The 57,671-nt window shown below is 67.6% G+C and carries 45 protein-coding genes and 5 pseudogenes (2 of these 50 cut by a window edge); 26 read left to right on the forward strand and 24 right to left on the reverse strand.

The window, feature by feature from the left end:
* The 3 genes from L6444_RS23230 to L6444_RS23240 form a co-directional block, all read left to right on the forward strand.
* Positions 1–2,008, forward strand: the 3' portion of a protein-coding gene (locus tag L6444_RS23230) for an ATP-binding protein (RefSeq protein WP_236977503.1). 110 nt of this gene lie to the left of the window's left edge; 2,008 of the gene's 2,118 nt are visible here — the last part of the coding sequence; the start codon falls outside the window, past its left edge; its stop codon occupies positions 2,006–2,008.
* Positions 2,009–2,115: 107 nt separating this feature from the next.
* Positions 2,116–2,790 carry a cellulase family glycosylhydrolase gene (locus tag L6444_RS23235; RefSeq protein WP_236977504.1) on the forward strand — a complete coding sequence of 225 codons (675 nt, stop codon included), beginning with the start codon at positions 2,116–2,118 and terminating at the stop codon, positions 2,788–2,790.
* Between the two features lie 335 nt (positions 2,791–3,125).
* The gene (locus L6444_RS23240) at positions 3,126–3,605 is read left to right on the forward strand and encodes a hypothetical protein (RefSeq protein WP_236977506.1); all 480 of its coding nucleotides are present in this window, start codon (positions 3,126–3,128) and stop codon (positions 3,603–3,605) included.
* Between the two features lie 65 nt (positions 3,606–3,670).
* Here L6444_RS23240 and L6444_RS31270 read toward each other — a convergent pair.
* Positions 3,671–3,802: pseudogene (locus tag L6444_RS31270) on the reverse strand (hypothetical protein); the annotation flags it as partial.
* Positions 3,796–4,860 (reverse strand): succinyl-diaminopimelate desuccinylase, encoded by a 1,065-nt coding sequence (dapE, locus tag L6444_RS23245; RefSeq protein ID WP_236977508.1) that lies wholly within the window; start codon positions 4,858–4,860, stop codon positions 3,796–3,798. The gene dapE and the pseudogene L6444_RS31270, both read right to left, overlap by 7 nt.
* Positions 4,861–4,917: 57 nt before the next feature.
* Here dapE and dapD point away from each other — a divergent pair, with 57 nt between their 5' ends.
* Entirely contained in the window at positions 4,918–5,871 is a 954-nt protein-coding gene (gene dapD, locus L6444_RS23250) for a 2,3,4,5-tetrahydropyridine-2,6-dicarboxylate N-succinyltransferase (RefSeq protein ID WP_236977509.1), read from the forward strand.
* On the opposite strand, the gene L6444_RS23255 is transcribed toward dapD, so the two are convergent.
* Positions 5,846–7,123 (reverse strand): MFS transporter, encoded by a 1,278-nt coding sequence (locus L6444_RS23255; RefSeq protein WP_236984358.1) that lies wholly within the window; start codon positions 7,121–7,123, stop codon positions 5,846–5,848. The two genes, dapD and L6444_RS23255, sit on opposite strands and share 26 nt — an antisense overlap.
* A 248-nt stretch (positions 7,124–7,371) precedes the next feature.
* A pseudogene (locus L6444_RS23260) lies at positions 7,372–8,339 on the reverse strand (cytochrome c oxidase assembly protein).
* A 180-nt stretch (positions 8,340–8,519) separates the two neighbouring features.
* Between L6444_RS23260 and L6444_RS23265 the strand changes: the two are divergent.
* Positions 8,520–9,541 (forward strand): annotated as a pseudogene (locus L6444_RS23265) (VWA domain-containing protein).
* A 31-nt stretch (positions 9,542–9,572) separates the two neighbouring features.
* Positions 9,573–10,586, forward strand: a complete 1,014-nt coding sequence (locus tag L6444_RS23270; RefSeq protein ID WP_236977512.1) for a VWA domain-containing protein — start codon at positions 9,573–9,575, stop codon at positions 10,584–10,586.
* A 16-nt stretch (positions 10,587–10,602) separates the two neighbouring features.
* Here L6444_RS23270 and L6444_RS23275 read toward each other — a convergent pair whose 3' ends face one another.
* The 4 genes and pseudogenes from L6444_RS23275 to L6444_RS23295 all read right to left on the reverse strand — a co-directional run bounded on the left by L6444_RS23275 (position 10,603) and on the right by L6444_RS23295 (position 16,684).
* A complete protein-coding gene (locus L6444_RS23275; RefSeq protein WP_236977513.1) occupies positions 10,603–12,006 on the reverse strand; it encodes an acyl-CoA synthetase in 1,404 nt (467 codons plus the stop codon).
* Positions 12,007–12,016: 10 nt separating this feature from the next.
* A complete protein-coding gene (locus L6444_RS23280; protein ID WP_236977514.1) occupies positions 12,017–12,925 on the reverse strand; it encodes an alpha/beta fold hydrolase in 909 nt (302 codons plus the stop codon).
* A gap of 84 nt (positions 12,926–13,009) precedes the next feature.
* Positions 13,010–15,231, reverse strand: a pseudogene (locus L6444_RS30265) (CaiB/BaiF CoA transferase family protein).
* Positions 15,228–16,684 (reverse strand): annotated as a pseudogene (locus L6444_RS23295) (aldehyde dehydrogenase family protein). The pseudogenes L6444_RS30265 and L6444_RS23295 overlap by 4 nt, the downstream one beginning before the upstream one ends.
* Positions 16,685–16,916: 232 nt before the next feature.
* On the opposite strand from L6444_RS23295, the gene L6444_RS23300 reads away from it, so the two are divergent.
* From L6444_RS23300 to L6444_RS23335, 8 genes are read left to right on the forward strand one after another with little or no spacing between them, the layout of a single operon-like run.
* The gene (locus tag L6444_RS23300; RefSeq protein WP_236984362.1) at positions 16,917–18,074 is read left to right on the forward strand and encodes a cytochrome P450; all 1,158 of its coding nucleotides are present in this window, start codon (positions 16,917–16,919) and stop codon (positions 18,072–18,074) included.
* 3 nt (positions 18,075–18,077) lie between these two features.
* Positions 18,078–19,280, forward strand: a complete 1,203-nt coding sequence (locus L6444_RS23305; RefSeq protein ID WP_236977515.1) for an acyl-CoA dehydrogenase family protein — start codon at positions 18,078–18,080, stop codon at positions 19,278–19,280.
* Entirely contained in the window at positions 19,281–19,823 is a 543-nt protein-coding gene (locus tag L6444_RS23310) for an FAS1-like dehydratase domain-containing protein (RefSeq protein ID WP_236977517.1), read from the forward strand. It begins immediately after the preceding gene.
* Complete coding sequence (locus L6444_RS23315) at positions 19,823–20,221, forward strand: Zn-ribbon domain-containing OB-fold protein (protein ID WP_236977518.1); 399 nt, start codon at positions 19,823–19,825, stop codon at positions 20,219–20,221. Before L6444_RS23310 ends, L6444_RS23315 begins: the two co-directional genes overlap by 1 nt.
* A gap of 2 nt (positions 20,222–20,223) precedes the next feature.
* Positions 20,224–21,327, forward strand: coding sequence for an acyl-CoA dehydrogenase family protein (locus L6444_RS23320; RefSeq protein ID WP_236977519.1), 1,104 nt, complete (start codon positions 20,224–20,226; stop codon positions 21,325–21,327).
* Entirely contained in the window at positions 21,328–21,795 is a 468-nt protein-coding gene (locus L6444_RS23325) for a MaoC family dehydratase (RefSeq protein ID WP_236977520.1), read from the forward strand.
* On the forward strand, positions 21,792–22,955 hold the full coding sequence (locus tag L6444_RS23330) for a lipid-transfer protein (RefSeq protein ID WP_236977521.1): 1,164 nt from the start codon (positions 21,792–21,794) through the stop codon (positions 22,953–22,955). The genes L6444_RS23325 and L6444_RS23330 overlap by 4 nt, the downstream gene beginning before the upstream one ends.
* A 5-nt stretch (positions 22,956–22,960) precedes the next feature.
* Entirely contained in the window at positions 22,961–23,593 is a 633-nt protein-coding gene (locus tag L6444_RS23335; RefSeq protein WP_236977522.1) for a TetR/AcrR family transcriptional regulator, read from the forward strand.
* Between the two features lie 8 nt (positions 23,594–23,601).
* On the opposite strand, the gene L6444_RS23340 is transcribed toward L6444_RS23335, so the two are convergent.
* Both L6444_RS23340 and pruA read right to left on the reverse strand, forming a co-directional pair.
* Entirely contained in the window at positions 23,602–24,561 is a 960-nt protein-coding gene (locus L6444_RS23340; RefSeq protein ID WP_236977523.1) for a proline dehydrogenase family protein, read from the reverse strand.
* Positions 24,561–26,195, reverse strand: coding sequence for an L-glutamate gamma-semialdehyde dehydrogenase (gene pruA, locus L6444_RS23345; RefSeq protein WP_236977524.1), 1,635 nt, complete (start codon positions 26,193–26,195; stop codon positions 24,561–24,563). Before pruA ends, L6444_RS23340 begins: the two co-directional genes overlap by 1 nt.
* 82 nt (positions 26,196–26,277) lie before the next feature.
* Here pruA and L6444_RS23350 point away from each other — a divergent pair, with 82 nt between their 5' ends.
* Positions 26,278–27,852 (forward strand): PucR family transcriptional regulator, encoded by a 1,575-nt coding sequence (locus L6444_RS23350; protein ID WP_236977525.1) that lies wholly within the window; start codon positions 26,278–26,280, stop codon positions 27,850–27,852.
* On the opposite strand, the gene L6444_RS23355 is transcribed toward L6444_RS23350, so the two are convergent.
* Positions 27,849–30,407: a PEP/pyruvate-binding domain-containing protein gene (locus L6444_RS23355; RefSeq protein WP_236977528.1), complete on the reverse strand. Its 2,559-nt coding sequence runs from the start codon at positions 30,405–30,407 to the stop codon at positions 27,849–27,851. The two genes, L6444_RS23350 and L6444_RS23355, sit on opposite strands and share 4 nt — an antisense overlap.
* Positions 30,392–31,372, reverse strand: coding sequence for a DUF7065 domain-containing protein (locus L6444_RS23360; protein ID WP_236977530.1), 981 nt, complete (start codon positions 31,370–31,372; stop codon positions 30,392–30,394). The genes L6444_RS23355 and L6444_RS23360 overlap by 16 nt, the downstream gene beginning before the upstream one ends.
* A 309-nt stretch (positions 31,373–31,681) precedes the next feature.
* Between L6444_RS23360 and stf0 the strand changes: the two genes are divergently transcribed.
* From stf0 to L6444_RS23385, 5 genes are read left to right on the forward strand one after another with little or no spacing between them, the layout of a single operon-like run.
* Positions 31,682–32,485, forward strand: a complete 804-nt coding sequence (gene stf0 / locus L6444_RS23365; RefSeq protein WP_236977532.1) for a trehalose 2-sulfotransferase — start codon at positions 31,682–31,684, stop codon at positions 32,483–32,485.
* Positions 32,482–33,411: a sulfate adenylyltransferase subunit CysD gene (gene cysD, locus L6444_RS23370; protein WP_236977534.1), complete on the forward strand. Its 930-nt coding sequence runs from the start codon at positions 32,482–32,484 to the stop codon at positions 33,409–33,411. Before stf0 ends, cysD begins: the two co-directional genes overlap by 4 nt.
* Positions 33,411–35,330: an adenylyl-sulfate kinase gene (gene cysC / locus L6444_RS23375; RefSeq protein ID WP_236977537.1), complete on the forward strand. Its 1,920-nt coding sequence runs from the start codon at positions 33,411–33,413 to the stop codon at positions 35,328–35,330. The genes cysD and cysC overlap by 1 nt, the downstream gene beginning before the upstream one ends.
* Positions 35,331–35,386: 56 nt before the next feature.
* Positions 35,387–35,524, forward strand: coding sequence for a hypothetical protein (locus tag L6444_RS23380; RefSeq protein ID WP_236977539.1), 138 nt, complete (start codon positions 35,387–35,389; stop codon positions 35,522–35,524).
* Positions 35,525–35,528: 4 nt separating this feature from the next.
* Entirely contained in the window at positions 35,529–36,641 is a 1,113-nt protein-coding gene (locus tag L6444_RS23385; protein WP_236977540.1) for a YeiH family protein, read from the forward strand.
* Between the two features lie 57 nt (positions 36,642–36,698).
* Here the strand turns inward: L6444_RS23385 and L6444_RS23390 are convergent, their stop codons facing one another.
* The 6 genes from L6444_RS23390 to fdxA all read right to left on the reverse strand — a co-directional run bounded on the left by L6444_RS23390 (position 36,699) and on the right by fdxA (position 44,287).
* On the reverse strand, positions 36,699–38,084 hold the full coding sequence (locus L6444_RS23390; RefSeq protein ID WP_236977541.1) for an HNH endonuclease signature motif containing protein: 1,386 nt from the start codon (positions 38,082–38,084) through the stop codon (positions 36,699–36,701).
* Between the two features lie 90 nt (positions 38,085–38,174).
* Positions 38,175–39,017 carry an SDR family oxidoreductase gene (locus L6444_RS23395; RefSeq protein WP_236977542.1) on the reverse strand — a complete coding sequence of 281 codons (843 nt, stop codon included), beginning with the start codon at positions 39,015–39,017 and terminating at the stop codon, positions 38,175–38,177.
* A 22-nt stretch (positions 39,018–39,039) separates the two neighbouring features.
* A complete protein-coding gene (locus L6444_RS23400) occupies positions 39,040–40,299 on the reverse strand; it encodes an alpha/beta hydrolase (protein ID WP_236977543.1) in 1,260 nt (419 codons plus the stop codon).
* A gap of 30 nt (positions 40,300–40,329) precedes the next feature.
* On the reverse strand, positions 40,330–42,702 hold the full coding sequence (locus L6444_RS23405) for an APC family permease (protein WP_236984364.1): 2,373 nt from the start codon (positions 42,700–42,702) through the stop codon (positions 40,330–40,332).
* Positions 42,703–42,823: 121 nt separating this feature from the next.
* Complete coding sequence (gene dapC / locus L6444_RS23410) at positions 42,824–43,924, reverse strand: succinyldiaminopimelate transaminase (RefSeq protein ID WP_236984366.1); 1,101 nt, start codon at positions 43,922–43,924, stop codon at positions 42,824–42,826.
* Between the two features lie 36 nt (positions 43,925–43,960).
* Positions 43,961–44,287 carry a ferredoxin gene (fdxA, locus tag L6444_RS23415; RefSeq protein ID WP_180914903.1) on the reverse strand — a complete coding sequence of 109 codons (327 nt, stop codon included), beginning with the start codon at positions 44,285–44,287 and terminating at the stop codon, positions 43,961–43,963.
* 267 nt (positions 44,288–44,554) lie between these two features.
* On the opposite strand from fdxA, the gene L6444_RS23420 reads away from it, so the two are divergent.
* The 4 genes from L6444_RS23420 (at position 44,555) to L6444_RS23435 (ending at position 49,470) form a co-directional block, all read left to right on the forward strand.
* Positions 44,555–45,052, forward strand: coding sequence for a GNAT family N-acetyltransferase (locus L6444_RS23420; protein WP_255731327.1), 498 nt, complete (start codon positions 44,555–44,557; stop codon positions 45,050–45,052).
* Positions 45,052–47,070, forward strand: coding sequence for an NADPH-dependent 2,4-dienoyl-CoA reductase (locus L6444_RS23425; RefSeq protein ID WP_236977545.1), 2,019 nt, complete (start codon positions 45,052–45,054; stop codon positions 47,068–47,070). The genes L6444_RS23420 and L6444_RS23425 overlap by 1 nt, the downstream gene beginning before the upstream one ends.
* Before the next feature lie 1,578 nt (positions 47,071–48,648).
* Complete coding sequence (locus L6444_RS23430) at positions 48,649–48,819, forward strand: hypothetical protein (protein WP_236977546.1); 171 nt, start codon at positions 48,649–48,651, stop codon at positions 48,817–48,819.
* Between the two features lie 318 nt (positions 48,820–49,137).
* Positions 49,138–49,470: a hemophore-related protein gene (locus L6444_RS23435; protein WP_236977548.1), complete on the forward strand. Its 333-nt coding sequence runs from the start codon at positions 49,138–49,140 to the stop codon at positions 49,468–49,470.
* 72 nt (positions 49,471–49,542) lie between these two features.
* On the opposite strand, the gene L6444_RS23440 is transcribed toward L6444_RS23435, so the two are convergent.
* Entirely contained in the window at positions 49,543–52,122 is a 2,580-nt protein-coding gene (locus L6444_RS23440) for a bifunctional FO biosynthesis protein CofGH (protein ID WP_370652987.1), read from the reverse strand.
* 215 nt (positions 52,123–52,337) lie between these two features.
* Between L6444_RS23440 and L6444_RS30270 the strand changes: the two genes are divergently transcribed.
* Complete coding sequence (locus tag L6444_RS30270) at positions 52,338–53,201, forward strand: PE family protein (protein ID WP_255730908.1); 864 nt, start codon at positions 52,338–52,340, stop codon at positions 53,199–53,201.
* Positions 53,202–53,204: 3 nt separating this feature from the next.
* Here L6444_RS30270 and L6444_RS23450 read toward each other — a convergent pair whose 3' ends face one another.
* Both L6444_RS23450 and mshB read right to left on the reverse strand, forming a co-directional pair.
* Positions 53,205–53,666: a hypothetical protein gene (locus L6444_RS23450; protein WP_236977549.1), complete on the reverse strand. Its 462-nt coding sequence runs from the start codon at positions 53,664–53,666 to the stop codon at positions 53,205–53,207.
* A gap of 94 nt (positions 53,667–53,760) precedes the next feature.
* A complete protein-coding gene (mshB, locus tag L6444_RS23455) occupies positions 53,761–54,660 on the reverse strand; it encodes an N-acetyl-1-D-myo-inositol-2-amino-2-deoxy-alpha-D-glucopyranoside deacetylase (protein ID WP_236977550.1) in 900 nt (299 codons plus the stop codon).
* 58 nt (positions 54,661–54,718) lie between these two features.
* Here mshB and L6444_RS23460 point away from each other — a divergent pair, with 58 nt between their 5' ends.
* Positions 54,719–55,333, forward strand: coding sequence for a TetR/AcrR family transcriptional regulator (locus tag L6444_RS23460; RefSeq protein WP_236977551.1), 615 nt, complete (start codon positions 54,719–54,721; stop codon positions 55,331–55,333).
* Positions 55,334–55,355: 22 nt separating this feature from the next.
* On the opposite strand, the gene L6444_RS30825 is transcribed toward L6444_RS23460, so the two are convergent.
* From L6444_RS30825 to L6444_RS30830, 3 genes are all read right to left on the reverse strand, one after another.
* Positions 55,356–56,450, reverse strand: a complete 1,095-nt coding sequence (locus L6444_RS30825) for a PE family protein (protein WP_289624945.1) — start codon at positions 56,448–56,450, stop codon at positions 55,356–55,358.
* A 147-nt stretch (positions 56,451–56,597) separates the two neighbouring features.
* Positions 56,598–57,557 carry a PE family protein gene (locus tag L6444_RS23470; protein WP_236977552.1) on the reverse strand — a complete coding sequence of 320 codons (960 nt, stop codon included), beginning with the start codon at positions 57,555–57,557 and terminating at the stop codon, positions 56,598–56,600.
* Positions 57,463–57,671 carry the final stretch of a PE family protein gene (locus tag L6444_RS30830; RefSeq protein ID WP_459561256.1) on the reverse strand. 1,189 nt of this gene lie beyond the right edge of the window, so the window shows 209 of its 1,398 coding nt (coding positions 1,190–1,398); its start codon lies beyond the right edge, outside the window; it ends in the stop codon at positions 57,463–57,465. The genes L6444_RS23470 and L6444_RS30830 overlap by 95 nt, the downstream gene beginning before the upstream one ends.

The raw sequence follows: 57,671 nt of genomic DNA on the forward strand, positions 1-57,671 counted from the left end.
GTCGACCCTGGCCCGGTTGGCGGCCGAACGTTACGTCGGTGAGCACCCGGGCACGCTGACCCGGTGGGTGGTCGGGACTCCGACCGAGCGGGTGGTGCCATTCGGCGCGTTCGGGCACCTGATCGAGGTCGCCGAGCTCGGCAAGCCGGCCGCGCTGTTGCGGGCGGCGCGGATGTCGTTGACCCGGGCCGCCCAGCAGGGTGACCTGCTGCTCGTCGTCGACGAGGCGCACGACCTGGACATCCTGTCGGCCACGCTGGTCTATCAGATGGCCCGTACCGGGGCGGCCCGGATGCTTGTCACCGCGCGGGCCGACGCGGCCCCCCAGGCGATCGCGGCGTTGTGGGCCGACGGCCTGCTGGATCGGATCGAGATCGAGCCGCCTGCTGGTGCGACGACGGCGGCCGAAGTCGACGCGTTCCTGGCCGAGTTGCCAGCGCCGGCCCGGGCGGTACTGGACTATCTGGCGCTGGTCGAGCCGCTGACGCTGGCCGACCTCACCGCGCTGGCCGGGGACGGCGCGGTCGATCAGGCCGAGGAGTTCGGCGCGGCCGAAACCCGGGTGCGCAACGACGACGAGCCGGTGGTCTACACCGCGCACCCGCTGTTCGCCGAACGCGCGCGGGCGCAGTTAGGTGCGGACGCTCGGCGCAAGCGCACCGAGTTGGTCGAGTTGCTTTCCCGGCATCCCAGCGAGCATCCCAGTGATCGGCTGCGACTGGCGTCGCTGGCGCTGGACAGCGACGCGTTGCAACCGGCCGACGAGGTCGCTGCGGCCGCGCAGCAGGCGCTGCGGCTGGGTGACTTGCCGCTTGCGCAGCGGTTGGCCCGGGCGGCGGTGGACCGTTCGGGCGCTTTGGAGCCGCGTCTGGTGCTGGGTCAAGCGCTCGGCTGGCAGGGACGTGGACGCGAGGCCGGGCAGGTGTTCGCGGCGGTTGATCCCGCTGGTTTGTCGGAGGCGGAGCTGATCGCCTGGGCGGTGCCGCGGGCCGCCAACCAGTTCTGGATGCTGGGTGAGCCGGAGAAGGCGGCGGCGTTCTTGCAGACGACTCGCGCCCGGGTGAAAGATCCAGCGGCGCAGACCGTGTTGGACGGGCTGACCGCAACGTTCGCGATGAATTCCGGCAATCTGGCGCGGGCGATCGCGCTGTCCACCGAGGTGTTGTCGGCTCCGGCGGCCGGCGATACCGCGGTGGCATGGGCGGGCAGTGCGGCCGCGTTGTCGTCGGCCCGGATGGGACGGCTCGGCGACGTCGAACGCCTAGCCGAAAAGGCGTCGGCCGCAGAGCATCCCGGCCTGCTGCGGTTCACCGTCGGGCTGGGTCAGATCACGTCGCTGGTGATGGCGGGCCAAGTCGAGCAGGCTCAGACGCTGGCCCAGGAGTTCACCGACTTCGCCGAGTTGCAACAACCCGGCCGCGCCATCGGCGAGGTGCTGCTGGCTTACGTGTTGAATGTGCGGGGCGAATTCGCCACTGCTGCTGCACTATTGGAGCCAGCTGCCGCCGAGCTGGAGCGCACCGGCTACTCGTGGGGTCCGCTGTCGTTGATGTTGTTGACGACAGCCATCGCCCGGCAGGGCGACATTCCCGGATCGGCAAAAGCGTTGCGCCGCGCGGAGAATCGGCACGGGACCAAGTCGGCGTTGTTCGCCCCGGAGCTGGGGATGGCGCGGGCCTGGACCAGGCTGACGGCGCGGGATGCTGCGGGCGCGGTGGCCGCGGCACGGGATGCGGCGCGGATGGCCGAGCGCGCCGGGCAGTCCGCGGTGGCGGTGCTCGCCTGGCACGACGCCGTGCGGCTGGGTGAGGTGCGGGCGGTGGAGCCACTCAGTCGGCTTGCAGCCGAGATTCATTGCCTGGCGGCCGATATCGCTCTGCGTCACGCTCGAGCGCTGGCCGCCCGGGACGCGGCCGGGTTGGCATCGGTGGCCGAGGAGCTGGCCGCGCTCGGGATGGGTGCGGCGGCCGCCGACGCGGCCGATCAGGAGCGGCGCTACCCGGCTTGACGGCACCGATTGGGTGTGATGGCGGCGACTGGCGGCGCGCCGCATTGGAAGTCAAACGTGACCAGCCCGTATTGACCGGGTGACTATTACGCCTCACTGTTTCCAGAATGTTCCGTGCGGCAAGGCTGGTGGCAACCGGCCTGCTGCTGATCGCCGGCATGACAACACCGGCGTTCGTGGTCGTCCCCCCGCCGCCGGCGCATGCTGCGGCCGTCGGGCCGACGATGCCTCTTGGCCACAGCGGGCGGTGGATGACCGACTCCGACGGGCGCGCGGTCATCCTGCACGGTCTCAACCAGGTGTACAAGGTGCCACCGTATACACCGTCGGCTGACGGTTTCGGCGATGACGACGCGGCCTTCTTGGCGGACAACGGATTCAACGCGATGCGGATAGGTGTGATCTGGGCGGCCGTTGAGCCGCAACCACTCAGCTACGACGACAACTATCTCGCTTCGATCGCCCAGACGGTGGCCACGCTGGCATCGCACGGGATCATCAGCCTGCTCGACTTCCACCAGGACATGTACAACGAGCTGTTCGGCGGCGAGGGCGCCCCCTGGGTGGGCGGTGCAGAACGTCGGCCTGCCCAATCCGCAACTTGGCTTCCCCGGCAATTATTTCCTCAATCCCGCCGCGGAATATGCGTGGAATGCGTTCTGGCGCAACAATCCCGCACCGGACGGGATCGGCTTGCAGGACCACTACACGCGCGCCTGGGCACATGTCGCCGGCTACTTCCACGGCAACCCAGGGGTGTTCGGCTACGAGGTGCTCAATGAGCCGTGGCCGGGATTCATCTGGGAGGGTTGCTTCAACCCGGTGTTGGGCTGCCCGCTACAGGACCTGAAATTGACCGCCTTCTACCGGAAAGTGGTGCCTGCGATCCGAGCCTCGGATCCGGCGACGCTGGTGTTCTTCGAGCCGAACGTGTTGTTCGCCGAGGGAATTCACACCGACCTCGGTCGGGTGGTCGACCCCGAGCACCGGCTTCTCGTTCCACGACTATTGCGCCGTCGAGTCGATACTGCACAAGAGCATCACCTGCCGACTGGAGGACAGCGTCACCTTCACCAACGCCAGCCTCTATGCCGATCTGCACGGCATTCCAGCGCTGTTGACGGAATTCGGCGCCACCGACGACCTACCGAACCTGCGCGAGGTGCTCCACCACGCCGACCGGCACCGGCTGAGCTGGCTGGAGTGGGCCTATACCGGCAACGACAAGACCAGCTCGTCGCCAAACGGCCAGGCGCTGGTGTTCGACCCCAGCCAGCCGCCGACGGGCGGCAACGTGAACACCGCCAAGCTTGCGGTGCTCGCCGCGCCGTACCCCCAGGTGGTTGCGGGCACGCCGGGATCCTGGTCGTTCCGGTCGGGAACCTTCCGGCTGTGCTATTCGACCGAGCGTCCCGACCATGGTGGCCGCTTCGCTCCCGGCGCGCAGACCCTGGTATCGGTGCCGGCTATCGAATATCCCAACGGGTATCGCGTGAACATCAAAGGCGGACAGGTGGTTTCGGCGCCCAATGCACCGGTGTTGACGGTGGTGGCCAACGCTGGCGCGGACAGCGTCGAAGTCGTCGTGACGCCGTAGCGGCGATCGGCCGGGCCCGCCGATGCCGCACGTGCCGCCCGCGCGGTCGTGACGAGTTCGCCGAGCTAGTTGGTCGCGGGTGGTGGTTGGGGTTGGAAGGGTGGGTACCACCACCAGTGGGCGCGTTCGCCGGTGGGTCCGGTGCAGGGTTTCACCTCAGGTGGTGGAGTGGTGGGGGCCCGGGCCAGCGCTACCGGTTCAGATATCCCCGCAGCATCTCCGTCGCAGCCTTGATCTGAGCTACCGAGACCCACTCGTCGCGTGTATGCGCCAGGTTCGGATCGCCCGGGCCGTAATTCAGCGCCGGAATGCCCCGCGCGGCGAAGCGCGACACGTCGGTCCAGCCGTACTTGGCCCGCACCTGTCCGCCGGCCGCCTCGACCAATCCCGCGGCCGCCGGCGCCGAAAGGCCGGGCAACGCGCCGGCTGCGGAGTCGGTCAATGCGATGTCGACATCGAGCCCGTCGAGCACCTCGTGCACGTGCGCCAGCGCGGCATCCGCCGAGCGATCGGGGGCGAAGCGGAAGTTGACCGTCACCGAGGCCGCGTCGGGGATCACGTTTCCGGCGATTCCGCCGTCGATGCGCACCGCGGACAAACCCTCCCGGTACACACACCCGTCGATGTCGACGCTGCGCGCCCGATATCCCGCGAGCCGGTCCAGCACGGCACCGAGTTTGTGAATTGCGTTGTCGCCCAGCCATGATCGTGCCGAGTGGGCACGGGTTCCGTTGGCGCTGACCACAACTCGCAGGGTGCCCTGGCAACCGGCCTCGACGAAGCCGCCGGTGGGCTCGCCCAGAACTGCTACGTCGGCGGTCAACCAGTCCGGCAGTTCCCGCTCCAGACGACCCAAACCGTTTGCCGCCGAATCGATTTCCTCACAGTCGTACATCACCAGGGTGATGTCGTAGGCCGGCTCGGCCACGGTCGCCGCAAGGTGCAGGAAGACCGCGTCCCCGGACTTCATGTCGGAGGTGCCGCAGCCGTGCAATTGATCGCCCAGCAGCCGGCTGGGCAGGTTATCGGCCGCCGGGACGGTGTCCAGGTGCCCGGCCAGCAACACCCGCGAAGGCCGGCCCAACGCGGTGCGGGCCAGCACCGCGTTGCCGTTGCGAACGATCTCGAAGCCGGCGGTCTGCGCGCGCAGGGCCGCCTCGACCTCGTCGGCGATACGCGCCTCATGCCGCGACTCGCTGGGGATATCGACCAGTGCCGCGGTCAGCTCAACAGGGTCGCCACGCAAGTCCAACACGCGGCCCAGCCTAGTTCTCCGTGCTGGCGATCCAGCCGGCGAGCGGTCAAAGTACCCTTGTCGACCGTGACTGGAGCTGTAGGCATCGGCCTGGCGACGCTGGCCTCCGACGGAGCTGTCCTGGACGCTTGGTTCCCGGCGCCGGAACTGGCCGAATCGGGCGAGTCCGCCACGTCGCGACTGGCGCTCTCGGATGTGCCCGCCGAACTGGCCGCCCTGGTCGGCCGCGACGACGACCGCCGCACCGAAACCATCGCCGTGCGCACCGTGATCGGGTCGCTGGACGACCAGGCCGCCGACGCGTACGACGCCTACCTGCGGTTGCATCTGCTGTCGCACCGCCTGGTCGCGCCGCACGGGCTGAACGCCGGCGGCTTGTTCGGAGTATTGACCAATGTGGTCTGGACCAATCGCGGCCCCTGCGCTGTAGAGGGATTCGAGGCGGTGCGGGCCCGGCTGCGCCGGCACGGTCCGGTGACGGTGTTCGGCGTCGACAAGTTTCCGCGGATGGTCGATTACGTGCTGCCCACGGGTGTGCGGATCGCCGACGCCGACCGGGTGCGCCTGGGCGCGCACCTGGCGCCGGGCACAACGGTGATGCACGAGGGCTTCGTCAACTTCAATGCCGGCACCCTGGGAGCGTCCATGGTGGAGGGCCGCATCTCGGCGGGCGTGGTGGTGGGCGACGGATCCGATATCGGCGGCGGCGCCTCGATCATGGGCACCCTGTCCGGCGGCGGTGAGCAGGTGATCTCGATCGGCAAACGCTGCCTGCTGGGCGCCAACGCGGGACTGGGCATCTCACTGGGCGACGACTGCGTGGTGGAGGCCGGGCTGTACGTCACCGCGGGCACCAAGGTCAGCACGCCCGACGGCAACACGCTGAAAGCCGCCGAACTGTCCGGCGGCAGCAACTTGCTGTTCCGTCGCAATTCGCTGAGCGGCGCGGTCGAGGTGGTGCCGCGCGGCGGTCAGGGCATCGCGCTCAACGAGGACCTGCACGCCAACTGATCACCGTTCCGTTGGTTTCGGGCAGCAGGTAGGTGCATGCCAGGCTGGTGGCGACCAGCCCCGCCAGCAACACTCCCACCGACCAGCTGCCGTAGCTGCCGATCAGCGTCCCGGCGATCAGCGGCGGCACCGCGCCGCCGGCGATACCGCCGAGATTCACTGACAGCGCCGACCCGGTGTAGCGGTAGCGGGTGTCGAACAATTCCGGGATGAACGACGCGGTGGGGCCCGAGCCGATCCCGACCAGGCCGTAGATCCCGACGATTGCCACCGCATAGCCCACCGGGCTGCCGGTGCCGATCAGCGGCATCACCAGCAGCGACCAGGGCAGGCAGGCGCCGTAGCCGAGCAGCATCAGGCGGCGGCGACCGTACCGGTCGCACAGCATGGCCGACGTCGCTACCGACGCGATGCTGACCAGCCCGCCGAGCACCCCGACCGACAGGATGAAGACCCGGGAAAACCCCAGGTGGTTGTGCGTATAACCGGGCAGGAAGGTGCTGGCCATGTACACCAGAGCGAACGGGGTCAACACGCTGCCGGCGCCCAGCAACACCTCGCGGCGCTGCAGTCGCAGCACCTCCGCCACCGGCGCGTCGGGCACCAGGTTGCGCGCCTTCTCCACGGCGAACACCGGTGTTTCCTCGATGTTGAGCCGCACGTAGAGGGCGATCACGATCAGCACGGCGCTGATCAGGAACGGCACTCGCCAACCCCAATCCAGGAACGCCCGGCTGTTCTCGCCGATCGTGAAGCTGACGCCGAGGAAGGTGATGCCGGCAATCACGGTGGCGGTGCCCCCGCCGATCAGGGTGAACATGCCGTACCGGCCGCGTTTGTCGGGTGGCGCGGACTCCACGCTGAGCAGAGCTGACCCGGCCCATTCGCCGCCGACGGCGAAACCTTGCAGCAAACGTAAACCGGCCAGCATCAGCGGCGCGACGGCGCCGACCTCGGCGGTGGTGGGCACCAGCCCCACCGACACCGTCGAGACGGCCATGATCAGCAGGGTGGCCATCAGGGTCTTCTTGCGGCCCAACCGGTCGCCGTAGTAGCCGAACACCGCTGCCCCCAGCGGTCGCGACAGGAATGCCGCGGCAAATGTGCCCATGGAGGCGACGGTGGCCACGGTGGGGCTCAGATGCGGAAAGAACACCACCGGGAACACCAGTGCGGCGGCGGTGCCGTAGATGAGGAAGTCGTAGAACTCAATCGCCGAGCCGACGTAGCAGGCCAGCGCCACCCGCGCCATCGAGTTGGTGCGGGGTTGGTCGGCCGCGGTGACCACGGCGGCGCCGAGTTCATCGTTGCGTCGATTCACGCTGACGACGGTAGGGCAAGCTCCGCGGGAACGCCCGTGCCTGGGGCTACCAAATTGCTGCGAGTCCCGTCACGATTTAGGCACGCCGGGGTGAACAAGGTGATCGTTCCCACCGATCAAACCGGGAGTTCGCTGCCAATTTGCTGTGCGTTTCGTCAGTCGCGTGCCGGGAGGGGTCGTCAACGTCGCCCGAATCGTTCCCGCAGCTCGGGATCCTGCTCCCACCACAGCGTTGACGGTGGGGCGCCGTCGGAGTGGCTCGCGGCCTCGTCCGATGCTGTCGCGTCGTTCCCGCTCATCTCCTGCAGCTCGTCCAGCCGGCTGTCGATGTCGAGAGCGTGAGCTTGTTCATCGCGGGACAACGCACGCATCAGCAACAGCAAAAACGGCCAGGCGACCAGATCGCCCATGATCCACAGCACGCCGGCGCCGATCGTCTGATCGAGCCGCTGATCGGGACCCCAGGTGCGGGCCGCGTAATAGCCGGCCGCGATCAGCGATCCCTGCCAGATGACCAGCCCCAGCACGCCGTCGCCCAGCGCCTCGGCGACGGTGATCAGCAGCGAGATCAGCTGGGAGTATCGCCGCGGCACCGGGTCGGCTTGCAGGCGGGCATAGAAATACCCGAATCCAATGGCTACCAGAAGTATTCGCGTCGGGGCGCCGACCCATTCATGCTGCAGCGCCGCCTCGTACCAGGGTGTCAGATAAAGCAGCCACGGCGTGGCGAGCATTCCCAGCGACGTCGTCAGCGGGTGCGCGAACACTCGCGCGGGCGGGCTGGCCAACAGCTGTTCGAACCGGTCGCGCCCAGCCGGGCGCAGCGCCTCACACACCACGGTCACCGGTCGGCCCAGCGCGAGAAACAGCGGCACCACGTAGAGCAGCAGCAAAACCTGCAGCGCACGCATCCAGAACAGGGCATAGGCGTATGCGCCGATTGCGCTCAGCGTCGCCACCGCCCACAGCGCCAAGCCGACGCTGAAGCACACGGCGTGTCCCGACCGGACCGATCTCGTGCCGTGTCGCCCCTGTCGGTAACAGCGGAGCACCCGGCCGCTACCACGATGGTCAAGACGGACGTGACGTCCACCTGCCCGGTCAACACGCCCGAACTCCACGTCAATGGGCCGGGATCGATACGCACAATCTGCAACGGTATTGCGGATCGCGGCCGTTCTACCACCCCGCTCGGGCGCGCCGCTGCACTCAGTTAACGCTTGTACGATCGAGCACTCGATATCGAAGTGGGGAAACCGCCCGGCTCTGCCGCGGTAACCGACATGCTGGAGGTCAGCCGGATGGTCCTACCCGCCATGGACTCGTGATGACCATTCCGGGATTGGGCCTGGTGTCCGTTTCAGGGTTCGAACGGCCATGGCTGTTCCTGCTGTTGTTGATCCCCCTGGGTTTGGCGGCCCTGTACGTATGGGCCTCGATCAGGCGCCGCCGCCGACTGCAGCGCTTCGCCGATCCCGAGCTGCTGGCGACGGTGGCGCCGCGTCGTCCGTCGCCGTGGCGGCACGTGCCCATGGCGGTGATGCTGGTGGCGCTGGCACTGCTCACGGTGGCATTGACCGGGCCGTCCCGCGACATCAAGGTGCCCCGAAACAGGGCGGTGATCATGCTCGCCATCGACGTGTCCCAATCGATGCGTGCGACCGACGAACCGCCCAACCGCCTCGATGCGGCCAGGCGGCGGCGGCCAAGCGGTTCGCGCAGCAGTTGACCCCCGGGGTCAACCTCGGTCTGATCGGTTTCTCCGGAACGGTCAACGTGCTGGTGTCGCCGACGCCCGATCATGCGGCCACCGTCGCCGCGCTGGACAACCTGCGCCCCGGTGACTCGACGGCGATCGGTGCGGCGCTGACCGCGGCGCTGCAATCGGTGGCGACCGTGGCCGCTGTGCTCCGCAGTGGGGATGCGCCGCCGCCGCCCGCGCGCATCGTGCTGCTTTCCGACGGCAAAGAGAACAAGCCGGAGAACCCGGACAACTCGGGCAGCCCGCCCGGCGCTTACGTCGCCGCGCGATCCGCGAAGGACCAGGGGGTGCCGGTTTCGACCATCGCCTTCGGTACCCGGGCGGGCACGGTGGAGCTGGCGAATCAGCAGGTGCCGGTGCCGGTGGACGACTCGATGCTCAAACGCATCGCCGAACTCTCCGGCGGGCAGGCGTATCGGGCGTCGAACGTCGACGATCTCAACCGCAGCTATAACGCGGTGCAACAGCAGGTCGGCTACCAGACCATCCAGGGCCCGGCCAGCGCGGGCTGGTTGCGGCTGGGTGTGCTGGTGGCCACCATCGGCATGCTGCTGGGCTTGCTCCTCAATCGCCGGTTGCCCGCCTGATGTTCGGCCCGCCGAGGGAAGTCGGTTCTCGATGAATTTGCCAATGCTGGGTCCACTGAGCTTTTCCGGGTTCTCCGACGCCTGGCTGTTCCTCTACTTGGCGGTCGTCGCCGTCCTGATCGCGGCCTACGTGCTGGCGACGTTGGCCCGGCGCAGACGCGTGATGCGGTTCGCCAATATGGCGCTGCTCGAACAAATCGCGCCGGCGCGGCCGCCGGCCCGATGGCGGCATCTGCCGGCGGCACTGCTGGTGGCGGCGCTCGCTCTGCTGACCACCGCGATGGCCGGGCCCACCCACGACATCCGCATCCCACGCAACCGCGCGGTCGTCATGCTCGTCATCGACGTCTCCGAGTCGATGGTCGCCACCGATGTTGCACCGAGTCGCATCGAAGCGGCCAAAGCCGCCGGCAAGGCCTTCACCGATGAGCTCACCCCTGGCATCAACCTCGGGCTCGTTGCATTCGGTGGCACCGCAACGCTGCTCGTGCCACCCACCACCAACCGCGACGCGATGAAGGCGGCGATCGACCGATTGCAACCTGAAGAGCGGACCGCGACCGGCGAAGCGATATTCACTGCGCTGCAAGCCATCACCACCGTCGTCGGGATGATCGGCGGCGGCGACGGCAAACCGCCGCCCGCGCGTATCGTGCTCGAATCCGACGGCAAGGAAACCGTCCCGGTGGATTTGAACGCGCCCCGCGGGGCTTTCACCGCGGCGCGCGCCGCCAAAGAGCAAGGTGTGCAGATCTCGACAATCTCGTTCGGCACCCTCGAGGGAACCGTCAACCTCAACGGGACCGACATTCCGGTCCCCGTTGACGACGAGTCGCTGGCCCAGATCGCCGAATTGTCCGGCGGGCGCGCTTTTCAGGCCCGCAACTTCGAGCAGCTCCAGCAGACGTACGCCGCCTTGCAGCAACAGATCGGGTACGAAACCGTCAAAGGCGACGCCAGCGCGGCCTGGATCGGCCTGGGTGTCGTGTTGCTGGCCGCCTCCCTGGCCGCAGCCGCCTTGCTGAACCGGCGCCTGCCGGACTGACTTTGGCCGAACGCCACTAACCCTCGGCCATCAGCTGCTTTTTCAGCACTTTGCCCAGGGCGTTGCGCGGCAGCTCGTCCACGATGCGTACCTCACGCGGTCGCTTGTGCACCGAAAGTTGTTCAGCGACAAAGGTGATCAGCTCATCCGGAACGGCGGAGCCGACGACGTAGGCGACGATCCGCTGACCCAGGTCTTCATCGGGCAGCCCCACCACGGCGGCTTCGTCCACGCCCGGATGCCCGAGCAGCACGGTCTCGATCTCGCCGGCGCCGATGCGGTACCCACCGGATTTGATCAGGTCGACGGACTCGCGCCCGACGATGCGATGCATTCCCCCGCCGTCGATGACGGCGACGTCGCCGGTGCGGTACCAGCCGTCGGTGGTGAATGCCTCCGCGGTCGCCTCGGGACGGTTCAGGTACCCGTCGAACAGGGTGGCGCCCCGAACCTGCAGCTTGCCGACGGTCTCGCCGTCGTGTGGCACCGGATCGCCGTGGTCGTCCACCAGCCGGGTCTGCACCCCGGTCAACGGGAACCCGACCCAGCCCGGGCGGCGTTCGCCGTCGGCGCGGGTGGACACGGTGATCAGCGATTCCGACGCGCCGTAGCGTTCGATCGGGCGGTGTCCGGTCAATGCCTCGAGTCGCTCGAACACCGGGACCGGCAGCGCCGCACTGCCCGATACCAATAACCTTGCGGTCCTTAATGATTCGGCTGCGCTAGAGTCGGCGACCAGCCGCGACCACACCGTCGGCACCCCGAAGTACAGCGACCCGCGCGCCGCCGCGTACCCGGCGGGCGTCGGTTTTCCGGTGTGCACGAAGCGATTTCCCACCCGCAAGGATCCGAGCAAGCCGAGGACCAGACCGTGGATGTGATACAGCGGCAGCCCGTGCACCAGCACGTCGTCGGCGGTCCACTGCCAGGCCTCGGCCAACGCATCCAGGTCGGCGGCGATCGCTCGGCGGCTCACCTGCACCCCCTTGGGCAGGCCGGTAGTGCCGGAGGTGTAGACCACCATCGCCGGCGCGTCGGGCGACGGCTCGGCGTAGCGATGCCAAGAACGTGCATGCAGCCGCACCGGAATGTGTTGCAGCCCATCGGGATCGTCCGGCTGCGGCCCCAGCCACGCCTGGGCGCCGGAGTCGGTGAGCATGTGCCGGCGTTCGGCCACTCCGACGTCGGCGGGCACCGGGACGAACGGCACACCGGCGATCAGGCAGCCGACGACCGCCAGCACGGTCGACGCCGTGGGCGCGGCCAGCACCGCGATCATCCGGGCGCCGGCCACCCGCTCGGCCACCGACGTCGCGGCGCCCACCAGGTCGCCGCGACTGAGCCGGAACCCGTCGATGCTGACCGCGTCGGGGATGTCGTCGGCGGTCGCCGCCGCGGGATTCAGCGAGGTCAGCAGCACGCCAGTGAGGCTACCGACCCTCGTCCCAGATCTTCATCAGGGTGGCCAGGATCTCCTCGCCGCGGCCCAGCCCGGCCAGATGGCTCTCCTCGGGCAGGTGGAACAGCTCGGCGTCGGGCAGTCGCGCGACCACGTGCTCGCCGTGGGAGAACGGGATGATGTGGTCGTGGTCGCCGTGCCACCACCGCACCGGAACCTTGACTTCGTCGAGCCGGAATCCCCAGTCCCGGGCGAACAGGATGACGTCGTTGAACGGCGCCGCCAGTTGCTTGCGGCTGCCGTTGAGTAGGTCGTCGAGGAACATCGCCTTGAACTCGGGCCGGGTCAGCAGGTGCCGGTCGGCCTCGGGTGAGAGCAGGGCGTACACCTCCAGCGCGCTGGACGCGACGGGCCGGATCGACTGGATCAGCATGCTCGCGCCGATGCGCAGCGGGTTGCCGCCGAACTTCAGCAGCGGCGCGACCCGCAGGCCAAGGGTCATCGCCCCGCCGCTGATCGCGTCGGGCCCCTGGGTGGGCGCCACTCCCCCGAGCACGCCGAGGGCCACCACCCGGTCGCTCAGCCGCGCGCCGCAGGCCAGCGCGTAGGGGCCGCCACCGGACAGGCCGACGACGGCCATCTTCTCGATGCCGAAGGTGTCGGCGATGGTGCGGAGGTCTTCGGCGAACTCCGAGATGGCCTCGTAGCGGTGTGGCGTCGAGGAACCGATGCCGGGACGGTCGATGCCGATCAGCCGGATGTCGTGGTGTTCGGCGTAGACGCGGGCCTCGGTGGGGATCTGCCGCCGGGCGCCCGGCGTGCCGTGCAGCCAGAACACGGCGCGCCCCTGGGGGGCGCCGAATTCGGCGAAACCGATCTGACGGTTCTCGCCGACGGCGATGTTGCCTTCGATCTTGGGGCGATCGATCGCGACAGACATGGCGGGGCGCCTTTCTCTGCGGGTGCGTCTTCGCGGGTGCGTTGACGCGTCCGGAATCTTACTGGTGCGGCTCGACGCGATTCACTAGGCGTTGAGCACTCGTTCACCGATGATCCGCTGCGCGCGCAGTTCGGCCAGTTCGTCGGGGGAAAGCCCCAACGCGCAAAGAATCTCGTCGTTGTGCTGGCCGAGGGTGGGCGGCGGGGTGCGGTGATGCCGGGCGGGTCCGGGGGTGATGCGAAACGGCCAGCCGGGAAAGCGCCGCGGCCCGGTGACGGGGTGCTCGAACTCTTCGTAGAACCGCCGGGCATCGAGCTGGGCGAAATCGCACATCCGGTCCCCGGTGGTGACTTGCTCTGCCGGAATTCCTTGCGCGCGAAGGCTTTCGACGACGGCCGCCGCCGTCTGGGTGCGGGTCCAGGCGGCGACCAGCTCGTCGAACAGGTCGTGGTCGATGCCGCCCGCGTCGGGCAAGGACAGGGCCACCCAGGTCTGGTCTTCGTGGGTCGGATACACGCCCTGCAGCCAGCCGCGCCGACGGTTGCCTTCGCGGGAACGCACTACGCCGTTCATCGAATACTCGATCACCGGTTCGGCGGTCACCGCGGCGGCGACCTCGATCTGGGCGACCTCGATCAGCCGGCCCTTCCCGGTACGGCGGCGGTGTCGCAGGGCGGCCAGCAGCGCGACCCCGGCGTGCACGCCGACGATGGGGTCGGCCGGGCCCTGCAGGTTGCACGGCGGTCCGTCGGCGTACCCGGTGGCGGCGGTCATCCCGGAGGTCTGCTCGATGTTCAGCGCCCAGCCGACGTAGTCACGCCACGGCCCATCCAGTCCGAAACCGGGCATCCGGACCGCGATGACATCGGGCCGCAGTTTCACCAGCGATTCGTAGTCCAGACCGAACTGCTCCACCACCCGCGGGGAGAAATTCTCCACGACCACGTCGGCCTGTGCGGCCAGTCGCTGGGCGATGTCGCGACCGCGATCGGTGGTCAGGTCGAGGGTGATGTCCTTCTTGTTGAGGTTGGTCGCCTGCCACAGAGCGCTGCGCTCGTACCAGTCGTCCCCCTCGAACGGGTAAGCGCCCGAATACCTGTGGCCGTCCGGCCGCTGGATGGATTCGACCTTCACGATGTCGGCGCCGAACGCGCCGAGGTAGCAGGTCAGGTAGGCGCCAGCCCAGAAGGTGCTCAGGTCGAGCACCCGAAGCCCTTCGAATCCCGGCGGCGAGTGCGACGGGGCTGCAACCTGCGGCCCGGGATTTCGCGGTGCGGTTACCTTCGCGGACCGGGAGAACCGGAACGGCGAACCCGGCCGGGTGAAACCACCGGTCGCCACGAAGAATCCGCGTTTGGCGTACTGCGGCGACTCCAACACGGTGGCGCCGTCGTTGACCGGCGCGGCCGGGATCCGCATGGCCTGGCTCAGTTCGACGAGTTCGGCGACGGTCTGCGCGGCGAGCAGCGGCTCCGCCCTGGCGAAGAACTCGGCGCGCTGCGGGCCGCCCATCATGATGGCGAGCTGGTGTTCACCGAACTCCGGCAGGCCCAGCATCGCGCAGACGTCGAGCCAGTGCTGCCCGGTCAGGCAGTTGATGCCCACCCAGCCGTCGGCGGCGCGCACCACCCCAGCATCGGCGCGGCCCGGATATTCGGCGGCAGCCCAAGGCTTTCCATCCGTTCGGCCATCAGCATCGGGTAGGGCAGCGTGGCGAGCAGCGACTCGAATTCCGAGACGTCGACGCACCGGAAGCCGGACCCGGGAAACCGCAGCGCGGTCAGCGCAGCCAGCGCCCCGTAGGCGCCCGGAACATATTCTGAGATTCGGGCGCCGGCCTGCACCGGCGGGCGGTCCGGGTCGCGGGCGCTGATCCAGCCGGATACCGCCTGCATGGTCAGCGGCGACGCCACGCGGTCACGCCAGGGCCCGGACTGACCGAATGCAGAAATGCTCACCAGCACCAGATTCGGGTTGAGGCGGGCCAATTCGCCGGCGCCCAGCCCCCACCCGGCCAGGGTGCCGGGCGGTAGATTCTCGACCAGCACCTGCGCCGACGCGATCAGGGCACCGGCCTCGTCCAGGCCGGCAAACCGTTTGCCCGTGTTGAGGTATTCGAACAACCCCGACCGCTGCGGGTCCGGCACCCCGTCCCGGAAGGGTCCCCACCGCCGCAGCGGATCCCCTTGCGGCGGCTCGATTTTAACGACCTCCGCACCCAGATCCACGAAAAGCTTTGTGGCGTAAGGGCCGGAGATCTCGGTGGCGATTTCGACGACGTGCAGGCCCGCGAGGGGTCCACTCACGCGGGAACCCCGATCGCCATCGGCTCCATGTATTGGTGTACCCCGGTGATGCCGCCGCCCTCGCGTCCCAGCCCGCTCAGCTTGAAACCGCCGAACGGCGCGGCACCCGCACCGCATCCGTTGACCGCGACCTGTCCCGTCCGGATGCGACGGGCCACACCGACCGCCCGGTCCACGTCGCCGCCCCACACCGCGCCGGACAGCCCGTACTGCGAGTTGTTCGCGATCTCGATTGCGTCCCGGTCGTCGCGGTACCGGATCACGCTGAGCACCGGGCCGAAGACTTCCTCTTGTGCGATAACCGAATTCGGTTGCACGCCGGTGAGAATAGTCGGCTCGAAATAGAAGCCGACGTCCAGCCCGGCCGGCCGCCGGCCCCCCGGTGGCGAGCTGGGCCCCCCTCGTCGAGCGCCCCGGCGACGTGCGCCTCGACCCGGCCCCGTTGGGCGTCGCTGATCAGTGGTCCCATCTGCACCTCGGGATCGGCGGGGTCGCCCACTTTGACGGCACGGGCCATCGCCACCAGACGTTCGACGACGTCGTCGTGCAGCGAATCGGGCAGCAGCAACCGGCTTTGCAGGATGCAGGCCTGTCCGGAGTGCAGCGAGCAGCAGTCGAACAGCAACTGCTGCAACATCTCGTCGGTGACCTCGGTGTCGTCCAGGATGATGCACGCCGACTTGCCGCCCAACTCCAGCAGGATCCGCTTGAGCGTGTCACCGGCGGCCGACATCACCTGCCGCCCGACCACGCTGCTACCGGTGAAGCTGACCATGTCGATGCGCGGGTCGGTGGTGAGCAGCCGGGCCGCCTCGACGCTCGACGGCGTGACGACGTTGACCACGCCGGGCGGGATGTCGGTGTGCTCGTCGATCAGCCGCGCCAGCGCCAGCCCCGCCACCGGGGTGAGCGGGGACGGCTTGAGCACCACGGTGTCCCCGGCGGCCAGCGCGTGGTTGAGCTTCATCACGTTGAGGCAGTGCGGGAAGTTCCACGGGGTCAGGATGGACACCACGCCCAACGGCGCGTGCCGCAGCACCGTCTTGCCGGCGCCGATCCCGGTCACCTCTTCGTCAACCAGCTGGGTGGCCAGTTGGGCGGCGTGCATGGACATGAACGCCGCACCGTCGATCTGCATCAGCCGCTCGTTCTCGGTGCATCCCCATTCCGCCCGGGACAGCGCGAAGAAGTCGTCGGCGTACTTCAGCAGCGCCTGGCCGAGTTGGTTGAGGCACTCGGCGCGGTCTGCGGCGGTCATAGTCGCCCAGGGACTGTCGTCGAAGGCGCGGCGGGCGGCGCCGATCGCCGCACCGACCTGGTCGACGCTGGCGTCGGGTGCGGTGGCGATGACCTGTTCGGTGACGGGTGAGATGTCTTGGTAGCGGCCGTCTTCGGGTTCGACCCACCGGCCGTCGATGTAGAGCTGGTAGGTGTCAACGAGCGTCGGTAGCATCTGCGTCCTCACCGAAATGTCGGTCATCTGTCCCCTTGGTGTACACCCGCGCACACCCTGCGTCAATCGTCGATCATCTGAAATTCAAGGTATTTCAGTGTGTTGAGGGCGTATTGACAGAGCATGTCGCCGGGTAGTAGACACGATGCGCAGGACACTTTCCCCAAAAGTGTCGGATCGGAGAATCCTGAGCGTGCGCGCCGATGCTGAGCTGCACTCACCGGAATTCCCACTGCACTCCCCCGACTTCTACGCCGGCGACCCGTATCCGGCCTACCGGCAGCTGCGCGCGACGTCGCCGGTGCTGTGGAACGACGTCACCAATTTCTGGGCGCTGCTCAAGTACGAGGACATCCGCTTCGTCTCCAGCAACCCGGCGCTGTTCACCTCCACCAAGGGCATCAGCATCCCCGACCCGCAGCTGCCGAACCCGGTGCAGGAGGGCAACCTCATCTTCACCGACCCGCCCCGGCACCGGCAGATGCGCAAACTGATCAACGCCGGGTTCACCCGCCGCCGTGTTGCGGTGCTCGAGCCCAAGATCCGTGAGATCGTGCGCGGCATCCTCGACCAGGTCCAGCCCGATTCGGTGCACGAGTTCGCCGAAGAGATCGCCGCCCCGCTGCCCACCCGGATGATCGCCGAGTTGATCGGCGCGCCGCCCGATGACTGGGAGCAGTTCCGCGCCTGGTCGGACGCCGCCACCGGGACGGCTGATCCCGAGATCGAGCTCGATCCGTTCGTGGCCATCGGCCAGCTCTTCGAGTACTTTCAGAAACTGATCGCCGCCCGGCGCGCGGATCCGCGCGACGACCTGCTGTCGGTATTGGCCGAAGCAGAGATCGACGAACACCGCCTCAGCGACGAAGACCTGCTGAACTTCACCTTCCTGCTGCTGGTTGCCGGCAACGAAACCACCCGCAACCTGATCGCGCTGGGCACCTTGGCGCTGATCGGCCATCCCGAACAGTGCCGGCTGCTGGTGGCCGACCCCACGCTGATCCCGGCGGCGGTCGAGGAAATGCTGCGCTTCACCAGCCCGGTGGTGAGCATGTCCCGGGTCGCGACCCGCGACGTCGAGTTGCGCGGCCAGCTGATCCGCGAGGGCGAGGTGGTGTCGATGCTGTACGGCTCGGCCAACCGCGACGAGGACGTATTCGGCAGTGACGCCGAGGAATTCAAGGTGACCCGGCATCCCAACCCGCACATCGCGTTCGGCTGTGGCGAACATTCCTGCATCGGAGCACAACTGGCACGGCTGGAAGCCACCGTGCTGTTCGAGGAGTTGCTGCGCCGCTTTCCCCGCCTGGAACTCGTCGGCGAGGTCGACCGGATGAAGGCCACCATGGTGCCCGGGGTCAAGCGGATGCCGGTACGGCTGGGAGCCTGAGGGATGGATCTGGAGTACACGCCCGAACAGCAGCGGCTGCGCGCGCAGATGCGCGCCACCCTGGAACAGGTCATGACGCCCGAGCGCGTCGCCGCGATCGGCAAGAACATCGAGGGCGGCCCCGCGGTGCGGGAGTGCGTCCGCGCCCTCGCCGCGGCCCACCTGTTGGGTGTCGGCTGGCCCAAAGAATATGGCGGACAAGGCTTCTCGGCGATCGAGCAGTATATCTTCGGCGAAGAGGCGCGCCGGGCGGGGGCGCCGATCCCGCTGGTGACACTCAACACCGTCGGGCCGACGCTGATGCAGCGCGGTACCGAGGAGCAGAAGCGCACGTTCCTGCCGGCGATCCTGGACGGCAGTGTGGAGTTCGCCATCGGGTACTCCGAGCCGGGCGCCGGCAGCGACCTGGCTTCGATACGTACCACCGCCGTGCGCGACGGGGATCACTACGTGATCAACGGTCAGAAGATGTTCACCAGTGGCGCCGCCTACGCCGACTACATCTGGCTGGCCGTCCGGACCGACCCGAATGTCAAGAAGCACAAGGGCATTTCGATTCTAATCGTGCCTACCTCGGCACCGGGATTCTCCTGGCAACCGCTGCACACCATGCCGGGAGTCTCCACCTTCTACACGTTCTACGACGACGTGCGGGTGCCGGTCAGCGCGCTGGTGGGCGAGGAGAACCAGGGGTGGCAACTGATCACCACCCAGCTGAACTTCGAACGCGCCGCATTGGGCAATCTGGGCGCGCTCGAGCCGCTGTTCGAGAAGACGCTGCAGTGGGCTTGCAGCACCGAGCTCGACGGCGCCCGGGTGATCGACCAGCCGTGGGTGCAGCTCGCCCTGGCCCGGGTCGAAGCTCAAGTTGCCGCATACAAATTGGTCAACCTGCGGGTGAACGCTGCGATGACCAAAGGTGTGCTCAGCATGGGCGAAGCCTCTGCGGCCAAGGTGTTCGGCACCGAGCTGACCCAGCAGGTCGCCCGGCAGCTGCTGGAAGTGCTCGACGGCAACGGGGTGCGCCGCGGCACCGACGCACCGCTGCGCGGCGCCCTGGAGACCGCGTACCGTCAAGCCGTCATCAACACCTTCGGCGGCGGCGCCAACGAGATCCAGCGGGACATCATCGCCATGGCGGGCCTGGGCATGCCGCGCGCACCGCGTGACCTACGCGCCACCGCCGACAAAGGAGGATCGAGCTAAGTGACCGACTCAGAGCTTCAGGCCAAGGTGCAGGCATTGGTCGGCAAGCCCACCGGTGGCAGCGGAAAACCCTCGGTGGCACCGGATCCGGTGAATCAGCCGATGATCCGGCACTGGGCGTACGCCATGGACGACCTGAACCCGGTGTACATCGACCCCGACTTCGCGGCGACGTCGCGGTTCGGCGGCATCGTGTCGCCACCGGTGATGCTGCAGACCTGGACGATGCCGTCGCCCAAGCTGGAAGGAATCGGCGACCGCGGCGGCGCGCCGATCGAGATCAAGAGCAACCCGACGGCCTTCCTGGACGAGGCCGGTTACACCAGCACCGTGGCCACCAACTCCGAGTTCGAGATCGAACGCTACCCGCGGCTGGGTGATCTGATCAGCGCGACGACGGTGTACGAGTCGGTGTCGGACGAGAAGAAGACGGCGCTGGGCACCGGGTTCTTCCTGACCTGGCTGACCACCTACACCAACCAGCACGGCGAAGTGCTGGGCCGGCAACGCTTCCGCGTACTTCGATTCAGGCCGGCCCGCTGATGGCGACCCGAATGGCGCCGGCCATCAGCCCGGATACCGAGTTCTTCTGGAATGGCTTGCGGGACAACAAGTTGCTGATCCAGCGCTGCGACGGGTGCGGGGTGCTGCGTCACCCACCCCGCCCGATGTGCCCGCATTGCCGGTCGCTGGAGTGGGAGACGGTGCCGGCGTCCGGCCGCGGCACGGTGTACAGCTACGTGATGCCGCATCAGCCACGCGTTCCGTTCTTCGACTACCCCTACATCGTGGTGCTGGTCGAGCTGGAGGAAGGAGTGCGGCTGGTGTCGAACCTGACCGACATCGACCCGGCTGAGGTGAAAGTCGGGATGCCGGTGCAACTCTACTTCCAGAGTTTCGACAACGACCTGACGCTGCACCAGTTCCGGCCGAGCCGGTAGCCATGGACTTCACCTTCACCGAGGAACAGGAGACCATCGCCAAGCTGGCCCGCGACGTCTTCGAGCGCCGCGCCACGCCGGAGCGGCTCAGCGAGCTGGAAGCCGGCGACATCCGCTACGACGCGGCGTTGTGGCAGGAACTGGCCGCCGCGGACCTGCTCGGGACGGCGCTGCCGGAGTCGTTGGGCGGCAACGGCGGCGGCTTCGTCGAACTGGGGGTGCTGCTGGCCGAGGTCGGGTGGAGCGTGGCCCCGGTGCCGGCGTATCCGACGCTGGTGCTCGGCGCCGACCCGATCGCCCGGCACGGCACTCCCGACCAACAGCAGCGCTACCTGCCCGACATCGTTGCCGGGCAACGTATCCTCAGTGCCGGCCTGGCCGAGCCCGGACGCTCCGACCCGGCACACCCGGCCACCACCGCACGCCGGGACGGGGGAAACTGGCGGCTCGACGGAATCAAGGAACTGGTACCGGCCGGACAATTGGCCGACACGATCCTCATCCCCGCGGCTCTGGACGACGGCAGCGCCGGCCTGTTCCTGGTGGCGACGGACGCCCCCGGTGTGCAGGTCCGGCCGGTCCCGACCACCAACCGCGAACCCCACGCCGACGTATTCCTGGACGGCGCAACCGTTTCCGAGGACGACCGGCTCGCCGGCGATGTCGATTCGCTTCACACCCGGGCGTTGGTGGCGCTGTGCGCCGTCCAGCTGGGTGTGGCCGACCGTGCGCTGCACATCGCTGCCGAGTACACCACCGGGCGGGAACAGTTCGGCCGGCCGATCGGCAGCTTCCAGGCCGTGCAGCAGCGGATGGCCGACGGTTTCATCGACGTCGAGGCGATGCGCTGGACCACCTGGCACGCGGCCTGGCTGGTCGCCCACGACCGGCCGGCCGACCGAGCCGCCCGCATCGCGAAGTTCTGGGCCGCCGAGGCCGGTGCACGGGTCACCGCGACCGCGCAGCAGGTACACGGTGGCATCGGGATCGACGTCACCTATCCCCTGCACCGCTACTTCCTGTGGGCCAAGCACAACGAGCTGAGCCTCGGTCCCGCCTCCCAGCAGCTGGCCCGCCTCGGCGCGACCTATCCGGAAGGACTGTAGATGACGACCACCACCAGCCGAACCAGCACGCTCAATTGGGCGGACATCGAAGTCGGCGACCAACTCACCTCACTCGAAATCCCGATCAGCACAACGAAAATCGTCGCCGGCGCGATCGCGTCCAGGGACTTCATGCCGGTGCACCACGACCGTGACTACGCCAACAAGCAGGGCTCGCCGGACTTGTTCATGAACATCCTCACCACCAACGGCTACTGCGTGCGGTTCCTCACCGACTGGGCCGGCCCGGAGGCGATGGTCAAGAACCTCTCGATTCGCCTCGGCGTGCCGTGCTTTCCGAACTCCACGCTGAGCTTCACCGGCACCGTGACCAAGAAGACGGCGGGTGACCCGGCCGGTCCAGCGGGCGAGAACTTCGTCGAGGTGACCTTCCGCGGCTGCAACGACCTCGGCGACCACGTCTCGGGAACCGCGGTGCTCAGCCTGCTCGACGGAACCCGCGCGTGAGCAGCACGCTGCCGGGCAAGTGCGCAATCGTCGGGATCGGGCAGACCGAGTTCTCCAAGGAGTCCGGGCGCAGCGAGCTCCAATTGGCCTGCGAGGCGGTCAGTGCCGCACTCGACGACGCCGGGCTGGCGCCCAGTGACGTCGACGGCATGGTCACCTTCACCATGGACTCCAGCGACGAGATCGAGATCGCCCGCAACGTGGGCATCGGCGACCTGAGCTTCTTTTCCCGCGTCCATCACGGCGGCGGCGCGGCGGCAGGCACCGTCGTGCACGCGGCGATGGCCGTGGCGACCGGCGTCGCCGAGGTGGTGGTGTGCTGGCGGGCGTTCAACGAGCGGTCCGGCTTCCGGTTCGGCGGCAGCGGCCGCACCAGCGCGGAGACTCCGTTGTTCATGGCGCATTACGCACCGTTCGGGCTGATCACCCCGGCGGCGTGGGTGGCTCTGCACGCCCAGCGCTACATGTCCACCTTCGGGGTCACCAACGAAGATTTCGGCCGGATCGCCGTCGTCGACCGCGCGCACGCGGCCCGCAATCCCGACGCGTGGTTCTACGAGCGGCCGATCACGCTGGAGGACCACCAGAATTCCCGCTGGATCGTCGAACCGGTGCTGCGCCTGCTGGACTGCTGCCAGGAGAGCGACGGAGGTGTGGCGCTGGTGGTCACCAGCGCCGAGCGGGCACGGGACCTGCGCCGGGCGCCGGCGATCATCACCGCCGCGGCCCAGGGCGCGGCCGCCAACGGCGAGATGATGACCAGCTACTACCGCGACGACATCACCGGCTTGCCGGAGATGGGAGTGGTCGCCGACCGGCTCTGGCGTGACTCGGGTTTGAAGCCGCAGGACATTCAAACCGCGTTCATCTACGACCATTTCACGCCGTTCGTGTTCACCCAGCTCGAGGAACTCGGATTCTGCGGACGCGGCGAAGCCAAGGACTTCGCGACGGTGCAGCGGCTGTCGCTGGGCGGCGAGTTCCCGATCAACACCAACGGCGGGCTGCTCGGTGAGGCCTACATCCACGGCATGAACGGCATCACCGAGGGCGTCCGGCAGGTGCGGGGCACCTCCTACAACCAGGTCGAGAACGTCGAGCACGTGCTGGTCACCTCGGGTACCGGAGTGCCGACCAGCGGGCTGATCCTGGGGCGCTGAGCGCAATGACCACCGGGGCCGCCGACTTGAGCCAGGCGAACGACACCCGCGAACTCATCATCGAATCCGCTTACGCCTGCTTCGCCAAGCACGGGCTGCAGAAGACGACGATCGTCGACATCGCCAGAGCGGCGAACGTATCCCGCAGCACCGTCTACGAATATTTCAGCGACAAGCGCGCGATCCTGGAGGCCTGCGCCGAGAACGCGTCGGAGGAGTTCTACCGGGAGATGTCCAAAGCCATGAATCACGGTGATTCGTTGGAGGACAAGCTGTGTCGGGCCGCGGTGTTCGTGACGCAGGCAAGCCGCGCGTTCGCTTCGGAGAAGTTCTTCGACGAAGAGGCACTCAGCCTGCTGCTGACCAAGGACGCCGCCGTACTGCTGCGCGAATGCGCCGAGTTCTTCGCGCCGCATCTTTCCGCCGCCAAGCTCACCGGTGAGGTCCGCAAAGACCTCGACGTGGCGGCGGCCGGGGAGTGGTTTGCCCGAATCCTGTTCTCGCTGTTCAGCACGCCGTCGTCGACGCTGGACATGGACGATCCGGCGGTGGTCGCCGATTTCGTGCGTGCGCACGTGGTGCGTGGCTTCGCCGACGACCGCACCCGAACGCCCAGGGGCGCACCGAAGGTGCGGTGAGCCAGAGATCAGGCTCGATGCCGCAGCGCCCGCAGGAAGAAGCCCAGGTTTGCCGGCCGCTCGGCCAGCCGCCGCATGAAATAGCCGTACCACTGAGTGCCGAACGGCACGTACACCCGCACCTGACTGCCCGCGCCCGCCAGCCGCCGCTGCTCGTCGTCGCGGATGCCGTACAGCATCTGGTACTCGAAATCGTCGACACCACGCCCTGATTCGTGTGCCAGACGCGGGACCTCGGCGATGATCGCGGGGTCGTGGGACGCCACCATCGGATAGCCACGACCGTCCATCAGTACCCGCAGGCAGCGCAGGTACGAGTCGGTGATCGCGTCGGCATCCCGGTAGGCGACCGAGGCCGGTTCGTCGTAGGCGCCTTTGCACAGCCGCACCCGGGCATCGGCGAGGTCGCGGCAATCGCCGACCGAGCGAATCAGATAGGCCTGCAAGACCGTTCCCAGCCAGGGAAAGTCCGCGCGCAGATCACCGGAGATCGACAGCGTCGCATCGGTGGTGCGGTGGTCCTCGGCATCCACCGTGACCCAGGCACCCACCGCGCCGGCCCGCTCGCAGATGATGCGGGCGTTGTCCAGCGCGATCTTCCCGCCGTCCCGCTGCAGCGCCTGACCCAGCGCGGACAGCTTGACCGACACCTCCAGCGGCCGCACACCCGCATGCGCGGTGTCCGCCCGCCGGCCCAGCGCTTCGAGCAACTCCAGGTATGCCCGCACGGTGGCCGCGGCATCCTCGGCGTCGGTGACGTTCTCCCCCAGATAGTCGATGCTGATGTACCTTCCGGAATCCCGCAGTGCGGCAACGATTTCCAGGACGCTGTCCAGGCTGTCCCCGGGGACGAACCGGCGCACCACCCGACGCGTCACGGCCGAGTGCTCGACGAAGCGACGCAACCCGTCGGCCCGGCCGGCCGCCAGCAGCGCCGGGCGCGCGGTGTGGGCGAACACCCCGGACATCAGAGGTCCCCGGCCATGTGCGGGTAGGTGTGCTCGGTGGCGGGCACGAACGTCTCCTTGATGGTCCGGGCGGAGGTCCAGCGCAGCAGGTTCAGCGGTGACCCGGCTTTGTCGTTGGTGCCTGATCCGCGCGACCCGCCGAACGGTTGGCGCCCGACCACCGCCCCGGTCGGCTTGTCGTTGACGTAGAAGTTGCCCGCGGCGAACCGCAGCCGCTCCGATGCGGTCAACACGGCCGCACGGTCGTCGGCGATCACCGCGCCGGTCAGCGCGTACCGCGACCCGCTGTCGACGACGCCGAGAATTCGCTCGTACTGATCGTCGGGGTAGACGTGCACCGACAGCAGCGGACCGAAGTACTCGGTGGCGAACGACTCGTCGGTCGGGTCGTCGGACAGCAGCACGGTGGGGCGCACGAAATAGCCTTCGCTGTCGTCGTATTCGCCGCCGACCGCAATGGTGACAGCCGCCGCACCCTTGGCCCGCTCAATCGCGTCGACGTTCTTGGCGAAGGCGCGGCGGTCGATGAGCGCACCGCCGAAGTTGGTCAGGTCGGTGATGTCGCCGTAGGTCAATGTTGCCGCAGTGTGCAGGAACTCGTCGCCCATCCGCTGCCACACCGAGTGCGCGACGTAGGCCCGGGACGCCGCCGAGCACTTCTGGCCCTGGTAGTCGAACGCTCCCCGGATCAGCGCCGTGGCCAGTACTTCGGGGCGGGCCGATGCGTGCGCGACCACGAAGTCCTTGCCGCCGGTCTCCCCGACCAACCGCGGATAGCTCTGGTAGGCGGTGATGTTGGCGCCGACCCGCTGCCACAGCTGCCCGAAGGTGGCCGTCGAACCGGTGAAGTGGATGGCCGCCAGCCGCGGATCGGCCAGCGCCACATCCGATACCGCGTACCCGTCGCCGGTGACCAGGTTGACCACGCCGGGCGGCAGGCCCGCGGCTTCCAGCAGTTGCATGGTCAGATATGCCGACAACGTCTGCGTGACAGCCGGTTTCCACACCACGGTGTTGCCCATCAGCGCAGGCGCGGTCGGCAGGTTGGCCGCGATCGAGGTGAAGTTGAACGGCGTGATCGCGTAGACGAAACCGTCCAACGGGCGGTAGTCGCTGCGGTTCCACTCCCCCGGGCCGCTGATGGGCTGCTGCGCCAGGATCTGCCGGGCGAATGCGACGTTGAACCGCCAGAAGTCGACCTGCTCGCACGGCGCGTCGATCTCGGCCTGGTACACCGATTTCGACTGCCCGAGCATGGTGGCCGCGGCGATCTTCTCCCGCCACGGCCCGGCCAGCAGGTCGGCGGCACGCAGGAACACCGCGGCACGTTCGTCGAAAGGTGTGGCGGCCCAGCCCGCCTTTGCGGCCATGGCCGCCTCGACGGCGGCGGTGGCCTCAGCGTGGGTGGCGTTGGTCAGCGTGCCCAGCCGGGCGGCGTGCCGGTGTGGCTGGACGACGTCGATCCGGTCTCCGTCTCCCATCCGGTGCCGTCCGGCGATCACGTGCGGCAGCTCGATCGGATCACCGGCCAGCGCGGCCAGTTCAGTGAGCAGTCGGCGGCGTTCGGGTGATTTCGGTGCGTAGTCGTGGACCGGCTCGTTGGCCGGCATCGGTACCTGGGTGATGGCGTCCATGCAGGTCAGAATCCCCGGTGCGGGTCGCCATTCGGTTGGCTGATCGGACAACATTTGCACCAGCTGCTAGTAGAATCAGCCAATGAACGGTGCGGGTGTGGGTCTCGGTCGGCTCTTGCTGGCACTGGACGCCACCATGGTGAGCCTGGTGCAGGCGCCCCGCGGCCTGGATCTTCCGGTGACCTCGGCCGCACTGATCGACTCCGACGACCTGCGGCTGGGCCTGGCCGCCGCCGCGGGCTCGGCCGACGTGTTCTTTTTGCTCGGCATCGGCACCGATGAGGCGGCGCGCTGGATCGCCGGCCAGCACAGCACGCCGATCGCGGTGTTCGTCAAAGATCCGTCCGCGGCGTTGGTGACCGCGGCGGTGCGAGCCGGGTCAGCGGTGGTGGCCGTGGAGCCGCAGGCCCGCTGGGAACGGCTGTACCAGCTGGTCAACCGGGTTCTTGAGCATCACGGCGATCCCGCGGGCGACGACCCGGGCACCGACCTGTTCGGCCTGGCGCAATCGCTGGCCGACCGCATTCACGGCATGGTCAGCATCGAAGACGCGCAATCCCACGTGCTGGCGTATTCGGCGTCCAGCGACGAGGCCGATGAACTGCGCCGGCTGTCCATTCTGGGCCGCGCCGGTCCGCCGGAGCACCTGAAGTGGATCGGCCAGTGGGGCATCTTCGACGCGTTGCGCGCCGGCGGTGAAGTGGTGCGCGTCGCTGAACGTCCGGAACTGGGGCTGCGCCCACGGCTGGCGATCGGCGTCCATCAACCGACCGACCCGCGGGGCTTCGTCGGCACCATCTGGGTGCAGCAGGGCTCTCGTCCGCTGGCCGACGACGCCGACGCGATGCTGCGCGGCGCCGCGGTGCTGGCCGCTCGGATCATGTCCCGGCTGGCCGCCCGGCCGTCCCACCAGACGCGGCAGGTTCAGCAGCTGCTCGGCCTGCGCGACGGTGAACCCACCGACGCCGTGGGCATTGCCCGCGAACTCGGCCTGCCCACTGCCGGCGACGCCGCGCTGATCGGGTGGGACGCCCTCGCGCCGGCTGCACCCGCCGCCCGGTTAGCCGACGTACTGGCGTTGAGCGCCAGCGCTTTTCGCCACGACGCTCAGGTCGCGGCCAACGGCTCGCGGATCTACACGCTGCTCCCGGCGATCTCGACGCCCCGCGCGATCGCATCCTGGGTGCGCGGCACCATCGGCGCGCTGCGCGCGGAACTGGGCGTCGAACTGCGTGCGGTCATCGCCGCGCCGGTCGCCGGTTTGGGTGCGGTGGCCGGGGCGCGAGCCGAGGTGGATCGGGTGCTGGACAGCGCCGAACGCCACCCCGGCGCCCTGAGCCGGGTCACCGACCTGGCCGAGGCGCGCACCACCGTGCTGCTCGACGAGATCGTCACCCGCGTCCGGGCCGACCACCGCCTGATCGATCCGCGGGTGCGCGAGCTGCGTGACCGGGACCCGGTGCTGGCCGAGACTCTGCGCGCCTACCTGGACTGCTTCGGCGACATCGCCGCCGCGGCGAGCCGGCTGCAGGTGCATCCCAACACGGTGCGCTACCGGGTGCGCCGGGTGGAGAAGCTGCTGTACACCTCGCTGGCCGATCCCGATGTGCGGCTGCTGTTTTCGCTAAGCCTGCGAATGACCGAGCCGTCAGCCTAGGACGCGGCCGGCGGCTGCAGGGTGGCGTCGTCGACGACCTTCACCACACCCGCGGTGCCGTCGACGTCGACCAGCGTGCCGGTGGGCAGCGTGCTGGTCGCCGCTGGGACGGCGGTGACGGTGGGGAGGTGATATTCGCGCGCCAATATCGCACCGTGACTGAGCATTCCACCGCTCTCGGTGATCAGCCCGGCCAGCATCGGAAACACCGACGTCCAACCCGGGTCGATGGTCTTGGCCACCAGCACCTCCCCTGGCCGCACGTCGCCGAGGTCGGCCAGTTCCTCGACGCAGCGGGTGCGCCCGCGCGCCGACCCCCGGGACACACCGAGCCCGGTGATCGCGCCGGGCGATGCCTGGGCAACCGAATCGCCTTCACAGAGCTCGCCTTCGGTTTCGACATCGTCGAACAGGTAGGTGGCCGGAACCCGGTGGCGGTAGGTCAGATAGTTGCTGCGGCGCCGTTCCAGGGCCGCGTAGTCGATCGGATCGGCGGCGCCGGCCAGTGCCGCCCAGAACTCGTCGCCCGTCAGGAGGAACACGTCGTCGACGGCGCCCAGCAGGCCCCGTTCGACCAACCGCCTGGCCTGTTCACACACCAGCGCGCGGAGTTGCGCGTGCAGGTAATCCAGGTGATAGCGCTGGTTCTCGCGGTAGACGGTGAACACCTGGGTGCGCGCGCAGATGCTGCGAAAGAGCCTGGCCCGCAACCCCCCCAGGGGTTTGCGTCGCAAGCGCGTCACCACCTCGTTGAACGCGGCGACCCGGCGAGCAACGGCTTGCTGCTCGGCGATGCGAGGGTCCACCGACTGGGCGCCCGGCTGTAGTTGAGCGCGAATCAGCCCGAGGACCACGTCGGGCTGCTCATGCCACCGCGGCGAAGCGATCTCCCGGCTGGACGATCGGTGCCCGTGGGCCAGCAGGAAATCGGCGAACCGGCGACAGAACGGCGCTTGGGGGAAATCCCGCTGCAGTTGCGACCACGAACGCTGCTCGCACAGGGCGGCGGCCAGGGAGCCGTCCTCGCGGGCCAGCGCGGCCAATTCCCATAGCTGCGTGTTGATCTTGGCGGTATGGGTTCCCGGTAGACCACTGATCAACGCGGCATAGAGTGCGCCGTCTTCATCGCCGGCTTGCGACGCCAGCAGTCCGGCCAGCAACCGGTGCATGGTGCTGTTGTGCACACCCATTCCCCAGCGGATGATCCGGAAGTGATCCTGGGCGAAGGTCTCCACCTCGTCGACCTGTCTGCGCCACTCGCGCAGGTCCAGTGCCGAATAGTCCTGGCGCAGCTTGGGCACGATCAGCGCGTCGATCTGGGCGCAATGCCTGTCCATGGCCCGCAGGTTGCGGGCGGCCGACCCGCGTGCGCGGTCCCGGTACGGGCCCAGCGCGAACGCCAGAGTGCTGCCGGGGCGCCACGGTTCGGCCATGATGCGGTCCAGCCACAGCGGGGTGAACAGGTCGCCGAACATCTTGTGCCGCAGGCTTTTCGGGAAGGAGCCAGCCAGCCGAACCACGTAGCTGCCGTCCATGTACAGGTAGCCGTTCACCAGCTTGAACGGCTCCCGGACGGCCAGGTCCGGGCGGCCCTGCAGCAGCAGCATCTCGATGAACATCGGGATGTCCATCCACCCCGCGGTGAGGTCCGCGGTCAGCGGCAGCGCGTATTCGGACTTGTACTCGTCGCCCCACTTTCGCGACCACACATTGTCCGGTGTCGAGCTGGGCAGGCCGGTGATGGGGCGGTCCTGCAGGACGTAGACCAGCCCCTCCTCGATGGCCCATTCGAGGTCGCGTCGCGGTCCGATGGCGCGGATTACGACGGTGGCACAGTCGTAGAGCGCGGCCAAATCGTGTTCGTCCAAGGACGATTCAAGCTGCCGTTCGGGTGCCACGCATCGTTCGGTCAAGGACTTGTGATAGACCAACTCGACCCGCTTGGCGGCGATACGCCGCGTTCTGAGCCGGCCGGTGGAGCGCTCGACGACGTAGCTGTCGGGATCGACCCTGCCGGAGACCAGGGCCTCGCCCAGCCCCCACACACCGAGTCGATGACGATCTCGTCGGCGAACGGACGGCGGGGGGTTGGCGGTCAGCAGTACGCCGGCGGCGGTCGGCTGGATCATCCGCTGCACTACCAGGGCGATACCGCCGCCGGCATCGCAGTCGTGTGCGGCGCGGTAGACGTCGGCCCGCGTGGATTCATTCGCCGCCCAGCACTTTTCAATAGCCCGACGGATCTCCTCGAGCGATGCCAGGCCCAGCGCCGTCTCGTAGATCCCCGCAAACGAAGCGCCATCGAGGTCTTCGGCCACGGCCGAGGACCGCACCGCCCAAACAGCATCCGGATGGTCCGCCCGCACGTGCGCCCACCAGGAGTCCAGGTCGGCCAGAGCGGACTCGCGGGCAGCCGGGTCCAGTGAGATGTCAGCCGGGACCACCCAGGCCTCGGGCACCGTGAGTCCGGCGGCCAGCAACCGCACCAGACCGGCAGCCTTGCCACCCAACCGCTCTACCGCGGCGTCGGTGTGTGCGGTCAGACGCTCCAGCATGCGAGCTTTTCCCTCAGCGCCAGAGCCAGCACCGGCGCCAGATCCGGTAACCGCTGCAACGACTGCCGCCGATCCGCATGCCAGGCGTGTTCCATCACACCCACACCGGCGCGGTGCACGCCGTCGAGCTCGGTCTCGAACCGCGCGTGGGTCTCCTGCAGAAACAACCCCGTCTTGATCAGCGGCACCTGGGCCAGTGCGGTGGCGCGCACGTCGTAGTGAGTGCCGTCGGCGTCGGTGAGAAGGATGCGGGCCGCCCGGGGGACGTCGGGTATGCGCGTCCATTCGTATTCGACGACGGCCTGGGCCAACGGGCGGCATACCCCGTCGCGGTGGACGAAACCGGTTGCCACGCCGTCGGGCCCGATCAACGACAGCGTCGCATTGAACCCGAAGTCGGCTCCGAACAGTCCGGTGATCCACTCCCAGCCCGAAATCGAAGCCCAGTCCCGCGCGCCCCACGACTTGTCGCGCTGGCCCACACAGTCGACCTCGTACTCCTTGCCGCGGACGTGGATGCCACCGGTGACGGTACCGGCCTGCTCGAAGTGCATGGCCGCACCCGCGCCCGACCGGCCAGCGGTCCTCGGGCCGTCGTGGAAGTCGTGCGGTGGTGTCAGTGCGGTCCAATTCAGATCGACGCGGTTGCGGCCATCCAATCGAATATTCCATCGCGTCAAGGGTTCTCGCATGGTGAACGCCAGCTGCCCAGCCCGCAGCCCGCGGGTGGCGGGCTGGCCCAGCGCGGGATCGAAGCGTAGGCCCACGCCCGGGTAGACGTACTCGAGCTTGCCGTCTCGGACGGTCAGTAACAGGCCGTCGACGCGGCCGGCAGCCGGGTTGAAGCCGATGCGGGCCAACCCGAAGTACCGCTCGCCCGGGTCTGCCCAGTTGAAGTAGTAGCTCTCCTGCCAAGCCGGGTCGGGGCCGGGCTCGTGCAGTTGCTCGTCGGTGGGTGCGATCACGCGCCGACCTCCCCACTCGGTTGACAGTTGTCAAGCAACGTCGCGCTGCGCTTTCGGGTCGGCCCGATGCAAACATGTAGTCGAACCTGGGGCCCGGTCGCGCCCCCCTCCTGCTGGTCGGCAACAGTATCCAGCAGCCTGTCCAGCAACTCGTCTTCTTCGATGATGTTGGGGCGTGCCACCGATACAGCCTATGTAGCAACGGTATTGAACCGCCACCGGCGACTCGAGGACCCGCGCAAGAGTTATCTTCACCGTGATGGTAAATGGCTGTGTTGCAGCGGTTTTCCGTGCAGCTAGGCTGCGTGGGTGGCCGATCATCCGTCGTCATACCTGGTGCTGGCATCGCAGCGCAGTGGCAGCACACTGCTGGTCGAATCCCTGCGTGCTACCGGTGTGGCCGGCGAACCGCAGGAGTTCTTCCAATACCTGCCCAGTACCAGCCAGTCCCCGCAGCCGCGGCAGTGGTTCGAAGACGTCGACGACGAGTCGATTCTGAGCCTGCTCGATCCGTTGGACGAAGGCAAGCCCGACCTCGCACCACCGGAGATCTGGCGCGACTACATCCGCACCGTCGGCCGCACCCCCAACGGGGTGTGGGGCGGCAAGCTGATGTGGAACCAGACGCCGCTGCTGCTGGACCGGGTGGCCGGCCTGCAGGAGCGCTCGGGCGACGGACTACTGGCCGCGATCCGCGACGTCGTCGGCGAGGACCCGCTGCTGATCCACATCCACCGGCCCGACGTCATCTCGCAGGCCGTCTCGTTCTGGCGTGCCGTGCAGACCCGGGTGTGGCGGGGACGGCCCGATCCGGTCCGCGACGCGCGCGCCACCTACCACGCCGGCGCAATCGCGCACGTGGTCAAGATGCTGCGGGCTCAGGAGGCGGGCTGGCAGAACTGGTTCGAAGAGGAGAACGTCGAGCCGATCGAAATCTCCTATCCGGTGTTGTGGCGCAACCTGACTCAGGTAGTGGGCGACATCCTGGAGCGCCTGGGTCTGGACCCGCGGCTGGCACCCGAGCCGGTGCTGCAGCGCCAAGCCGACCAACGTTCCGACGAGTGGGTGGACCGCTACCGGGCGGACGCCGAGAGAGAAGGACTGCCGACATGACCACTGCGGCCGATACCCGGACCGACTCCCGGCAGGTCGACGAGCTACGGTTGCTGGAAGCCGAGGCCGTGCACATCATCCGCGAGGTCGTCGCCGAACTGCAGCGGCCGGTGCTGCTGTTCTCGGCCGGCAAAGACTCGATCGTGCTACTCAGGCTGGCGGAGAAGGCATTTCGTCCGTCGCCGTTGCCGTTTCCAGTGATGCACGTCGACACCGGACACAACTTTCCCGAAGTCATCGAATTCCGGGACCGCCGCGTCACCGGGGCAGGGCACAAGCTGATCGTCGCCTCGGTACAGGAATCCATCGACAACGGCCGGGTGCCCGACCCGGGCCCGACCGCCTCACGCAACCGCGCCCAGACCCGCACCCTGCTCGACGCCCTGGAGGCCGGGGGTTTCGACGCCGCGTTCGGCGGCGCCCGCCGCGACGAGGAACGCGCCCGCGCCAAGGAACGGATTCTGAGCTTCCGCGACGAGTTCGGCCAGTGGGACCCGCGCGCCCAACGGCCCGAGCCGTGGACGCTGTACAACGGGCGGATCAAGAAGGGCGAGCAGGTCCGGGTGTTCCCGCTCAGCAACTGGACCGAACTCGACGTCTGGCGTTACATCGAGTTGGAAGACCTGGAGATTCCGTCGATTTACTACGCGCACGAACGCGAGGTGTTCGAGCGCGACGGGATCCTGTTGGCGGTGTCGGAGTACGCCGGCCCGCAGGACGGCGAAACAGCCGCCGTGGAATGGGTGCGCTACCGCACCGTCGGCGACCTGACCATCACCGGGGCGGTGCGCTCCCAAGCCACCGACATCACCGGTGTCATCACCGAGATATCGGCGGCAACGGTGTCCGAGCGTGGCGAGACCCGCGCCGACGACCGCACGTCGGCCGCCGCGATGGAAGACCGTAAGCGAGAAGGGTATTTCTGATGGCTGTCTCCGAAAAAGTCGAGAAGACCGAGAAAATCCTTCATCCCAGGGGCGTCACCCGCCAGCTGCTGCGCATCACCACCGCCGGCTCCGTGGACGACGGCAAGAGCACCCTGATCGGCCGGCTGATGCACGACACGGACAGCCTGCCGCTGGATCATCTGGAAGCGGTCACCGACGAGGAGGGTGTCGCCGATCTGGCGGCCCTGTCCGACGGCCTGCGTGCCGAACGCGAACAGGGCATCACCATCGACGTCGCCTACCGGTTCTTCTCCACCGAGACGCGCAGCTACATCCTGGCCGACACGCCCGGCCACGAACGCTATACCCGCAACATGTTCACCGGCGCCTCCAATGCCCACGTCGCCATCCTGCTGGTCGACGCGCGCGCCGGGGTGCTGCGCCAGACCCGCAGGCATGCCCGGATCGCAAAACTGTTGGGCATCAAGCACTTCGTCGCCACCGTCAACAAGATCGACCTGATCGACTTCGACCAGTCCGGCTTCGACAGGGTGGCCGAGGAACTCGCCCAGATGGCGGCACGGCTGGGCGACGTGGACATCACGGTCATCCCGATCGCGGCCAAGCACGGCGACAACGTCGTGCACCGTTCCGAGCGCACGCCGTGGTACACCGGCCCGACCCTGTTGGAGTACCTGGAGAACGTGGAACTCGCTGCGCCGCAGGCCGAGGCGTCGCGGTTGCGGCTGCCGGTGCAATGGGTGTCGCGACCGACGGACCATCAGCGCCGCCGCTACACCGGGCGGCTGGCCGCCGGAACACTGCGTGTCGGCGATCCGGTGGTATCGCTGCCCGCCGGCACCCGCTCGACGGTGACCTTGCTGGACACCCTCGACGACAACCGAACGACAGGTGTTGCACCGCTGTCGGTTTCGATCGAGTTGGCCGACGACATCGACGTGGGACGTGGCGACGTGTTCGTCAGCGGAGCCGACGAGGCCGTTGCGCCGGTACTGGCCCGCGAACTCGACGCGCATGTGTGCTGGTTCGTCGACAAACCGCTGCGGGCCGGCGACCGGCTGGCCCTCAAACAGACCGCCAAGACCGTGCGCGCCACCGTGCAGGAGCTGCACTCACGGCTGGACCCGGAAACGCTCGACGAGCTCGATCAGCCGGTTGAGTTGACACTCAACGACATCGGCACCGTCACGCTGCGCACCAGCTCCGTCGTCGTCGCCGACAGCTACGAAGACAACCGGGACACCGGCGCATTCATCCTGATCGACGAAACCACCAACGACACCGTCGGCGCGGGCACCATCATCGAGCCGCGGGAGGTCAAACCGGGCGTACAGCAGCGCACCGACATCCGTTGGCATCCATCGGCATTGGATCGCAAGCACCGCTGGACGGCCACCGGGCAGTCGGGCGCGACCATCTGGTTCACCGGCCTGCCGGCGTCCGGCAAGTCCACCGTCGCGGTGGCCGTGGAGCGCGCATTGGTCGAATCGGGCCGGGTCGCCTACCTGCTCGACGGTGACAATCTGCGCCACGGCCTCTCCGACGACCTCGGCTTCTCCCCCGGCGACCGTGCCGAGAACATCAGGCGGGTGGGGCATTTGGCGCGCCTGCTGGCCGACGCGGGTGTGGTGGCGCTGGCCTCGCTGGTCTCGCCGCTGAAGTCCGACCGCGAGACCGCCCGGGCGCTCAGCGAAGCCGCCAAGCTGCCCTTCATCGAGGTGCACGTCGCGACGTCGTTGGCAGAATGCGAAAAGCGCGACCCCAAGGGGCTTTACGCCCGGGCGCGCAGCGGCGAGCTCAAAGGCCTGACCGGTGTGGACGCGCCCTACGAGGCGCCGGAGAGCCCCGACCTGGTGCTCGACACCACCGGAGCCGACATCGACGAACTCGCCGCGCAGGTGATCCGGCTGCTCGACGAGCGCAGCCCACGGCACTAAACTCACCGCGATCAGATCCATTGGCCGGCAAGGCCAGCGACGCGACAATTTCCGGAATGAGCAGCACAACGCCGCGGGGTGGCCGCGGCCTGGAGCGCCTCGGCTCGATCTCGATCGACTGGTGGGCGACGATACTGGCCGGGGTGATCGCCGTGCTGGCGATCACCGACATCCTGCCCCGCATCCCGTGGTGACCCCGTGAGCACCGTTCGGGTCGAGCCCGAAGACGTTCGCACCGATGCGCGTGGTCTACGGCCGCTGGACTACCTGCCCGGGCTGTTGCTGCTGACCGCCGTCGGCGTGCTGGGCAAGTACGCCCAGATCTGGTGGAACACCCTGGCCCGTCGACAGCACTGGACGGTGCCCGACATCGAGTACGTGCTGTGGGCGATCCTGATCGGGCTGCTGATCGCCAACACCGTCGGTCTGCACCGGTGGTTTCGGCCCGGAGTGGGGACTTACGAATTCTGGCTGAAGATCGGGATCGTGCTGCTGGGTTCGCGGTTCGTGCTCGGCGACATCGCCAAGCTCGGGGGCGCCAGCCTGGTGCAGATTCTGGTCGACATGGTGATCGCGGGGACCGTCATCCTGGCGGCCGCTCGAGCGTTCGGGTTGTCGGGCAAGCTGGGCTCGTTGCTGGCGATCGGCACGTCGATCTGTGGCGTGTCGGCCATCGTCGCCGCCAAAGGTGCCATCCGGGCCCGTAATTCGGAGGTGAGTTACGCGATCGCGGCGATCCTGGCGCTGGGCGCGGTAGCGCTGTTCACGCTGCCGCCACTGGGTCATGCGATCGGGCTCACCGACAACGAATTCGGTTTGTGGGCCGGTCTTTCGGTGGACAACACCGCCGAGACCACCGCCACCGGCTACCTGTACTCCGACCACGCCGGCAAGATCGCGGTGCTGGTCAAGTCGACCCGCAACGCTTTGATCGGTTTCGTGGTGCTGGGTTTCGCGGTGTTCTGGGCCGCCCGCGGTGAAGCCGACGAGATAGCGCCCGGCGTTGCCGCCAAGGTCGCGTTCATCTGGGACAAGTTCCCCAAGTTCGTGCTGGGCTTCCTGGCCGTGTCGGCGATCGCGACGGCCGGCTGGCTGACCAAGGGGCAGACCGCCAACCTCGCCAACGTGTCGAAATGGGCGTTCCTGCTCACCTTCGCCGGCGTGGGACTCAACACCGACATCCGCCAGATCACCCGAACCGGTTGGCGTCCTTTGGTTGTCGCCGTCGTCGGGTTGGTCGTCGTAGCGCTGGTCTCGCTGGGACTGGTGCTGCTCACCTCGCGCGTACTGCACTGGGGTGTGGGCAGTTAACCCAGCGTCACTGCTGGGCTGCGGCTGGGTGCGCCACGATACCGTCGCCGATTGCGGTCAATCGGGTCGGTCGTCACCGGGTTCGTCCATGCCGGTTTCGTACAGGATTTTCTCGGGGTGGTGGTATCGGTTGGTGCGACGCTGGCCGTGATCGAGGTGTGGTGGTGGGATCCATTCCACCTCGCCGTGAGCGTTGAGCTGGGTGGTCCAGCCTTGTTCGGCCAGCGGGTGGTGTTGCCCGCAGCCCCAGGCCAGGCCGTTGACGTCGGTCTCACCGGTGAGCGCATACGGGATCAGGTGGTGGACTTCGCATTTGTACCCTTTGACCGGGCAGCCGGGAAAGGTGCAGCCCCGCTGGCCGGCATAGAGCACCAGCCGTTGCGCGGGGCTGGCCAGGCGTTTGGTGTGATACAGCGCCAACGCTTTTCCCTGGTCGAAGATCGCCAGGTAGTGGTGGGCATGGCGGGCCAGGCGGATGACATCGGACATCGGCAGGATGGTGCCGCCGCCGGTCAATCCGCGCCCGGCCGCCGCTTCGAGTTCCTTCAAGGTGGTGGTGACGATGATGCTGGCGGGTAACCCGTTGTGCTGGCCCAAGGTCTGCGACATCAGCACCGCGCGTCCGGCGGCCAACAGTGCATCGTGAAACCGCTGGTCGGCCGAGCGCATATCGCGCCGCGCCGCCTCGGGTGAGGGTGCGGCGTCGACGGCGGGGTGCTCGTCGTCGCGGTTGCACTGGCCCGGAGCACCCAGCTTCGCGTCGATGGCTTCGAGCACCGCGCGCAGTTCGGGGTCGACGTAGCCGCTGATCGCCGACATCCGGTCCGCGCCTTGGCGGCCCAGCCGGATACCGCGCTTGCGGGCGCGGGCTTGATCGTCGGTGGGTTCGGGGCCGTCCTGGTTGAGCAGGTCGAACAGGGCGCGGGCATCCTCGCGCAGCTCATCGGGACGACACTCGCCCGCGAGCTTGGCGAGCTGCTTTTCGGCTTCGGCGCGCACCTCGGGCTGGATCGAGGCGGGCAACTCGGCCAAAAAGCTGCGGATCACGCTGAGGTGCTCGTCGTTGATCCGGCCGCGGGCGCGGGCCTGCGCGGTGTGGGGCAGCAACGGCGGCAACGGCTCGCCGGTCAACGCCTGGCGCGGGCCGAGGTCGGCGGCCGCCTTGATGCGCTGACCGGCCTGGGTGGGGCTGATGTGCAGGCGGTCGGCGATCACCGTGCGTAGCCTGCCGCCGATGTCGGCGCTGCTGCAGCGGGCATCGAGATGGTTGATCAGTTCGCACTCGGGGACTCGCGCCAGACGCGCAATCTGTTCGGCGGTTTCCAGCATCCCCAGCCATTCGGTGCCCGTCAGCGCACCAAAGGTCAACTCCGACCACCGTTTTGCATACGCGCGCAGCCCATCGACCACCTCGGTGATCTCCTCACGACTGCTGCACTGCATACCCGAAGACTACGAACCGGCACCGACAACTAGTCGCCCAGAATCCAGCCAATACAGACCATTTCACTCACAGCGAAACAATCCGCAACCCTAGCCGTCGCCGGCCGGTGTCAAGGCGCGCAACCGCTTCAGGGCGAGCCGGCCGAACTGGCGCGACACCGTCTGCGACCACCGGTCCACGTACCACGCGGCCTTCCACCAGCTGGGCACGATGATGACCCCGTCACCGCGCAGCACCGCACGCAGGGCACGCGCGGCGAACTCCTCCGGGGCCATCGGCCGCATCGGCTCCCAATACTTAAGGATCTGTTCGTCGCTGACGCCGGCGAAACGGCCGTACTTACCCATGGTGAGAATCGGAGTCCGAACTGCGCCCGGACACAGCACCGACACCCGCACGCCGTGACGCGCGGCCTCGAGCCGCAACACCTTCGAAATCGCAACGACCGCATGCTTGCTCGCGGTGTAGCTCGCCGAACCCGGCGCCGGTAACAGACCGGCCATCGAAGCGGTGTTCACGATGTGGCCGCTGCCCTGCCGGATCATGAGCGGGTAGACCGCTTGGATGCCGTGCACCACGCCGCGCAGGTTCACGTCGAAGACGTCGTTCCAGTCCTGAAGGGTGTAGGAGTCGATCTCACCGCCGACCCCGATCCCGGCGTTGTTGAACAGGTAGTCGATCCGGCCGCAGCGCTGTACCACCTCGCCCACGGCACCCTCGAACGGCGGATAGTCGCGCACATCGAGTTCGATCGCATGCGCCTTCGCGCCGGCCCGATCCAGCCGTCGCGCCAGGTCCCGCGCAGCCTCGATCTGGCGGTCGGCGATCCATACCTCGGCACCACCCTTGACCAACTCGGCCGACAACGCGGCGCCGATCCCGGACGCGCCGCCGGTCACGAAGGCGACTTTGCCTGAAACGCTCGCAGTCATTCGTGAAGACCAATCGCCGCCGCTACGACGCGACCGTCGCCCGCCTGTCCGCTCGCGACGACGCGTAGACCTCGGCCAGGAACTGCTCGACGGCCACCGCGGTGTGCGCCGCGCGCGCCGATCCGAAGATATCGAAAGCGTGCTGCGCCCAAGGCAATTCGGCATAGACGACGGGTTGGCGGCTCACCTCGCGCAGCCGCGAGGTGAAGCTGCGGGCCTGCTCCACCGGAATCAGCGAGTCGTTGGTGCCGTGCAGCACGAAAAACGGCGGCGCGTCTTCGGAGACATGGGTGATCGGCGAGGCCAGCCGGAACGGTTCGGCGATCTCACCCCGGCTCAGCTTGAACACCCGCTTGCCCAGCATGGCCGGCATCATCGGGTGCACGGCGTCGTCGCGGGTGAAGTCGTAGAAGCCGTAGAACGGTACGGCCGCCTGCACCCGGGTGTCGGCGTCTTCGAAGCCGGTCTGGAACAGGGGGTCGTTCGGGGTGAGTGCGGCCAGGGAAGACAAGTGCCCGCCGGCCGAGCCCCCGGTGATAGCAATCCACTCCGGGTCGCCGCCGTAGGAGGCGATGTTCTCCTTCGTCCACGCGATGGCCCGTTTGACGTCGACGATCTGATCCGGCCAGGTCGACCGCGGGCTCAGCCGGTAGTTCACCGACACACAGATCCAGCCGAGTTCGGCCAGGTGGCTCATCAGCGGATGTGCCTGTCCGCGTTTGTTTCCCACCATCCAGGCACCACCATGAACCTGTAGCAGCACCGGCGCCCGCCCGTCGCGGTCGAGGTCTGGCCGCCGCCAGATGTCGAGATGGTTTCGGGAGCCGAACTCGCCGTAACTGATGTCAGCGTCGTGCGCGTAGTCGCGCCAGATCCGCAGCATGCGCGCCGGTCCCGGTTTCTTCGCGGTCGCACCGCCGGATGCCGGGCGCTTCCACAAGTCCGCGCCGTCGGTGCGGCGGTCCTGACCCAGCCCCTCGTCCAGCGCCGCCGTCAGCGTCTCCTGGGCGTTGTGCCCGGCACGGCGCAGGCCCAGCAGGGCCACCCACGATGCAACAGCCACCGTCCAGCTGAAGACGGTCGTCCGCGGCGACCGTCGAGGAGTTACCGCGGCCAGCGCAGCGACGTGCGCGGCGAGCCCATACAACGGAAGCTCGGAGGCGAGCAGTCCATAACCGAACGCGTAGCCCGCCCCGTAGCCGCGCTTGCTGAACGGACGGTAGCCGTTAACCGCGAAAACCGCCCCTGCCAGAGCCACCAAAACCGCCGCTATTCGCTTCATCGCGCGCCTCCCCGTCGTTGCTCAACCAATCTAACCGCCCACACCGGAGCCCAGCTCACCCGGTTTCCCCGGCCTCCCCGCCCCGCCGGCGTCCCGGGTCTCCGCGGGCTGCTCGACGATCCGGTAGTCCGGGTCGACGATGGTGACGGGCCCGTTACCGCTTTGGCGCGGCTTCCCGGTGAGCCGCAGCAACTGACCCGGTTGCACGTCGGCACCGCCATGACGAAACGAGATGGTGACCTCCCCGGTGTCGTCGGCGACCACGACCTCGCGCAACGTCTGTCCCCGTTTGGTGATGTCCTCGACCTCGCTGACGCGTCCTTCGAAGGTGGCGCGCTGACCGGGGATCAGGCCGGACACCGGAATCAACGACGGTGAGCGGTCAGAGTTGTCGGGATGCGCGTAGGCCTCGGCGCCTCGCGCCTCGTCCCGCGAGACCCACGCTTCGAGCTTGTCGAGCTCGCGGGCCAGCCGCTGCTCGAAGCGCTGCGGGTACGCCTCCTGGACCCGGGACTGCACGTCGTAGGGCACGATCGTCGCGGCCGCGTTCGGCAGCAGGCTGATCGCGCGGGCGATCTTGTCAGCGGTGCGGTCGTGCAGCAGCCGCCCAAGCAGCGGCGCATACGTCCGGCGGGGCAGCAACACCGTCACATTGGTATCTTTGTGCTCTTTGCTCGCCTTGGCGACCAGTAACTGCGCAGCCCGGTTTATCCGCCGGTCCGGGCAGTCCACCACCCGCAGCGGGGTATCCAGATCGAAGCTGTCCCAACGCTTTCGCAGCTGCGCGGCATGCTGCGCATCGACCATGAAGTGCACCGCGGTCAGCTCGTCGGCGCGCAATCCTTTGCCGTACCGCAAGGCTTCGAGCGCCGCGAGGTCAAGCGAATTCACGAAAACGAAGACCTTGTGCCTGGCGTATTTCACCAATTCGGGTCGGTCGGTGCGGAACGTCTCCAAAATGGCTGCCTCCGCGCGGTATTCCTTGTTCAGCCGCATCAGCCCGAGCACCAGCAGCGGGAACAGAACGACCACCAGCCAGGCTCCCTCGGTGAACTTCGCCACCGCGAAGATGCCGACCACCACCGTGGACAGGATGCCCGCGGACAGGTTGATCGCGAGTCGCCGTCGCCAGCCCGGCTCCCGCTGAGTCAGGTGGTGTTTGGTCATCCCATAGCCCGCCATCGAGAATCCGGTGAACACACCGATGGCGAAGACCGGAATCAGCGCGTTCACCGAGCCGCCGGTGGCCACCAGCAACGTCACCGACAGCGCGGTGAGCGTGATGATGCCGTTCGAGAAGACCAGTCGGTGACCACGTTTCATCAACTGCCTGGGCAGGAAGCGGTCTTCGGCGACGAAACTGGCCAGTGCGGGGAAGCCGTTGAAACTGGTGTTCGCGCCGACGTAGAGAATGGCAGCCGTCGACGCCTGCACCAGTATGTAGCAGATGTTTCCAACCAAACCGTTACCGAACACCGCCCGGCCGATCTGTGACAACACCGACGGATATTCGGTCAGATACGGCGTTGCATGCGTGACGTGGGCGAGATAGGCGACACCGGCGAGCAAGAATCCCAGAATGCACGCCATCGCCGTCAACACCCGGCGTGCGTTGCGGCCCTGCGGTTTCCGGAACACGTCGACGGTATTCGAGATCGCCTCGACGCCGGTGAGCGACGAACCGCCGTTGGCGAACGCGCGCAATAGCACCAGGATGGTCGCACCCATGACCAAGCCGTTGCCCTGATGAACCGGCACCGCGCCGGCGATGTGCTCCGGATCGAATGTCGGTAATCCCCAGAATATTTCGCGGACGACACCGACCACGATCGTCAAACCGATCATCACCACGAAGAAATAGGTCGCGGCCGCGAACGGCCAGCCCGCTTCGCGCAGTCCCCGCAGGTTCAGGTAGCAGATGGCCAGCACCACGCCGACGGTGATCTCCAAGCTGTAGGGACCCAGTGCCGGGATCGCCGACACCACTGCCACCGTTCCCGCCGCCGCCTGCACTGCCACGGTGACGACGTAGTCGATCAACAGTGCCGCGGCGGCAATCTGAGCCACCCGGGGCCCGAAGTTCTCCCGCGCGACGATGTAAGACCCACCCGCTCGGGTATAGGCCATGACGACCTGCCGATACGACGCGGTCACCAAGGCCAGAATCACCAGAATGACACCGGTGATGGGGAGCAGCAACGCAAACGCTGCCAGCCCCGCGTGGGGCAACAGTTCGATCAAGACCTGCTCCGGGCCGTAAGCCGTCGACGAGATCGCATCAGGCGAAAGGGCGCCCAATGCAACCTGATTCGACAGCTTTTCGGCCCCCAGGGACTCGGTGATCAGCGGTCTACCCAGAAACACCCGCCTGGCCACGTCCCCGATCGACACCGGTATCCGCATTTTGCCGGCCGAATCACCGGTCGAACCCGCAGTGCCACTAGCAGTCGTCACAAGCCAATTCCTTACCGACACGCGCCGAGAGGAGCATTCGATGCATTCTGCCGCCTCGGATGCCAGGCACCTAGCTCTGCAGGCGCTCGACCGCCGCGGCGACGCGCTCGTCGGTGGCGGTCAGCGCAACCCGCACGTGCCGCGCGCCGGTGGGACCGTAGAAGTCGCCGGGGGCCACCAGGATGCCGCGGTCGGCCAGCCAAGCGACCGTCTGGTGGCAGTCTTGGGCACGGCTGGCCCACAGATACAGGCCGGCCTCGGAGTGGTCGACGGTAAATCCCGCCGTGCGCAACGCCGGCAGCAACACGGCGCGGCGCTGCGCATACCTTTCCCGCTGCTGGCGCTCGTGGTCGTCGTCGTCGAGCGCGGCCACCATCGCGGCCTGCACCGGCGTCGGGACGATCATCCCGGCATGCTTACGTACCGCCAGCAACTCGGTGATCACCTGCTGGTCGCCGGCCACGAAGCCGGCCCGGTAACCGGCCAGCGACGACGTCTTGGACAGCGAATGGATCGCCAGCAGCCCGGTGTGGTCGCCGTCGCAGACCGCGGGATGCAGCACCGAAAGCGGCGCCGGTCGGTGGTCGGAGTCCCAGGCCAAACCGAGGTAGCACTCGTCGGAAGCGACCAGCACCCCACGCTCGCGCGCCCACCCGACCACCTTGCGCAGATGGTCGACGCCCAGCACCCGGCCGGTGGGATTGCTCGGCGAGTTCAGGTACACCAGCGCCGGGACCTGCGGGCCCAGCTGGGTCAGCGAATCCGCGCGCACGATCTGCGCCCCGGCCAGCCGGGCACCCACCTCGTACGTCGGATAAGCCAGCTCGGGTACCACCACAGTCGCCGCAGCATCCAATCCCAGCAAGGTCGGCAACCACGCGATGAGTTCCTTGCTGCCGATCACCGGTAGCACCGCGGACTCGGCGAGCCCGATCACCCCGTAGCGACGGGCCAGCGCCGCCACCGCGGACTGCCGCAGCTGCGGTGTGCCGGCGGTGGCGGGATAACCCGGCGCCGAACTCGCCGCAGCCAGTGCATCCCGAATCAGCGGCGCGACCGGGTCCACCGGGGTCCCGACGGACAGGTCGACGATCCCGTCCGGATGCGCTGCTGCCCTGGCCTTTGCCTCGGCCAGGGTGTCCCACGGGAACTCGGGTAGGGCGGCCGACAAGGCGCCGCCCTTCCGGGGCTGCAGCACCAGGGAGCTCTAGTCGTCCTCGCCCTGCGGGGGCAGATCCTTGACCGCTTGCGGGTCGTTGTCGGTCTGGCCCACCTTGGCCGCGCCACCGGGAGAACCCAGTTCCACGAAGAAGTCGGCGTTGATCTGGGTGTACTGGCCCCACTGCTCAGGCACATCGTCTTCGTAGTAGATCGCCTCGACCGGGCACACCGGTTCGCAGGCGCCGCAGTCGACGCACTCGTCGGGGTGGATGTACAGCATCCGGGCACCCTCATAGATGCAGTCGACCGGGCACTCCTCGATGCACGCCTTGTCCTTGATGTCGGTGCAGGGCTGGGCAATCACGTAGGTCACGGACGTCTCCTCAACGTGTCCTTCTGGTACGGCTCTGTGGGCTGTCGGTCGCGCCGCCCGGGGGCTTCCAGACGGCGGACCGGTACTGCAATTGGTTACTGATACTAGACGTTGCACATACAGGCGGGCCAAATGGCACGCCCGTAACTGTGTCCAGCCACTATCCACCTTCTTGCCGACCGTCCCGCCTCGGCCCCGGTAGAGATCTGTGACACTGGACGGGTGGTCCGCGGGGCAGTCACGCCGTCGTTCAGGGTCGAACCACGGATGCCGGCAGATCTGCCGGAATGTGTCGAAATTCTCCGCTCTGTCCACCGTGCGGACGGCTACCCGCGGTTCTGGCCCACCGATCCTGCCCGCAGGATCGCATCGAAAAGGGAACTCGTCGCGTGGGTGGCCAGGGACGCTGCGTCGCGCATCTGCGGCCACGTCTCGCTGCACCAAGTCGGCGACGGCCCAGACGCTGATCTGTGGACCGCCTCAGGCCTCGGGCCGCAACGACTGATGGGCCTGAACCGGCTGTTCGTCGCCCGGGCACATCGCCGGTCGCACGTGGGCGAGACGCTGATGATCACGGCGACCCGTTATGCCCATCAACACGGCGTACAACCGGCACTGGACGTTGCCCAACACGGCAGCGCTGCGATCGCGCTGGACGAACGCCTTGGCTGGCGCCGCGTCGGCGAGTGGGAATTGACGGTCGACGCGAAACGAAGCCTTCCGCTCTTCGCCTACGCCGGTCCGCCCCCGAGTGGTCTGCTGTGATGTCCTACCCAAATCTGTTGTCCCCGTTGAATCTTGGCTTCATCACTCTGCGCAACCGGGTGGTGATGGGGTCGATGCACACCGGCCTGGAAGACCGCGCGCACCACATCGATCGGCTGGCCGCGTACTTCGCCGAACGCGCGCGCGGCGGCGTGGGGCTCATCATCACCGGCGGCTACGCCCCCAACCGCACCGGCTGGCTGCTCCCGTTTGCCGCCGACCTGACCTCCGCGGCCCAGGCCCGTCGGCACAGACGTGTCACCAGCGCGGTGCACGACGAGGGCGGCAAGATCCTGTTACAGATCCTGCACGCCGGACGCTATGCCTACCATCCACTTTCGGTGAGCGCCTCGTCAATCAAGGCTCCCATCAACCCGTTTCGGCCCCGAGCCCTGACCAGCCGCGGGGTCGAGTCGACCATCGCCGATTTCGTGCGCTGCGCGCTGTTGGCCCGCGAAGCGGGCTACGACGGTGTCGAAATCATGGGCAGCGAAGGCTATCTGGTCAACCAGTTCCTGGCCCCCCGCACCAACAAGCGCACCGATTCGTGGGGCGGCTCGCCGGCCAACCGCCGGCGCTTCCCGGTCGAGATCGTGCGTCGCACCCGGGCAGCAGTGGGGTCCGATTTCGTCCTCTGTTACCGGATGTCGATGGCCGACTACGTCGAAGACGGCCAGAGCTGGGACGAAATCGTCGCGTTGGCAACCGAAGTACAGGCCGCCGGGGCAACCATCATCAACTCCGGGTTCGGCTGGCACGAGGCACGGGTGCCCACGATCGTCACCTCGGTGCCCAACAGCGCGTTCGTCGGCATCAGCAGCGCCCTGGCCGAACACGTCGACATCCCCGTAGTGGCGTCTAACCGAATCAACATGCCGCAGGCCGCCGAACAGATCCTGGCCGACAGTCACGTCCGGCTGGTCTCGATGGCCCGGCCGTTGTTGGCCGATCCCGAATGGGTGCTCAAGGCGCAATCCGAACGGGCCGACGAGATCAACACCTGCATCGCCTGCAACCAAGCCTGCCTGGACCACGCGTTCGCCAGGAAAACGGTGTCGTGCCTGCTCAATCCCAGAGCCGGGCACGAGACGAAGTTGGTGCTCGCACCGGCCCGGCGCGCGTGCACGGTGGCCGTGGTGGGCGCCGGCCCGGCCGGACTGGCCGCGGCGGTCAGCGCCGCCCAGCGTGGGCACCGGGTCACCCTGTTCGAGGCCAACGAGTTCGTCGGGGGCCAGTTCGACCTGGCGCGGCGCATTCCGGGCAAAGAGGAATTCAGCGAGACGGTCCGGTACTTCTCGACGATGCTGGCCAAGCTCGGCGTCGAGGTCCGGCTGGGCACCCGGGCGGGTGCGGACGATCTGGCCGGTTACGACCACGTGGTGCTCGCCACCGGCGTCGCCCCGCGCCTGCCGGCCATCCCCGGCATCGACCATCCCAAGGTGCTGACCTACGCCGAGGCGATCACCGGCGCCAAGCCGGTCGGCAAGACGGTGGCCGTCATTGGCGCCGGCGGCATCGGCTTCGACGTATGCGAACTGCTGGTCACCGACGAGTCGCCGACGCTGAACCTCAAGGAGTGGAAGGCGGAGTGGGGGGTGGTCGATCCGCAGGAGGCTCGGGGCGCGCTGAGCACGCCCCGGCCCGCCCCGGCGGCCCGGCAGGTGTACCTGCTGCAGCGGACCAAGGGTCGGCAGGGCAGGCGGCTCGGCAAGACCACCGGCTGGGTGCACCGGGCGTCGTTGCAGGCCAAAGGCGTGCACCAGCTGTCCGGGGTCAATTACGAGCGGATCGACGACGACGGCCTGCACATCAGCTTCGGACCGGACCGGCAACGGCCGCAGCTGCTGGCGGTGGATTCGGTGGTGGTGTGCGCCGGCCAGGAGTCGGTGCGCGACCTGGCCGACGACCTACGCCGTGCGGGCGTGGATCCGCACATTATCGGCGGGGCGGCGGTGGCCGCCGAATTGGATGCCAAGCGTGCGATCAAGCAGGGCACCGAACTCGCCGCCAAGCTCTGATGCAGAATTTGTCCGCCCAGTGCGCCTTGCTCTCCGACTCAACCCCGATACGACTCGACACTGCACCGCGTTCGCTACGGAGGCCACTGTCGCGGTCGCTATTCATTTGTACGGTTGGATAGGCGGACTAGACAATCGCACTCTGACTCAAGGCTGCGGAACTATGCGCGCAGGTGGTCGACGTGGACGGAGCTGGCGTGACCCAGCGGCTGTGACGGCGGCGCTCGACGCGTTAGGAATATCCTCCGCGAACATTGCGGAACATCGCTCAATGCGGCGTCAAGCCGTACACGTAGTAGCACGGCATTGCCGTCTGCCCAGGACCGATAGGCGCCGGCGCGGTACCCGGCGCATTCCACCTCGGAACGCCATCGACGACCCAGCAATTCTTGTCCGCGAGGTCACCCGTTTGGGGCCTGCCCGTAGTGGGATTGTTGGGAAGCGACGGAAGACCAGGGGCTCCCGGTTGCTGCTGTTCAGAAGACGGCGCGGGCTGCTGTTCGGAGGACGGCGTGGGCGACGGATTCTCGGGATCGGCGGTCGCCGTCGGCGCACCGGCCAGGATCGGGATCGCGCCTGCGACCACCAGTCCTCCCAGCAGGGCTCTCCGGCCTTGTCCCGGAATGATCATCGGCTTCCTCCCCGTCAATTGATGCAAGTCTGCACAGATGGCACCGAAATAACAGCGTTTCGCCGAAACTAGGCTGGCCGCCTGCCGACAACCGAACCCACGATCAAGTCAGGTACTCGCAATCGCGGCAGGGCTGTGAACGTCACCTTTGATCGGGCTGGTCGCGCGGAAGCCCGGGCCAATACCCGCGGGGTCGCGAGTCGGCTGAATTATAGGGAAAACCCTGTATCGATCTCGGTGCCACAATGCGTAGTCTCAGCGCGACACGTCGCAAAAGTAAGAGCGTCACGCCATAAGAACCGCTCTTCGAGGAATGCCCGTCAGCACCTTTGTCGCGACCGTGGCGATCGTGCTGGCTAGCCGTATTGACAACGCCTGACACAGGCTTTCGGAAGGGATCGGACATGAAGCTAATTAATCGCGGACTGGCAGCCGGCTTTGCCCTGACATGCGTGGCAGTCGGATTGGCCGGCCCGGCGCATGCCGAACTGCTCGAAGGGACCTACGCGGCAAGAGTCATCGAACCTCAGGGCTTCCCGACGAATACCTGGGTCTTCAGCTCGTGTGGTCCGGATTGTCTGCTGCGGCAAATAGGTTCTAACGAGAATACGTATGTAGAACTACACCGACAGGGCACTTCCTGGGTCGGAACAGCGGGCTCCACTACGACAACCATCGATAATGCCTCACTGGTTGTGCATTCAGGTCCCTTCGTTTTTGAGTTGACAAAAGTCGGCTGAGCGCAGGTTGACTTGCTCGTGACTGACTGACCAATCCACAGAATGGAAAGATTCATGAAAATGGTGGTTCCGCAACCACTTGCGTTCGCACTTGCAGCAAGCTCGATTGCCCTGGCGTCCCCGGCCCTGGCTGATGACCCGCCACCGGTCCCCGTCACTCCGGGACAGCACACCCTGACAATTACTTCTAACGGGCACGCCTTCGCCGTGACGGTCGCACTGGACTGCGGTCCGGCCTGCTTCTCCATGACGCACGAGACAACGCGCAACGAGTACCAATGGATGGGCGACAAGTGGCTTGATCCGAGCCAAGGGCTGTGGACCGCCGACGGCATCACGTTCACAAACCGCAACGGCCGCACCGCCATCATGTCCTAGGGGAGACACGTGCAACTGGCCGCCGGCCAGTAGAGAGCTAACCCTCGCGAAGAAGTCACCGACTGCGCGAGAAGGCTGTGAACAACTTAAGACGGCGCTGTGGCCTGGGCCAGAGTCTCCGATTTCGCTCTCCGCAGAACTGCCCCGAATCTCCCTCTGACCTGCGATTAGTTACGGATACCCGACGTCTGGCGATATCTGTTTCGATGGAAGCACGCCCCCGGTTCCTGGTATCTTTTACCAAAGACGGCAACCGATGGGCAGATGTCGTCGCCGTCTTAGAATGGCGGTGCAATATTTGGGGAAGGTGTCTGCACAATGAGGTTGTCTGTAATTGGAATGGGTGTCGCCGCTGGTGCTGCGGCGGTCTCGCTGGGCTTCGGCGCCGGGATCGCGTCCGCTGACCCACTGGACGCGGCGATCAACACGACGTGTAACTACGGGCAGGTAATGGCCGCACTGAACGCGACGGACCCGAGTGCGGCGGCGAAGATCTCCACCAATCCGGTCGCAGTGGCCAAGCTCAATCAGTTCCTGAGTTCGGGTCCGGACGGCCGCCGGGCGATCGCCGCGCAACTGTCTGCGATACCGGGTGCGCAGCAATACGTCAACGACCTCGTCGTGGTCGCTGACACCTGCAACAACTACTGAGTTCTGCATAACCGCGGGCGTAGCGCTGCGTCCCGTGCTCTGCGGAGCCGGGATGGCGTTGCGCTCGCGGTTTTATGCGGCCTGTGAGGCGTACGTCGTGGTGCGCTGACGCGCCGGCCGCCCGATGCCTTCGGCAATCGCCACCAGCTCGGCAACCGACTTCGCCGAACCGTGCTCGGAGCCGGCCATCCGCGAGATGGTCTCCTCCATCAGCGTGCCGCCCAGGTCGTTGGCGCCACCGTTGAGCATCACCTGAGTGCGCTCGATACCGAGCTTCACCCAGCTGGTCTGGATGTGCGAGATGCGGCCGTGCAGCATGATTCGGGCCAGCGCGTGGACCGCTCGGTTGTCGCGGTGAGTGGGACCGGGCCGGGCCGCCCCGGCCAGATACAGCGGTGAATTGTTGTGCACGAACGGCAGCGGCACGAACTCGGTGAAGCCGCCGGTGCGGTCCTGGATGCCGCGCAGCACATTGAGATGCCCCACCCAGTGCCGCGGGCTGTCGACGTGGCCGTACATCATCGTCGACGACGACCGCAGCCCCACCTCGTGCGCGGTGGTGACGATCTCGACCCACAACGACGTCGGCAACTTGCCCTTGGTGAGCACCCAGCGGACCTCGTCGTCGAGGATCTCGGCGGCGGTGCCCGGGATGGTGTCCAACCCGGCCTCGCGCAGGCTGATCAGCCACTCCCGAACCGACAGCCCGCTCTTGGTCACCCCGTTGGCGATCTCCATCGGGGAGAACGCGTGCACGTGCATCGACGGCACCCGCGCCTTAACCGCGCGCACCAGGTCGGCGTAGCCGGTGACCGGTAACTCCGGGTCGATGCCGCCCTGCATGCAGATCTCGGTGGCGCCGGCCACGTGCGCCTCCCAGGCGCGGTCGGCCACCTCCTGCGCCGACAACGAGTACGCGTCGGCGTCGCCCTTGCGCTGCGCGAAGGCGCAGAACCGGCAGCCGGTGTAGCAGATGTTGGTGAAGTTGATGTTGCGGTTCACCACGAACGTCACGTCGTCGCCGACGACCTCGCGCCGTAACGAATCGGCCAGTGCCGTCACGGCTTCCAGCGCCGGGCCATCGGCGGTGGCCAGCGCCAGGTATTCGTCGTCGGTGCAGCCGCCCGGGTCGCGCTCCGCGGAGCGCAGCGCGGCCAGCACATCGGTGTCGATGCGTTCCGGGGCGCGGGCCACCAGTTCGTCCACCCGCGACCGGATGGATTCCCAGTCGCCGAACGCACTGTCGAGGTCGCTGCGCGACTCGGTGTTGCGCCCCTCGGTGTCGATCGCGGCGTTCAGGTCCACCCGGCCCGAGGAGGCCACCTCGTCGGGCTCCTGCCAGGGCATGCCCACCGGGTTGACGTCGCGGGCGAAACCGGTCGCCGGATCGGCAAGCGCCACAACGTGTCCACGCACCCGCGGGTCGATCCACGCCGCGCCGGCCTGAACGTACTTCGGTTGCGCGGTCAACCGCTGCACCAGGTCATAGCCCGCCTGCTCGGTGACGGCGGCCAGGTCATCCAGAGCCGGCCAGGGCCGCTCGGGGTTCACATGGTCGGGCGTCAGCGGCGAAACCCCGCCCCAGTCGTCGACACCGGCCGCCACCAGCGCCAGGCACTCTTCGCGTGACACCAGATTCGGCGGCGCCTGAATCCGCATGCCGGGGCCCAGCACCAACCGGGCCACCGCCACCGTCGCCAGATAATCGTCGATGCCGGCGTCCGGCACAGCGGCCATCGCGGTGTGTTGCTTGGCCCGGAAGTTCTGCACGATCACTTCCTGGATATGCCCGAACTCCTTGTGCGACTTGCGAATCGCATGCAAGGTGTCGGCCCGTTCGGCCAGTGTCTCACCGATGCCCACCAGCAGCCCGGTGGTGAACGGAATGGACAACCGGCCGGCGTCGGTCAGCGCGCGCAGCCGCACCGCCGGGTCTTTGTCCGGACTACCGTAGTGCGCAAGGCCTTTGGTCTCGAACAGTCGCCGCGACGTGGTCTCCAGCATCATGCCCATCGACGGCGCCACCGGCTTGAGCCGCGACATTTCCGACCAGGTCATCACCCCGGGATTCAAGTGCGGCAACAGCCCGGTTTCCTCGAGCACCCGGATGGCCATCGCCCGCACATAGGACAGTGTCGAGTCGTAGCCGCGCTCGTCGAGCCAGTCCCGCGCCTCGCCCCAGCGGTCCTCGGGCCGGTCACCGAGGGTGAACAAGGCTTCCTTGCAACCGAGTTCGGCGCCGCGGCGCGCCACGTCGAGGATCTCGTCAGGCTCCATGTAGAGGCCGAGGCCCTGCGCGCGCAGCCGGCCCGGGACGGTGACGAACGTGCAGTAGTGGCAGTTGTCCCGGCACAAGTGGGTGACCGGGATGAACACCTTGCGCGAGTAGCTGATCGGCAACCGGCCACCCGGGCCGCGGCGCCCAGCCGATTCCAGGCCGGCGTCGCGCACCCGCGCTGCACTCGCGCACAGGTCGGCGAGCTCGTCACCGCGCGCGGTCATCGCAATCGCCGCTTCGTCGACGTTCAGCGCGACGCCGTCGCGAGCCCGCCGGAGCACCCGTCGCAGCGCCGACGCCGTGGGCCTGGCCGCAGAAGGCGCTGGACGGGGCAGGGGATCAGGCAGAGCCGTGGGCTCCGGAGTTACCGGCACGTTGGTGTAACTTTCCCGCGCCGCGATTTCATCCGCGCGTCCTGGGTGAGAAACGTGGGCAGCCCTGGTGCCATACGCGCAACAGTAGCGGCAGGGCACCGGCGGCCCGTGACTGACCGGGCGCAGCGAACCAGCCATGTTTGCCAAGTACGACATCCGCGACCGACGACCGCGATACGATTCTTGGTTCCTGGTATTAAGTAGGGGTGGGTGAGATGTCGTTTGTGCACGTGGGGCCAGATGCTCTCAAAGCGGCGGCGGCGTCCATCGCCGACATCGGCACCGAGATCAACTCGGCAAACGCAGCCGCGGCACTGCCGACGACCGGCGTGGTGGCCGCCGCCGCCGACCAGGTCTCGGCCCAGATCGCGGCCCTGTTCTCCTCACACGCCCAGGGATACCAGCAACTCAGCGCCCAGGTGACGGCTTTTCACGACAAGATCGTGCAGGCCATGGGCGCCGGTGCAAGCGCCTACGCCAACGCCGAGTCCAGCGCCGCGCGAACGCTGGTTAACGCCGTGAATGCGCCCGCCGCCCAGTTGCTCGGGCACGCGCTGCCCAGCCCGGGCGCCCTGGCCGGCAACGTCGTCGGCGGTTTCGGCGCGCAGGTGCAGCGCCTGTTCTCGCCAGCATCCACCAACCTGCTCGGCGCGCTGGCGCTGACACCGACGGGTGGGATCAGCGGGTTCGGCAGCCTGGCGGCCGCCAGCTCACTGCTGGGGCAGGCAGCCGCGGCGCCGGCGGCGTTCCTGCCGGTGTCGTTTGCCACCGCGATCGAGAATCTTTACCTCACCTTCGAGCCGTGGGTGCAATACGGCTTCAACCTGGCCGCGTACCTGGCGGGCTGGGTGCCGTGGGTCGGCATCCTGGCGCCGCAGATCAACTTTTTCTATTACCTGTTCGAACCCATAGTGCAGAGCGGCCTGTTCAACACCCTGGACTGGCTCAGCGGGACGGTCAGCCTCAGTCAGGGCCTGAGCAATTTCTGGTCGGCGACGACGGCGTCGATCAACAACTTCATCCAGACCGAGATCTACTGGTTCCTCAGCTTCTTCCCGCCGTTGCCGCCACTTCCGTAGCGGTCAGGACCGGGTTCTGCTGCGCCACAACACCCACACCGGCGGGACCACCCCGCACACGATCAACAGCAACGCGCCGTAGGCCATCACACCCTGGCCGCCCAGGACGATGTCACCGCCCGGACCGCCCAGGCTCAGCCCCGCCACGGTCGACAGCCAGGTCCACAACGGCAGCGCCGCCACCCGAGGCGAGGTCGTCCACTTGCTCCCGGCCCATACCAACGCGGCGTTGACCAGCCCGCTGACCAACGCGCTCACCGGAAATGGAACCGAGCCGATATAGGAAGGCAGCAGCATCGCACCGGCCAGCGCGGAGAGCACTCCGTCGACGGCCAACAGCGTCAGTACAACAGCACGGATCGCAGGATCCGTCGCGCTCGTCTCTTCGGCCGAGACGGCGCGTGGCTTGGTTTCGGTCAGGTTGGGACGCTGTCGAGCTGCGAGACGATCGACCCCAGTACCCACTGCAGGCTGTCGAGGCGGTCCTGCCAGTGCTGCTGGTTGGGATCCAGGTCGGGGTCCATGTGAAATTCCTTCCGTGGCTGCCTAATTAGCTAGCCTACGTGCCCGGCGCGGGGAAGCCCAGACCGGCCAGCAGATCCGTTTCCCAGCCGCGCTCGTCGCGCTCGCCCGCGTCTCCGGCGACCAGAACGTAGTGTTCCTCCGCCAGGATGGGCAGGGCCAGGTTGTTGGACAGCGCGCCCGCTTTACCAGTAGGACCCACCCGCACCTGCGTGGCGTGCTCGGCCAGCGCGGCGACCTTGGCCGCGTGCGCGGCCGGGTCGGCTTGGACGACGGCGGTGATGCGGTCGTCGGGATAAGCGAACGGGATGTCCTCCGGCGGCAGCACCCACCCGGGGTGCAGGTCGTCGGGAGTCATCGCACGCAGGCCGGACGCCAGCGCCCCGCGGCCCAGGAGGGTCCAGTAGAACTTCGGCACGGTCCACGGGTCCCCGGGCAGATCCGGCCCGGCGGCGCCGGCGCGCGCCACCGCAGCGGTGGTGACGGCGTGGGTGCGCATATGGTCGGGATGCCCGTAGCCTCCGTCGGGGTCGTAGGTGACGACGACATGCGGGCGCAGTTCGCGGATGAGCGCCACCAACGCGCCGACGGCCTCGTCCTCGTCGGCGTCGACGAACCGGCGTCCACCTCGCGGCTCGGTGCCCGCCATTCCCGAGTCGCGCCAGTGACCCGCACCGCCCAGGTAGATGGGCTCGGCGACGCCGAGCGCCCGTAGCGCCCTGGTGAGTTCGCCGATCCGGTAGCCGCCGAGTTGGTCTGCGTGGTCGGCGGCGAGCTGTGCCCAACGGTCGCCGATGACCTCGCCCTCCTCGCCGAGGGTGCAGGTCACCACGTGGACCTGGGCGCCGCGCGCGGTGTAGTGCGCGATGGTGGCACCGTTGCTGATGCTCTCGTCGTCTGGGTGGGCGTGGACGAACAACAGCCGTGGCGAATCCATGGACGCACCCTACCCACCTTCGGCGAACGATAGGAACGCCAGCGGCTACTATCGTTGCATGCCGCACGCCACGCCCACGATGCCGAAAGCCCGGCAGAGACGTCGTCGCGGCGAAGTTCTGGAGCGGGCGCTTTACGCGGCGACGGTCGCCGAGTTGGCGGCCGTCGGGTACGGCCGGCTGACGATGGAAGGCATTGCGGCGCGCGCACACACCGGAAAGGCGGCCTTGTACCGGCGTTGGGCCTGCAAGCACGACCTGGTGCATGCCGCCCTGATCCACACGCTGCCGCCACTGCCCGAGCCGCGCCCCGGCCGCTCGGCTCGGGAGAACCTGCTGTCGGTGTTCACCGCACACCGCGACGTGCTGGCCGGCAAGACCGACTTTCCCGGCCTGCAGATCATCAGCCAGCTCATCCACGAGCCGGAGCTGCGCACTATATTCGCCGACGCGGTGGTGCTGCCGCGCACCAGGATCGTCGAGTCGATCCTGAAAACCGCTGTCGCTGAGGGCGACCTGAATCCCGAGATGCTCACCCCGCTCAGCGCGCGGGTGGGTTCGGCCTTGATCAACCAGCACTTCATGCTGACCGGGACACCACCGACCCGTCGCGAACTGGCCACCATGGTGGACACCGTCATTCCACCCAAACTGACTGCCGCGCAAGGCGATTGAGCGGACAGCCCGGCGCGAACCGTCAGGTGTTGCCGGTGAGCAGGCCGAGCACGTCCTGACCGAACATCAACCCCTGGCCGAAAATACCCGGCAGACCGCCGATTTCGCCGCTGTTGAAGGTTTGTGATGCACTGCCGGTCAACAGCCCGGCGGTGAAGTTGGCCGGCGTCGGTGCACCGACGAGAACATTCAGCGCCTGCTCGCCGGTGCCCACGAACAGGTTCCCGACATTGAATGCACGGTTGAGCGCACCGTTCAACGCACTGTCGGTACCGAAAACCTGTTTCTCCCAAGCTATTTCGTTTGTCAACAGCGTGTTGTTGAACAACTGCTCGTTGGCGATCAGATTCGCGTGGAAACCGAGCTGCGCCGATTCCACCTGCTGAAACGGCCCCGCCGCCGCGGCCGCCTGCAGCGAAGCGCCCGCGGCCGCGATCGGTCCGGTGTTGCCGGTAGCCAAGCCGAACAAGTCAGTCGGGACCATCAGCGCCTGATCGAAAGCACCTAACAATCCGCCGATCTGACCGCCGTTGAACACCTGGGCGCCACTGCCGGTCAATAGCCCGGCGGTGAAGTTCGCCGGCGTCGGAGCACCGACGAGTACGTTCAGCGCCTGCTCCCCGGTGCCAACCAACAGGTTTCCTGCGTTGAACGCGCGGTTCAATGCGCCGTTCAGCGCACTGTCGGTGCCGAAAACTTGTTTCTCCCAAGCTACTTCGTTGGTCAACAGCATGCTGTTGAACAGTTGCTCGTTGGTCAGCAGATTGGCGTGGAAACCGAGAATCGCCGCTTGAAGTTGCTGCGCCGGAGTTCCGGCAGCCGCCAGCGCCGCAACACTGGCCGCCTCCGCGGACGCATACGCACCGGCACCGCTGCGCAGCGTCTGCACGAACTGGTCGTGGAACTGCGCTGCGCGCGCGCTGACTTCCTGGAACGCCTGCCCGTGCGCACCGAACAGTTCCGCGACGGCCGCCGACACCTCGTCGGCGCCGGCCGGCAGCACCGCGGTCGTCGCACCCGCCGCCGCGGAGCCGGCCGCTCCCAGTGCCGACCCGATGCCGGCCAGATCAGCAGCAGCTGCCGTCACCCATTCGGGCGCCATCGACAAATAGGACATCGCAGAACCTCCCCGGACCGTCACGCCGGCCCTCCCAGTGCCGAACGTGAACGACTTCACGACGAGCCGATGGTAGCCAACCGACGGGTGCCCGACGGGGTTTTGTATAAATTACGTTGGAGATAATAATGGGCCGGGCCCGGGCGGTCACCCCAGCGTTGCGCCACCGGTCACGGTGACGTTGCCGGTCAACGCCGCCGAGAGCTGGGTGAGCAGGTTGGGCAGCCCGCCGGTGAGGGTCACCTGCACCGGGAAGCCCAGCAGGCTCAGCACCGAGGCGTCGAACAGCCACTTCTGCTCGAACGCCCCCAGCGCGCCGCCGGTCCGCAGGCCGCCGAAGACGTCGCCGTTGCCGCCCAGTGCGAGGCCGGCGTTGAAGCCGGGCGGCACCGGGGCGCCCAACAGCACGTCGATGGTCTGCTGGCCGGCACCGATGGCGTAGTTGATCATGTTGCCGAAGTTGTTCAGCGCGCCGTTGAGGGGGCTGGTGGTGCCGAACAGGCCTACCTGCAGCGCGACCTCGTTGGCCACCAGGTTCTGGTTGAACGCCAACTGGCTGCTCACCACGTTGGCCAGCGACGCGCGCAGGTCGCCCAGCGGCGCCAGCAACGACGTGTCGCCGCCGAGTGCCCCGTTGAGCAACACCAGCTGCTCCCCCACTCCCAGCAGGCCGCCGGTCGGGACGATGCCCGGCACCGAGCCGCCGATCAGCAGGCTGCCCATGAAGTTGGCCGGCATATCGGCGCCCAGCAGCACGTTGACGGTCTGCTCGCCGGTGCCCAGCAGCAGGTTGAACGCGTTGAAGCCGTAGTTGACCGCGCCGTTGAAGGCGTTGTCGACGCCGAACAGGGCGCGCTGCAAGGCTATCTCGTTGGCGACCAGGGACTGGTTGAACGCCAGCTGGCCGTTGACGAAGCCGGACAGCAGCCCGCTCTGGAGGTACCCGGCCTGCTGCACCGCCAGGGTCGGCAGGCCGGCACCGGCGTTCACCAGCGCCGAGACACCGGAGAAGTCACCGTTGAGGGCGCCCGTCAGCGCCGCGTTGACGTTTGCGTTGAACCCGGAGAGCGCTGCGCTGAGATTGGCTTGCAGCACAGGCAGATTCACGCCGAGAGAGCCACCCAAGCCGGACAGGGCGGCGTTGAGGTTGCCGGCCAGCGTGGCGCCGGTCTGGGTCAGCACGGAAAGACCCGGTAGGCCGCCGCCGAAGTTGCCCCCCAG

Source organism: Mycobacterium kiyosense (assembly GCA_021654635.1).
Classification (GTDB): Bacteria; Actinomycetota; Actinomycetes; order Mycobacteriales; family Mycobacteriaceae; genus Mycobacterium; species Mycobacterium kiyosense.

Coding starts and splice junctions, on each gene's coding strand:
- L6444_RS23315 (WP_236977518.1), top strand. CDS start 19,823: ATGGCGACCCGAATGGCGCCGGCCATCAGCCCGGATACCGAGTTCTTC.
- pruA (WP_236977524.1), bottom strand. CDS start 26,195: ATGGACGCCATCACCCAGGTACCGATGCCGGCCAACGAGCCGGTCCAC.
- mshB (WP_236977550.1), bottom strand. CDS start 54,660: ATGGATTCGCCACGGCTGTTGTTCGTCCACGCCCACCCAGACGACGAG.
- L6444_RS23390 (WP_236977541.1), bottom strand. CDS start 38,084: ATGCAGTGCAGCAGTCGTGAGGAGATCACCGAGGTGGTCGATGGGCTG.
- L6444_RS23235 (WP_236977504.1), top strand. CDS start 2,116: ATGTTCCGTGCGGCAAGGCTGGTGGCAACCGGCCTGCTGCTGATCGCC.
- L6444_RS23435 (WP_236977548.1), top strand. CDS start 49,138: ATGAGGTTGTCTGTAATTGGAATGGGTGTCGCCGCTGGTGCTGCGGCG.
- L6444_RS23425 (WP_236977545.1), top strand. CDS start 45,052: ATGTCCTACCCAAATCTGTTGTCCCCGTTGAATCTTGGCTTCATCACT.
- L6444_RS23460 (WP_236977551.1), top strand. CDS start 54,719: ATGCCGCACGCCACGCCCACGATGCCGAAAGCCCGGCAGAGACGTCGT.
- L6444_RS23255 (WP_236984358.1), bottom strand. CDS start 7,123: ATGGCGCGGGTGGCGCTGGCCTGCTACGTCGGCTCGGCGATTGAGTTC.
- L6444_RS23350 (WP_236977525.1), top strand. CDS start 26,278: ATGAACGGTGCGGGTGTGGGTCTCGGTCGGCTCTTGCTGGCACTGGAC.
- L6444_RS23335 (WP_236977522.1), top strand. CDS start 22,961: ATGACCACCGGGGCCGCCGACTTGAGCCAGGCGAACGACACCCGCGAA.
- L6444_RS23395 (WP_236977542.1), bottom strand. CDS start 39,017: ATGACTGCGAGCGTTTCAGGCAAAGTCGCCTTCGTGACCGGCGGCGCG.
- L6444_RS23270 (WP_236977512.1), top strand. CDS start 9,573: ATGAATTTGCCAATGCTGGGTCCACTGAGCTTTTCCGGGTTCTCCGAC.
- cysC (WP_236977537.1), top strand. CDS start 33,411: ATGGCTGTCTCCGAAAAAGTCGAGAAGACCGAGAAAATCCTTCATCCC.
- L6444_RS23420 (WP_255731327.1), top strand. CDS start 44,555: ATGCCGGCAGATCTGCCGGAATGTGTCGAAATTCTCCGCTCTGTCCAC.
- L6444_RS23380 (WP_236977539.1), top strand. CDS start 35,387: ATGAGCAGCACAACGCCGCGGGGTGGCCGCGGCCTGGAGCGCCTCGGC.
- cysD (WP_236977534.1), top strand. CDS start 32,482: ATGACCACTGCGGCCGATACCCGGACCGACTCCCGGCAGGTCGACGAG.
- L6444_RS23405 (WP_236984364.1), bottom strand. CDS start 42,702: ATGCGGATACCGGTGTCGATCGGGGACGTGGCCAGGCGGGTGTTTCTG.
- L6444_RS23340 (WP_236977523.1), bottom strand. CDS start 24,561: ATGTCCGGGGTGTTCGCCCACACCGCGCGCCCGGCGCTGCTGGCGGCC.
- L6444_RS30270 (WP_255730908.1), top strand. CDS start 52,338: ATGTCGTTTGTGCACGTGGGGCCAGATGCTCTCAAAGCGGCGGCGGCG.
- L6444_RS23400 (WP_236977543.1), bottom strand. CDS start 40,299: ATGAAGCGAATAGCGGCGGTTTTGGTGGCTCTGGCAGGGGCGGTTTTC.
- L6444_RS23305 (WP_236977515.1), top strand. CDS start 18,078: ATGGATCTGGAGTACACGCCCGAACAGCAGCGGCTGCGCGCGCAGATG.
- L6444_RS23325 (WP_236977520.1), top strand. CDS start 21,328: ATGACGACCACCACCAGCCGAACCAGCACGCTCAATTGGGCGGACATC.
- L6444_RS23280 (WP_236977514.1), bottom strand. CDS start 12,925: ATGTCTGTCGCGATCGATCGCCCCAAGATCGAAGGCAACATCGCCGTC.
- L6444_RS23320 (WP_236977519.1), top strand. CDS start 20,224: ATGGACTTCACCTTCACCGAGGAACAGGAGACCATCGCCAAGCTGGCC.
- L6444_RS30825 (WP_289624945.1), bottom strand. CDS start 56,450: ATGTCCTATTTGTCGATGGCGCCCGAATGGGTGACGGCAGCTGCTGCT.
- L6444_RS23355 (WP_236977528.1), bottom strand. CDS start 30,407: ATGCTGGAGCGTCTGACCGCACACACCGACGCCGCGGTAGAGCGGTTG.